The organism is Corallococcus sp. RDP092CA (genome assembly GCF_041903675.1).
Classification (GTDB): domain Bacteria; phylum Myxococcota; class Myxococcia; order Myxococcales; family Myxococcaceae; genus Corallococcus.
This window is the reverse complement of sequence record NZ_JAYESI010000030.1, coordinates 1-56,936: the sequence shown is the minus strand read 5'-3', so window position 1 is coordinate 56,936 and position 56,936 is coordinate 1. Positions and strand designations below refer to the sequence as shown.

The following is a 56,936-nucleotide window of genomic DNA, read 5'->3' as shown; positions in this document are numbered from 1 at the left end:
CGGGCGGCGGCTTCGCCCCTCCTCGCTGCCCGGACGGGCCGCCCTCCCACGTGGGGCGGGGTGGCAGGGCGCCTGACGGGCCCGCGGTCGGGCGTCGTGGAACGCGACTCCTCCAGCGGCTTCGAGCAGGATGGAGCCATCCCGAGGAACGAAGGCCCCGAAGGAGGACGGCGGATGAGCGACACGGAGCGGTCCCCCGCGGGGCAGGAGGAGGCTCGGTACCGGGCGCTCCAGGCGGTGGATCCGCGCGCGCCCGGAGCCCTGGAGACCTTCACCATCGGCCTGCATGACGAGAGCTGGCGCGTGCGTCACGCGGCGGCGGAGGGCCTGCGCCGCGTGCCGGACGCGCAGGGCGTCACCGCGAGGCTCATCTCCGTCCTGGGGGAGCGCGGCGAGGCGGGCGCGCGCAACGCGGCGGCGGAGGCGCTGGCCGGGATGGGGCCGGTGGCCGTCCCACCGCTGGTGCGGCTGCTGGAGCACGAGGACCCGGATCAGCGCAAGCTGGCGGCGGACATCCTGGGGCAGCTGGGCCAGCCGCAGGTGGAGGACGTGCTCCTGCGCGCGCTCTCCGACGAAGACCTCAACGTGCGCGTGGCGGCCGCGGAGGCGCTGGGCCGGGTGGGCGGGGACGCCGCGGCGCGGGCGCTGGAGGACCTGCTGGACGCGTCCACGCCGCTGCTGCGGCTGGCGGCGCTGGAGGGCCTGGCGTCGCTGAAGCGCGCGCCCCCGCTGGAGCGCGTGATGGCGTTGGTCGAGGACCCGGGGGTGCAGCGCAGCGCCCTGCGGCTCCTGGGCCTGTACCCGCCCGGCGTGGCCACGGAGCGCATCTGCCGGGCCCTGGCCTCGTCGGTGCGCTCGGTGCGCGAGGCGGCGCTCGTCGCGCTGGGGACGCAGGCCGCGGGGCTGGAGCCCTATGAGCGCGGCGAGCTGGACGCGGTGGCGCGCTCGGTGCTGGGCGGCATCGCGGGCGTGACGAAGCACGTGGCGCAGGCGCTGGACGGCGAGGATGTCCAGGTGCGGGCCGGCGCGCTGGTGGCCGCCGGGGCCCTGGGGGAGGCGTCGCTCGCGGTGGCGGTGGCGGAGGTGGCTCGCGAGGACCGGCTCTTGCGCGAGGTGCTCTTCACGCTGGGGCAGCTGGGGGCGGAGGGCCGGCGCCTGCTGCTCGGGAGCATGGGCACGCTGTCGCTGCCCGCGCGCACCGTGGCGGCGGAGGCGCTGGTGCTCCTGGTGGACTCGACGTCGGTGCAGGAGCTGTGCGCGCTCCTGGAGTGGGCGGAGGACGACCTGCGCGCGGTGGTGGTGCGGGCGTTGGGGCGCACGCAGTCGCCGGAGGCCGTGGCGCCGCTGGTGGAGCTGCTCGCGGATCCCGCCTTGTCGAGCATGGCGGCGCGAGCGCTGGAGCAGCTGTCCGTGGCCCATCCGCTGGCGGCGCTGACCGCGCTGGAGGCGGCGGTGGAGCAGCGCTCGACGCCCGCGGCGGTGGCGGTGCTGGGCCGGCTGGGCGGCGCGCCGGTGCTGCCCGCGCTGCGGAGGCTTGCCCGCGACGAGGACGCGTCCTGGCGCGCGGCGGCGGTGGAGGCCGCGGGCCGGGCGGACGGCGAGGCGGGCCTGGAGCTGGCGCGCGGCGCGCTGGCGGATGAGTCCCCGAAGGTGCGCATCGCCGCGGTGCGCTCCCTGGGGCAGCGGGGCGGCAAGGAGGCCGCGGCGTTCCTGGGGCTCGCGCTGAAGGACGAGGACCGCGGCGTGCGCGTGGCCGCCGTGGAGGCGGTGGGCGCGGCGGGCGCGAAGGAGCGCTCGCCGGACCTGGAGGCACTGGTGCGCCACGGGGACGGCGCGCTCGCGATGCTGGCGGTGCGGGCCCTCACGAAGCTGGGGACGGTGGGCGCGGGGGTCCTGTGGGACGCGCTCAGCCACCCGGACGCGGAGGTGGTGAAGGCGGCGCTGGCGGCGCTGACGTCGGCGGAGGCCTCGGCGGATGGGGCGGCGCTGGCGGTGTCGCTGCTGGGCCATCCCCGCTGGGACGTGCGGGCGGCGGCGGCGCGCGTGCTGGGGGGCCTGGGGCGGCCGGAGTGCCTGCCCGCGCTCGAGCACGCGCTGGCGGTGGAGCAGGACGCGCTGGCCCGGGTGGCGCTGTCGGACGCGGTGGACCAGCTGTCGGGGCGGTGAGGGGAGGACTCGCATGCCACGCTTCGACGAGGGCCGCCCGGAGATGACGCTGGAGGAGTTCCGGCTGCTGCGCGACCACGTCTACGCGCACTGCGGAATCCTCATCCACGAGAACATGAAGTTCGTGATGGAGCGCCGGCTGTGGCCCCGGCTGGAGGCGCTGGGGCTCCAGGACTTCGGCGCCTACCACCGCTACCTGCGCTACGACGCCCAGCGCAGCGCGGAGCTGGAGGCGGCGGTGGAGTCGCTCACCACGCACGAGACGTACTTCTTCCGCGAGCCCGCGCAGCTCAAGGCCTTCCGCGAGGAGCTGCTCCCCATCCTGGAGAGGCGCAACGCGCACACGCGGCGCTTGCGGCTGTGGTCCGCGGGGTGCTCCTCCGGCGAGGAGGCGTACACGCTGGCCATGCTCCTGAAGGAGAGCGGCCGCTTCGACGCCTGGGACGTGGAGGTGCTGGGCACGGACCTGTCGCGCCGCGTGCTGGCCGTGGCCCGCCGCGCCGAGTACGGCCCCAGCGCCCTGCGCGCGACGCCTCCGGACCTGCTGGAGCGCTACTTCGTGCCCGCGGGGGTGAGCCGCTTCCGCGTGCGCGATGACGTGCGGGCGTGGGTGAGCTTCGGCCACCACAACCTGTCCGACGTGGCGGGCAGCCAGCTGGTGCCGCGCTCGGACGTCGTCTTCTGCCGCAACGTGATGATCTACTTCGACCTGGCCGCGCGCCGCCGCGTGCTGGGCATCATCCGCGACCGGCTCTGCCCCGGGGGCTACCTGCTCCTGGGCCACGCGGAGAACCTGCTCAGCCTGGGCGCGGACTTCGAGCTGGTGCACCTGAAGGGCGACCTCGTCTACCGCCGGCCCGAGCTCCCGGGCGGGGAGGGGCGCTGATGGGACGCCCGCTCACGGTGCTCGTCATCGACGACTCGGCCGCCAACCGCCGCACGCTCACCCTGCTGCTGGAGTCCTCCGCGGAGGTGCGGGTGCTGGACTGGGCCCAGGACGGCGAGGAGGGCCTCAAGAAGGTCCTGGACCTGAAGCCCGACGTGGTGACGCTGGACCTGGAGATGCCCCGGCTGGGCGGCCACACCTTCCTGCGGCTGCTCATGCGCGCGGCGCCCACGCCCGTCATCGTCATCTCCAGCTACGCGCACCGGTCGGACGTGTTCAAGGCGCTGGAGCTGGGCGCGTTCGACTTCATCGCCAAGCCGCCCCAGGTCACGCCGGCGGCGCTGGAGCAGCTGCGGCGAGAGCTGCTCGACAAGGTGCTCGCGGCGCGCCACGTGAAGCCCGGAGGCCATCACGGGGCCGCGGCGCGCGGCGCCGTGCTACCGGAGGCGCTGCCGCAGATCATCGCCGTGGGCGCGTCCACGGGCGGGCCTCCCGCGGTGCAGCGGCTCCTGGAGGGGCTGGGCTCCGAGCCGGGCGTCAGCGTGCTGGTGGGCCAGCACATGCCCTCGCAGTTCACCCGGGCCTTCGCGGAGCGGTTGGACCGCATCGGCCCCTTCACGGTGACGGAGGCGTGCGAGGGCGACGTGGTGGAGCCTGGCCACGTCTACATCGCGCCGGGCGGCCGGCACCTGGTGCTGTCGGACCGCACCGGGCGCCTGGAGCTGCGCACGCCGTCGCCGGTGCCCGCGGACAAGTACGCGCCGTCGGTGGACCGGCTCTTCGAGAGCGTGGCGGAGGTGCTGGGCCCGCGCGCGGTGGCGGTGGTGCTGACGGGGATGGGCGCGGACGGGGCGCAGGGCGTGCGCGCGGTCCGGCGCGAGGGCGGCGAGACGTGGGCCGAGTCCGAGGACTCGGCGGTGGTGTACGGCATGCCCAAGGAGGCCATCGCCACCGGGGCGGTGTCCCGGGTGCTCCCCCTGGACGACATCGGCTCGGAGCTGGCCGCGCTGGTGCGCCGTCGCCGGCAGCCCGCAGGGCCATGAATCGCTGGATGCCTGACAGCCGCCGCACATTCCGGGGCTGGACGGCGCGCCGATGCTAGGCTGAGGGGCATGTCGCAGCAGCCGATCCGCGCGCTGGTGGTGGATGACTCGCAGGCCATGCGCCGCAGCATCATGTACGCGCTCCAGCGCCTGACGGACGTGGTCTGCATCGAGGCGCAGGACGGCGTGGAGGGGCTGAAGAAGCTCACCACACAGGGGCGCTTCGACCTGGTGATGACGGACATCAACATGCCGCTGATGGACGGGCTGAAGCTCATCCACCACATCCGCCAGACGGAGGACCACCGGGCGGTGCCCATCGTCGTCGTGACGACGGAGGGCGCGGCCGCGGACCGGGAGCGGGCCATGGCGCTGGGGGCCACGGCCTACCTGGTGAAGCCCGTGCAGGCCCGCGTGGTGCTGGACACGGTGAAGGAGCTGTTGAAGCTCGGCTGAGCTTCGACAGACCACCCAAGGGCACGCATGGAACCGGCGCTGGACGTCGAGGGGCTGGAGAAGACGTACGGCGCGGTGCGGGCGGTGCGCGGGCTGTCCTTCCAGGTGGCGCCGGGCGAGGTGCTGGGCCTCGTGGGGCCCAACGGCGCGGGCAAGACGTCCACGCTGCGGTGCCTGGCCGGCATCCTCCCGCCGTCCGCGGGGCGCGTGCGCGTGGCGGGCGTCGATGTGGCGGAGGGGCCGGTGGAGGCGAAGCGGCAGCTGGCGTTCCTCCCGGACGAGCCGCGCTTCTTCGAGTACCTCACCGTCTGGGAGCACCTGAACTTCACCGCGCGCCTCTACGGCGTGGAGGACTGGGAGGAGCGGGGCCGCGCGCTGCTGGAGGAGATGGAGCTCACGGGCCGGGAGCGGTCGCTGCCGGGCGAGCTGTCGCGGGGCATGAAGCAGAAGCTGTCCATCGCCTGCGGCTTCCTGCACCAGCCCCGGCTCATCCTCCTGGATGAGCCGCTGACGGGGTTGGATCCGCTGGGCATCCGCCGCATGAAGGCCTCGCTGCGCCGCCGCGCGGAGGAGGGCACGGCCCTGGTGCTGTCGTCGCACCTGCTGCCGCTGGTGGAGGAGCTGTGCCACCGGCTGCTCGTCATCGCCGGAGGGCGCGCGGTGGCGCTGGGCTCCCTGTCGGAGATCCGCGAGCAGATGGCGGGCGGGGTCGGGGACGGCGCGTCGCTGGAGGAGCTGTTCGTGCGCATCACCAGCGCGGCGTCGGAGGCGGCGGGGGCGCGGGGGAACGAACCGGCGTGAGCTTCCCGAGCGCGGTGGCGTTCCTCTGGGTGAGGACGTGGCGCAACCGGGCGGTGCGCCAGGTGCAGCGGCTGAAGCGCCCGCGCTACCTGCTGGGCGCGCTGGTGGGGCTCGCGTACCTGTACTCGCTGGTGGGGCGCAGCGTGTTCGTCCAGGGCACGGGCCGCGCGGTGTCCCCCAACGCGCGGCTGTTCGCGGAGCTCTCGCTGGAGATGTCCGTGCTGGGCACGCTGGTGACGGCGTGGGTGCTGGGCGCGGACCGGCCCGCGCTGACCTTCACGCAGACGGAGGTGCAGACCTTCTTCTCCGCGCCCGTCAAGCGCGCGGCGCTCCTGCACTACAAGCTGCTGCGCGGCCTCCTGAGCGCGACGCTCGCGGCGCTGGCGGCGACGTTCTTCGTGGGGCGCTTCACCAGTCCCCGGCCGGGGCTCTTCTTCCTGGGCGCGGCGCTGGCCATGGGGACGCTCTACCTGCACGGCACGGCGGCGTCCTTCGTGCGCGCGTGGCTCGTGTCGCGGGGGCGCTGGGGCAGCGGGGTGCGGTGGACGGTGGTCGCGGGCGTGCTGGTGGCGGCGGTGAGCACGCTGCTGTCCACGCTGCGCGAGCACCCGCTGCCGGAGAACCTCGCCGCGCCCTTCGCCGTGCGCGAGTGGCTGCGCGACGTCATCAACGCCCCCGGCCCCCGCGCGGTGCTGTGGCCGGGCCGGGCGCTGGTGGCCCCGTCGATGGCGCGAAGCTGGCCGGACTTCCTTCGCTACCTGCCCGCGTCGCTGGCGCTGCTGGTGGCGCACTACGCCTGGGTGATGGCGGTGGAGGTGCCCTTCGAGGACGCGGCGGTGGCCGGGGCGGAGGAGCGGACGCGGCGGCGGGCACAGCGGGCCGCGCGCACGGCCTCGCTGCGCGTGGGCCGGGTGCCCTTCGAGCTGACCGCCCGGGGGCGGCCGGAGGTGGCCATCCTGTGGAAGAACCTCATCGCGCGCCGGCGCATGGGCAGCGGGCTGGTGATGCTGCTGGCCTTCGGGGTGCTGGGCGCCGTGTTCGCCCTGGTGATGGGGGACACCCGGCTGTTCTCCAACAGCCGTGAGTTCCTGGGCCCCCTGGCCCTGATGGTCGCGGTGGCCATGGCCGTGATTGGCCCCAGCGCGTTCCGCACCGACCTGCGCATGGACCTGCCGAAGCTGGAGCTCCTGCGCGCGCTGCCCCTGACCGGGCGGCAGGTGGTGGGCGCGGAGCTGGCGGCGTCCGCGCTGGTGCTGGGGGTGGCGCAGGGGGTGATGCTGCTCGTGGCGCTGGTGCTCGGCGTGGGCCGGGAGGACGCGACGCTCGCGCCGTGGTCCACGCCGGTGGTGCTGGGGCTCATGGCCGTGTTGCCGGCGCTGGGCCTGGCGGGGCTCTTGGTGCAGAACGCGGCGGTGGTGCTGCTGCCCGCGTGGATCCCCGCGGACGCCGAGCGGGCGCGCGGCGTGGAGGCCCTGGGGCAGCGGCTGCTCACGCTGGTGGGCACGCTGGTGGTGACGCTCCTGGGACTGTTGCCGGCCGCCGTGGTGGCCCTCCTCGTGGGCTATCCGCTGTTCACTGTCCTGGGCCGCTGGGCGGTTCCGCTCGCGGGGCTGGCGGCGGCGGGGGCACTCTTCGCGGAGGTGGCGCTGGGCGTCGCCGTCCTGGGCCGCGCCTTCGAGCGGCTGGACGTGTCGGAAGAACAGTCGAACGAAGCGTGAACGCGCGCGGGAAGGGAGCCTCTCCATGAAGGTCGGTTTCATCGGGTTGGGGAACATGGGCACGCCGATGGCGAAGCACCTCGCCGACGCGGGCCACGAGCTCGTCGTCTGGAATCGCACCGCCTCCAAGGCGGAGCCGCTGAAGCAGCACGGCGCGCGCGTGGCGAAGACGCCCGCCGAGGCCGCCCGCGACGCGGAGGTCGTCGTGTCCATGCTCGCGGACGACCACGCCGCGGAGGCCGCCGTGCTGGGGAAGGACGGCGTCGTCAGCGCCCTGCCGAAGGACGCCATCCACGTCTCCTCCAGCACCATCTCCGTCGCGCTGTCGGAGCGCCTGACCCGGGCGCACGCGGACGCGCGGCAGGGCTACGTCGCCGCCCCCGTCTTCGGCCGGCCGGAGGCCGCCGCGGGCAGGCAGCTCTGGGTCGTCGCAGCGGGGCCGAAGGCGCAGGTGGAGCGGGTGCGTCCGGTGCTCACGGCCCTGGGGCGCGGCCTCACGGAGCTGGGGGAGCGGGCGTCCGCCGCGAACACGGTGAAGCTGTCCGGCAACTTCCTCATCGCGTCGATGATGGAGGCGCTGTCGGAGGCCTTCGCGCTCGCGGAGAAGTGCGGCGTGGAGCGCGCCGCGTTCCTGGACGTCTTCAAGTCCGTCTTCGCCCGCGCGCCCATCTTCGAGAACTACGCGGGCGCCATCGCGAAGGGGCAGTACACGCCCGCGGGCTTCGCGCTGCGCCTGGGCCTCAAGGACGTGACGCTGGCGCTCGAAGCGGGGCGCGCCGCCGAGGTGCCCCTCCCGCTGGCCAGCCTCCTGCGCGACCACTTCCTCACCGGCGTCGCCCAGGGGCGCGGCGATGAGGACTGGTCCGCGCTCGGCGCGCTCGCCCAGGAGCGCGCCGGCATCGCGAAGAAGGCCTGAAGGACGAAGGGCCTCCCGGGGACGTGCCATGGGCGGCCCTCGTTGCCTTCAAGCGCGGCGCGGCGCGGCCTAGAACGTGGCGGAGCCCGGGACGCGCGGGTAGGGGATGGCGTCGCGGATGTTCTGCAGGCCGCACATGTAGACGATGAGCCGCTCGAACCCCAGGCCGAAGCCCGCGTGCGGCACCGTGCCGTAGCGGCGCAGGTCGCGGTACCACTGGTAGTGAGCGGGATCGAGGCCGAACTTCTTCATGCGCGCGTCCAGCACGTCCAGGCGCTCCTCGCGCTGGCTGCCGCCGATGATCTCTCCGATGCCCGGGGCGAGCACGTCCATCGCGGCCACGGTCTTCCCGTCGTCGTTGATGCGCATGTAGAAGGCCTTGATGGCCTCCGGGTAGTTCATCACCACCACGGGCCGGCCCACGTGCTCCTCGGTGAGGTAGCGCTCGTGCTCCGTCTGGAGGTCCTTGCCCCACTCCGGCGTGTACTCGAACTTCTTCTTCGCCTTCTGGAGGATGGAGACGGCCTCCGTGTAGTCGATGCGCTCGAAGCTGGAGCCGATGAACTTCTCCATCCGCTCCGTCACGCCCTTCTGCTGGCGCTCCTCGAAGAACTTCATGTCCGGCGCGCACTCGTCCAGCACGGCCTTGAACACGTACTTGAGGAAGCGCTCCGCCAGCGCCGCGTCCTCGTTGAGGTCCGCGAAGGCGATCTCCGGCTCGATCATCCAGAACTCGGCCAGGTGCCGCGTGGTGTTGCTGTTCTCCGCGCGGAACGTGGGGCCGAACGTGTAGACCTTGGACATGGCCAGGCAGTACGCCTCCACGTTCAGCTGCCCGGACACGGTGAGGTAGGCCTCCTTGCCGAAGAAGTCCTTGCCCCAGTCGATCTTCCCGTCCGGACCGCGCGGCGGGTTGTTCGCGTCCAGCGTGGACACGCGGAACATCTGCCCCGCGCCCTCCGCGTCGCTCGCGGTGATGATGGGCGTGTTCACCCAGCAGAAGCCCTCGCGGTGGAAGAAGCGGTGCACCGCCTGCGCCGCCGCGTTGCGCACGCGGGTGATGGCCCCGAAGGTGTTGGTGCGCACGCGCAGGTGCGCCACCTCGCGCAGGAACTCCAGCGAGTGCTGCTTCGGCTGGATGGGGTAGGTGTCCGGGTCGTCCACCAGCCCCAGCACCTGCACCTCGTCCGCCTGCACCTCGAAGGCCTGCCCCTTGCCCTGGGACCGCACCAGCGTGCCCCGGCAGATGACGGAGGCGCCCGCGGTGAGGTGCAGCACCTCCTTCTCGTAGTTGGGCAGCGAATTGGGCGCGACGACCTGGATGGGGTCGAAGACCGACCCGTCGCTCACGTTGACGAAGCTGATGCCCGCCTTGGAGTCGCGGCGCGTCCGCACCCAGCCGCGCACCTCCACCTTCGAGCCCGCTTCGACGGCCCCCGACAGGGCCTGCTTCACACTCACGACCTGCATGGTGCTCTCCCTCTGCTCCAGACCGGGAAGGCGAGTTAGTCGCGCCCGGGCCCGAGGGCAAGCGCCGAGCGAGGCCCCACCCGGGCCCGGGCCCCCGCCCACCCGGCTTTCCCGGTCAGGGGCTCGGGGCCGCCGGCCGTCCAGGCCTTCGACGCGCCAAGACTAGTTGCCCGCGTGTCCTACCTCCCGCTAAGAGACCCAGAAGCCATGGCGATGAACGAGCGTTACGAGCCGCAGTCGATTGAAGGAAAGTGGCAGACCCGCTGGGAGCAGGAGGGCCTCTTCCGGGCAGGCAGGCGCCCGGATGCCCCGAAGAAGTACGTCCTGGAGATGCTGCCGTACCCCAGCGGCCAGATGCACATGGGGCACGTGCGCAACTACCTCATCGGGGACGTCTACGCGCGCTACTACCAGATGCGCGGCTTCGACGTGCTGCACCCCATGGGCTGGGACGCCTTCGGCCTGCCGGCGGAGAACGCGGCCATCAAGGACGGCGTCCACCCGGCCATCCGCACGCGCGAGAACATCGAGTCGTTCAAGGCGGAGATCAAGACGCTCGGCTACAGCTACGACTGGACGCGCGAGGTCAACACCAGCCAGCCGGAGTACTACCGCTGGAACCAGTGGTTCTTCCTCCAGATGCTCGAGCGCGGGCTCGTCTATCGCCGCTTCAGCAAGGTGAACTGGTGTACCGGCTGCCTCACCGTCATCGCCAACGAGCAGGTGAAGGACGGCCGCTGCGAGCGCTGCGACTCCGAGGTGCAGGACAAGGAGATGCCCGAGTGGGCGTTCCGCATCACGAAGTACTCGCAGGACCTGCTCGACGCGCTCGACACCCTCAAGGAGTGGCCGGACCGCATCACCTCGGCCCAGCGCAACTGGATTGGCCGCTCGGACGGCGCGGAGGTGGACTTCCGCGTGCAGGGGCATGACGCCGCCCTGCGCGTCTTCACCACCCGCGTGGACACGCTCTTCGGCTGCACCTACGTGGTGCTCGCGCCGGACCACAAGCTCGTGGCCCAGGTGACGACGGCGGACCGCCGCGCGGACGTGGCCGCGTTCGCGAAGAAGATGGCCGCGCAGAACAAGGCGGAGCGGCTGGGCGAGGACGCGGAGAAGGAGGGCGTCTTCACCGGTGGCCATGCGCTCAATCCGGTGACGGGTCAGCCGGTGCCCATCTGGATCGCCAACTTCGTGGTGAGCGACTACGGCACGGGCGCGGTGATGAGCGTGCCGGCGCACGACGCGCGCGACTTCGCCTTCGCGCGCAAGTACTCGCTGCCCGTGCGCGTGGTCATCCAGCCCGTGTCCGGCGACAAGCTGGGGGCGGGAGAGACGCTCGACGCGGCGTACACGGACGACGGCGTGCTCGTGGACTCCGGGGACTTCAGCGGGTTGTCGTCCGCCGAAGCGCGCGTGAAGCTCGCCGCGAAGCTGGAGGCGCAGGGGCAGGGCAAGGCCACGGTGACGTACCGCCAGAAGGACTGGGGCTTCAGCCGCCAGCGCTACTGGGGCACGCCCATCCCCATCGTCTACTGCGAGAAGTGCGACCCGGAGCGCAAGGGCACCCCCGTCCCGGTGGAGCAGCTCCCGGTGCGGCTGCCAGACATCGACACGCAGGCGGTGCTCACCGGCAAGGGGGAGCCGCCGCTCGCGAAGGTGCCGGAGTTCGTCAATGCGACCTGCCCGACGTGCGGTGGCCCCGCGCGCCGGGAGACGGAGACGATGGACACCTTCGTCGACTCCTGCTGGTACTTCGCGCGCTACCTGTCGCCAAGGTACGACGCGGCGCCCTTCGACCCGAAGGAGGGCAAGCGCTGGCTTCCGGTGGACATCTACGTGGGCGGCCCCGAGCACGGCGTGATGCACCTGCTCTACTTCCGCTTCTGGACCCGGGTGATGAAGCTCCTCGGCCTGTCGCCGGTGGATGAGCCCGTCACGCGGCTGATCACGCAGGGCATCGTCAACGGCGCGGACGGCCGGAAGATGGGCAAGCGCTACGGCAACGGCGTGGCGCCCAACACCATCGTGCAGAAGTACGGCGCGGACACCGCACGCACCTACGTGCTCTTCGCGGGCCCGCCGGAGCGCGACTTCGACTGGTCCCACGAGCAGGTGGAGGGCGTGTTCCGCTTCCTCAAGCGCGTGTGGACGCTGGCCGCCACGCACCACGCCTCCTCGGCGGAGGCCACGTACTCGGGCCCCTACGAGGGCAAGGCGCTGGAGACGCGCCGGGCGGCGCACAAGTGCGTCAAGCGCGTGACGGAGGCCATCGAGCGCCTGTCCTTCAACACCGCCGTCGCCGGCGTCATGGAGTGCGTGAACGCGCTCTACGCGGTGGGCACGCCGGAGACGCCCGCGGAGAAGGCGGCCATGGGCGAGGCGGTGCGCCTGCTCGCGCGCATCCTCACCCCCATCGCGCCGCACATCGCGGACGAGCTGGCGGAGGCCTACGGCGCGAAGGCGTCCACCGTCACGGACGCCTGGCCGGAGTTCGACCCGTCGCTCGTGGTGGACGACGTGATTCCGTACGCCGTGCAGGTGAACGGCAAGCTGCGCGCGGAGGTGCGCGTGGCGGCGGACGCGGACGAGGCGGCGGTGCGCGCGGCGGCGGAGGCGGACGACAAGGTGAAGGCCGCGCTCGAGGGCAAGACGCTGCGCAAGTTCGTCTTCGTGCCCAAGCGGCTGGTGAACTTCGTCGTCGGCTGACGGCCGGAGAGGGGAGGGGTGGTGCCCGCGGAAGTGCTCGTCATGTGCTCCGCCTGCGGGCGCCCCCAGTCGGCGGCCCGCCGCCGCTGTGCCTTCTGCAACGCGGTGCTGCCGGAGGCGCCCCTTCCGTCCCGGGCTCCGGAGTCGCCCGTGTCGTCACCGGGCGTCCCCCCGCTGTCGCTGGACCTGGGCAACCGGCGCGCCCTGGCGGTGAACGACGCGCAGCTGTCGTTCCAGGGGCGCCCGGGCGGGGGCCCGGCGCTCGACGTGCCGTGGACGAGGGTGCGGCGGCTGGAGTGGCGCACGCGGCTCTACTTTGAAGCGCTGGGGCTGCTCGCCTTCACCGCGCTGGGGCTCCTCTGGGCGCCGACGCAGGCGGTGCGGCTCATGGCCCTGGCGGCGGGCGTCATCGGCCTGGGGCTCGTGGCGCTCTACCGCCACCATGGCCTCACGGTGGAGCTGGAGGACGGCACACGGATGCAGTGGCCCCTGGGGATGGCGCTGAAGGGCTCCGCCCGAGAGGCAAGGCTCACCGCGGCCCGCGCCACGCTGGCGGACGCGGGACGCGTGCGCGGCGTGCCGCTGTCCGGCTCCGGCGCTTGACGGAGGATCGCGGCCGGGTAGGGTGCGCGCCCATGCGGCCCTCCAGGAGCGCGGTGCGGACAGGTGCGGTGAAGGCGTTCCGCCGGGGGGTGTGGGCAGCGGCGGTGCTGGGCGCCGGGTGCGGCTACCGCTTCACCCCGTGGGGCTCGGCGCTGCCGGAGGGGGCGGGCCAGGTGTGCGCGCCCATCTTCGCCAACGAGACGGCCGAGCCCGCGCTGGAGAACCTCTTCACCCGCTACCTGCGGCAGCAGCTCATCGAAGCGGGCCGGCTGGCCGACGCTCCGGGCTGCACGTCCACGATTGAGGGGGCGGTGCTCAACGTCTGGGCGTCCCCGACCATCATCGGCAACAACTACCGCGTCTCCACCACCGTGCGGCTGCGCCTCGTGAAGAACGGGCAGCTGCTCGGGGAGACGGTGGTTTCGGGGACCGAGGACTACCTCCAGGGGCGCGGCAACGTCCTGGAAGCCGAGGCCAACCGGCAGGCCGCGCTGGCGCGCCTTGCGGAGACGCTCATGCGCGACGGGTACGATCGATTGGCCAGCACCTGGTGAGGACCGGAGCATCCGGTCCTCGCTCATGGTGGTGCAGCGGGACGACTAGGCCTTCTTCGCGGCGGCCTTGGCCAGCCGGGAGATGCGGCGCGCGGCGGTGCGCTTGTGCAGGACGCCCTTGCTGGCCGCCTTGTTGAGGGTCTTGGAAGCCGCCTTCAGCGCGTCTGTCATCTTCGCACCGTCCTTGGAGGCAATGGCCTCGCGGGCGGACTTGACGGCGTCCTTCACGGTGGTCCGGACGTTCACGTTCCGGGCGCGGCGCTTCTGGGACTGACGGTAACGCTTCTCTGCGGACTTGGTGTTCGCCAAGGCAATGCTCCAGCGGAAGGCAAGGCAAGGAAAAAGAGGGGCCGTCCTTACTGCGGACCCCCGGTGGCGTCAAGGCACGCGTGCGATCGCGATCAGGATTTCCTGCTCCGGAACTCCCGGGAGGCCTCCGGAATGCCTCCCGGGGCCCCTCTGATGCCGCGTGCGGGAAGAATCAAGCCGGCGGGGCGGCGTATTCCCACCGCAGCCCGGCCGGATCCACGAACTGGAAGCCCGCCCCGGCGGTGGCGCACGGCACCAGGCGCCCCGGGTGGTGGGCCCGGAACAGCTCCAGGAGCCGGGCGACGGCCGCGGGGGAGGGGGCCTCCAGGGTGAGGGTCAGCGCCGGGGCCGCCGGGGCCGGGGTGCCCGGCGTGAAGACGAGCCCCAGGCCCGCGCCCGTGTATGCCGCCGTGCCTTCCGGCGACTGGGTGGGGGTCCAGCCCAGCCAGGAGGCCACGCCGTCCCAGAAGGCCCGCTGGGCCGTCACGTCCGGCACGGCCAGGCGCAGGGTGGCCATGGACGCGCGCGGCGGGTGGCTGGGCGGCGGCAGCGCCTTCTCCACCGCCTTCGCGGCCTGCCAGTGGCGCTCCATGTGCTCCAGGGTGGCGCCACCGAAGGGGACCTGCTCCTCGTTCAGCTTCGTCTCGATGTACTGGAAGCGCGTGATGAAGCGGCGCGTGGCCATGCGCAGCGCGTCCTCTGCGGGCGTCTTCACGAAGCGCGCGAGGTTCGCGAGCGAGAACAGGACGTCCCCCAGCTCGTGCTCGATGGCGTCCCGGCCGCCGGAGGCGATGGCCTCGTCCAGCTCGCGCAGCTCCTCGTCCAGCTTGCCGCGCACCCCGGCCAGGTCCGGCCAGTCGAAGCCGATGCGGCTGGCCTTCTCCGTGAGGCGCTCGGCGCGCAGCAGGGACGGGGCCGCGGTGGGCACTCCGTCCAGCACGGAGCCCGCGCGGCCCGTCTTCTTCTTGCGCTCCTCCGCCTTCAGCTGCGCCCAGTTCGCCAGCACCTGCTCGGCGCCCTTCACCTGCTGATCCCCGAACACGTGCGGGTGCCGGCTGGTGATCTTGTCGCTGATCGCCGCGCACACGTCCGCCATCGTGAACTCGCCCAGCTCCGCGGCCAGCTGCGCGTGGAAGACAATCTGGAAGAGCAGATCCCCCAGTTCTTCACACAGCGGGCGCCACGGGCCGCCGTCGGCCACGCGGTCCATCTCGTCCAGGACCTCGAACGCCTCCTCGGTCAGGTAGGGGCGCAGCGAGCGCAGGTCCTGCTCGCGGTCCCACGGGCAGCCGCCCTCGGCCCGAAGGCGCCGCATGATCTCCACCAGTCGTTCCAGCTCTGTTCCAGGCGCCGACATTCATTCACTCCCGAGCAAATCCCCCGCCGCGCGCTCCTGTAGCACGGGCGCCGGGCACCACATGATTTCGGATCGCCGGGCCTGTCGCCTATCATCGGACGCCCGGATGCTCCGCTCGATCCTCGGCCTGTGTTGCAGCCTCGTGCTGCTTGTCCCCGCGCGCGCCCCTGCGTTGATGCAGGAGCCGCTCCTGCGCATCGAGGAGAAGGTCATCGAGCCGGAGCCAGACCCCAGCACCTTCCAGGCCACGGAGGATGATCCGGAGACGGACACCGCCGGTGACGCCGAGGACGCCGACGAACCGGAGCCCGAGCCCCGCCCCGACACCCGGCGCCGCGTCATCGCCCCGCCGCCCGTCCGGCCCGCCACCCCCGTCGAACCCGAAGCGCCGCCCGTCGTCGTCCCGCCCCGTCCCGCCGTCACCCCGGTGGTGGTGCCGAAGGTGACGGACGCGGAGCTGCTGGGCGTCTGGGAGAGGTGGAGGGCGGCCCGCTCCCGCAATGACCGCGCCGCGGCGGAGGCCGCCCAGAAGGAGCTGCTCACGCTGCGCGCGGAGGTGCTCGCCTCCGACCTGGAGCCCCTGAGCATGGGCTTCGTGCGCGAGGCCGCGGTCCGCCGCCGCGCCGGGGACCTGACGGGCGCGCTCGCGCTCCTGGATGTGGCCGTGGCCCTGTCGCCAGGGCTGCCCGCGGCGCGCTTCGCCCGGGCGGAGACCTACGTGGTGGAGGATCCGCTGAACGTCCCGCGCGCGCTCGGCGAGTGGAAGAACGCGCTCGCGACGCTGGCCGGGGACGCGCGCTACCGCAGGCCCGCGCTCACGGACCTGGGCGCGCTGGCGCTCGCGGCGTGGGCGGCCACGGCGGTGGCGGTGGTCGCGGTGCTCTTCCTGCGGCGGATCCGCTACGCGCTGCATGACTTTCACCACTTCTTCCCGCGGTCGGTGCGGCGCTGGCAGTCGGCGCTGCTGGGCCTCGTGCTCCTCGCGCTGCCCGCGGTGCTGGGCGCGGGCCTGGTGCCGGTGCTGCTCGTGCTCTTCGCCTCGGTCGCGCTGTACGTGGGCCGCGCCGAGCGCTGGGTGGCCGCGGTGCTCCTCATGGGCCTGGGCGTGATGCCGCTCGCCGCGGGGACGCTGGCGCGCTTCACCGTCTTCGCCGGCACGCCCGCGGAGGACGTCTACCTCCTGGAGCGCGGCGGCCTGTCCGCGGAGGGCGCGGCGGCCCGCGTGCGCGCCCGGGCGGCGGCACGCACCGCCCGGTTCCAGGAGCTGGGGGCGCTCGCCTACTACGAAGCGCGCCGGGGCCTCCTGGAGGAGGCGCGGGCGGACTTCAAGGCCGCCTCCGCCCTGAAGGAGGGCGACGCGCGGATGCTCACGCGCTTCGGCAACGCGCTCCTCGGCCTGGGGGATGAGGACGGCGCGGTGCTCCTCTACACGCAGGCGTCCAGGGCGGATCCGTCCATGGCGGCGCCGCACTACAACCTGGGGCAGGTGTACCGGCGCCGGGCGCGGCTCCTGCCGGATGAGCAGGTGGGCAAGGAGCTGGACCGCTCGACCTCCGCCATCGCCCAGGCGCAGGCCCTGGACAAGGAGCTCCTCCGCCGGGAGCCGCCGCCGGAGGACCGCCCCCTGCTCAACCTCCTGCTGCTCTCCCCGACGGTGCCGGAGCGCGACTGGATGGACCTGGCGGACGGCACCCAGGAGGGCGCTCGCGTGGAGGCCCAGGTCGGCCGGTGGCTGTCGCCCGCCCTGCCGGCGGGCCCGGTGGGCTGGGGGCTGACCGCCGCGCTCGCGGCCCTCGCCGCCGTCTTCGGCGAGGCGTCCTGGCGCTTGAAGGCGTCGCGCGGCTGCGAGCGGTGCGGCCAGGCGGTCTGCCACCGCTGCGACAAGGACCTGTCCGTGGGCAGCGCGATGTGCGGCCAGTGCGTCCACGTCTTCGCGCGCAAGAGCCAGGTGCCCAAGGAGTTCCGCTCGCGCAAGCAGGACGAGGTGGACCGCCACCAGGCGTGGACGAAGCGGGTGACCTACGCGCTGGGCGGCCTGGTGTCCGGCGCGGGGCACGTGGGCGCGGGTCTGCCGGTGCGGGGCGCCCTCTACGCCTTCCTGTTCAGCTTCGCCGTGGCCGCGCTGGTGCTCCACCGGGGCCTCGTCCGCACCCCGTACGGGGACGCGCCGCTGTACCTCAAGCTCGTGCCCGCGGGCACGGTCCTCTTCTTCGTCTACCTGCTGACCCTGCGCGGCCTGCGCCGCCACCAGCGGGGGGAGGTCTGAGCCATGTCCCTCCAGGGAACCCTCAAGGACTTCGGCATCGGCGACATCCTGCAGCTCATCGGGCAGCAGCAGAAGACGGGCACGCTCCACCTGCGCGACAAGGACCAGGAGGTGCGCGTCGGCTTCCAGGACGGCCACATCATCAAGGCCGAGAGCCTCACCCGGAAGCGCAAGGAGCTCATCGGCGCCATGCTGGTGCGCGCCGAGATCATCACGGAGACGCAGCTGGAGGCGGCGCTGGAGGTCCAGAAGCGCACCCTCAAGCGGCTGGGCGACGTGCTGGTGCAGAGCCACGCCCTCACCGCGGAGCGCTTCCAGCACATGGCCCAGCTCCAGGTGACGGAGACGCTCTACCGCCTCTTCACCTGGAAGGCGGGCACCTACGAATTCATCCAGGAGCCCGTGGAGCCCGGCCCCGACGCCATCGCCCCGCTGCGCGCGGAGACGGTGCTGATGGAGGGCTTCCGGATGGTGGACGAGTGGCCCGTCATCCGGAAGCGCATCCACCGCGACGACATGACCTTCGAGCGCGTCAAGGCGCTCCCGCCGCCCCGCGGCCCCGACGACGAGGGCGCGGGCCTGGGCGCCATCGGTCCGACGGAGCGCCACGTCTACGAGGAGATCGCCGTGGGGCGCGACCTGCGCCGCCTGGTGGACCTCTGCTGCCTGGGCGAGTTCGAGACCTGCAAGGCGCTCTACAACCTGGTCCAGGGCGACTACGTGCGCGCCATCGACCCGGAGGGCCGCGCGCCCGTGCCGGAGGACACCCGCCTCGTCGCCCGGGCGGCGGGCCTCGTGGGCCGCGTCGCCGTGACCATGGCGGTCCTCGCGGGGCTGGCCTTGATCGCGTCCCGCTGGGTCGGGAGGCAGGAGACAGGCGCCTCCCGGCTGGGGGATCCCGCCGCCCAGCGTCAGATTGCCCACGCGCAGCGCGTCCGCATCGCGGCCGCGCTGGAGGTGTTCCAGCTGGAGAAGGGGACCCTCCCGGAGCGGCTGGATGCCCTGGTGGACGCCGGATTGTTGAGTCCTGAAGAGCTGCGCTACCCGTGGCGGGAGGAGTACTATTACCGCCGCACGGACGCCCGGCAGTTCATCCTCCTACCACCCGTGCGCTAGCCGGCGGGCACGCCCTGCCCGAAGGGATGGCGGGCGTGGGGGGAGGGGCGGCGTTAATTTGAGGGCGAGCGACCACTGAACGAGGAACGACGCGCATTGCGAAACCCCGCCACGCTGGAAGTGCCCGCAGCCCGCGCTGAATCCACCCCCACCTCCGCCAAGGTGGACGTCCGTGACAACGAGACGACCCAGGCCCTGTGCGGAAACCAGAACGAAAACCTCAAGCTGATGGAGCGGCGCCTGGGGGTCCGGGTGGGGCAGCGCGGTACGGAGCTGCTCCTGTCGGGCCCGGCGGACGCCGTCGCCTTCGCCGTGCGCCTCGTGGAGAACCTGGAGGGGATGATCCGCGCCGGACGCCCCGTCTACCGCGAGGACGTGGAGCAGGCCATCAAGGTCCTGGGCCGAGGCACGGAGTCCCTGCAGGAGGTCATGCTCGGCACCGTCCTCAAGAGCTCCGGCAACCGGCAGATCGCCCCCAAGAGCATCGCGCAGAAGCGCTACGTGGACGCCATCCGCTCCCACGACATCGTCTTCGGCGTGGGCCCCGCCGGCACCGGCAAGACGTACCTCGCCATGGCCATGGCGGTCGCCTTCCTCCAGGAGCGCAAGGTCAAGCGCATCATCCTCGCGCGCCCCGCCGTGGAGGCCGGTGAGAAGCTCGGCTTCCTGCCCGGCGACCTCGCGGAGAAGGTGAACCCGTACCTGCGCCCGCTCTACGACGCGCTGCACGACATGATGGCCGTGGAGCGCGCCCAGCACCTGGTGGAGCAGGGCGTGGTGGAGGTGGCGCCGCTCGCGTTCATGCGCGGCCGCACCCTCAACGACGCCTTCGTCATCCTCGACGAGGCGCAGAACACCACCGTGGAGCAGATGAAGATGTTCCTCACCCGCCTGGGCTACAACAGCAAGGCGGTCATCACGGGCGACGTCACCCAGGTGGACCTGCCCACGGGCAAGCTGTCCGGCCTGAACCACGCGCGCTCCGTCCTGCGGAACATCGACGGCATCCACTTCTCGGAGTTCTCCGACGTGGACGTCGTGCGCCACCCGCTGGTGCAGGAGGTCATCCGCGCCTACGAGCGCTCCGAGGTCGCCCAGAAGGAGGCCCAGGCCGCCCGTGAGGCCGCCGCGGCCCCCGAAGGCGCGGCCTCCCCCGCGGCCGGCGCCACCGAGTCCTGAGGCCCTGACGCTGCCCGCCCACCCCCGCTCCCAGCCTCGCGCAGGGACGGGGGGGGGCGTCGCCGAGGGGCTTACATCGCTGCCTGTTGGCTTACCCGCATTTTTCGCAGAGCGAACTGGCGTCCGGGCGGCGGCTGTCCCACCCTCACGAATTTTCCCCGTCGCTGCTTCCTTGTAGGGAGCCTGACGTCTTCGCAGGGTGAGGAGTTCCCCCATGGCCGATCCTGAATCACCAACCCCCGGGCCCAGTCCGCTGGACGCGCTCGCGGTCCGCCTGGGGCTCGGGCGGCGTGGGGAGTGGGGCCGGCGCGTCGTGCAGGCCCTGCTGCTGCTCGTCGTCTCGGTGGGCGCGGGCTTCGTCATCTCGCCGGGCCTCTACAGCCAGCAGATCCCGGCGCTCACCGCGGAAAACCTGGGCAAGCCCTTCCGGGCCAACTCGCCGGCCGGCTTCAAGGCCGCGCGCGACTACGACATCGTCCACCAGGCGATGACGGAGCAGCGCCGCCGCGAGGCCCGGAGCGCCGTGCGCCCGGTGTACGACCTCAACCCGGCCGTGGTGGGCAACCTGCGCGCGTCCGTGCGCGCCGCCTTCGCCAGCGCGCGCGAGCACCTGGATGAGGACAAGGAGGCCCGCGCCGAGGAGGCCCCGCCCGAGGAGGCCCAGGCCCGGCGCCGCCGCCCGGCGCCGCTCACGCCGGAGGCCCTGGAGCGCCAGCGCCGCGACCGCGAGGAGATGCAGGCCCACTTCCAGGAGCAGCTCTTCGGCCAGCGCGACGCGGGGCTGGAGACCGAGGACTTCCAGGCGCTCGCGACCAACGGCTTCTCCGACGACGCGGAGGCCGCCACGCTGGTGCTGCTCGACCGCGCCTACCGCGCGGACGGCGGCCCGGTGTACGTGGCCGGCTCGCGCGAGGAGCTGGTGCGGGAGGCCCCCCAGGGCCTCACCGTGCGCGACGTCCAGCACAAGAACGAAGAGACGCTGCCCGCGGGCGCCGCCCAGGTGGTGGACCTGCGGGAGGCGCACCAGGAGATGGACCGCTTCGCCTCCGTGCCCGGCAACGTGCTGCCGGATGCCCCCGCGGCGCAGCGCCGCGCGGTGCTGCGCATCGCCAAGCGGCTGGTGCGCCCCAGCCTGACCATCAACATCGCGGAGACGGACCTGCGCCGCCGGCTCGCGGCCGACGCGGTGAAGGACGCCGTCATCGCCATCAAGAAGGGCCAGCGCGTCATCGGCGACGGCGAGCTCGTCAACGAAACGCACCTCGTCATGCTGCGCGGGATGCGCGCGCAGACGGACCGCCTGGACCTGCTCCAGCTCCAGGTGGGCGGCACGGGCCTGGTGGCCCTGCTGGTGGTGGCCTTCTACGGCTTCTGCCACGCCGCCTTCCGCCGCTTCCGCCCCACGCGCAAGGACGGCGTGCTCCTGGGCCTCTTGCTCGTGGGCCTGCTGGGCCTGCTCCAGGTCTGGGTGTCCATCGCGGACGCGGTGCAGGACCGCTACACGGCGCTGCCGATCGAGGCGTTCTACTACGCCTTCCCGGTGGCGGCGGGCGCCATGCTGGTGCGCTTCATCCTGGCGCAGGAGCTGGCGCTGTTCTTCGCCATGGTGTTCGCGTGCCTGGCGGGCGTGATGCTGGGCAACTCGCTGGCGTTCGGCGTCTACACGCTGCTGGGCTCGCTGGTGGCGGCGGACCGCATCGTCAAGGCGAAGGACCGCGTGGGCATCTTCCGCGCGGGCCTCGTCACCGGCGTCGCCAACCTCATCGCGGTGCTGTTCCTGTTCCTCGTGGAGGGCAAGGGCCTGTCCTCGGACACGATCATCACCGCGGTGTGCGCGTTCTTCGGCACCGCGCTGGCCGTCCCGGTGATGGTGATGGCGCTCACGCCGCTCATCGAGGCCACGTTCGGCTACGCGTCGGACATCAAGCTGCTGGAGCTGGCGAACCTGAACCACCCGGCGCTCAAGGAGCTCATCGTCCAGGCGCCCGGCACGTACCACCACTCCATCATCATCGGCACGCTGGTGGAGAACGCGGCGGAGACGATTGGCGCCAACCCGCTGCTCGCGCGCTCGTGCGCGTACTACCACGACATCGGGAAGGGCCGGAACCCGCTCTACTTCGGGGAGAACCAGAAGGGGGAGAACCGGCATGACGGCCTCGCGCCCGCGATGAGCGCGGTCATCATCAAGCGCCACGTGACGGAAGGGCTGGAGATGGCCCGCCAGTACCGCCTGCCCAAGCTGGTGGCGGACGCCATCCCGCAGCACCACGGCACGCGCACGGTGGGCTTCTTCTTCCACAAGGCCCTGAAGGAGCAGGAGGGCAAGGAAGGCGCGCCCCCCATCGACGAGAGCATCTACCGCTACCCGGGCCCCAAGCCGCAGTTCCGCGAGGCGGCGCTGGTGATGATCGCCGACGCGGTGGAGGCCTCCACGCGCTCCATGCCGGACCCCACCAGCGCGAAGCTCCAGGCGCAGGTGCAGAAGATCATCAACATCATCTTCTCCGAGGGCCAGCTCGACGAGTGCGACCTGACGCTCAAGGACCTGAACCTCATCGCCCAGTCCTTCCTGCACACGCTGGAGGGCATCTATCACACGCGTCCCGTCTACCCGGCGGGCGCGATGGGCGGGGGCAAGGCCGGGGGCGCGCCGCTGATGATGGCGCCCGCGCCCGCCAAGGCTGACGCGAAGGACTCGAAGGCGCGAACGGCGGGCATGTCATGAGCCGCAAGGTGGAGGGCGTGAAGCTGCGCAAGGGCAAGGTGATTCCGCGCGACGACGGCAAGCGCATCGAGGAGTTCGTCGGCGTGGCCAGCACGCAGACGGAGTCCGCGTCCGTGGCGCGCATGCGGGCCCCCCCGGGCTGGAGCGAGCCCGCGCAGACGCCGGAGTTCGACGAGGTGGTGCTCGTGCTCACGGGCGAGCTCACCCTCGTGGTGGACGGCAAGCGCGAGCGGATTTGCGCGGGCGAGGTGGGCCTGGTGCCGCGCGGCAGGCGCGTGGTGTACCGCAACGACTCGCAGGGCGCGTGTGACTACTGGTCCATCTGCGCGCCGGCCTTCCGCGTGGAGCGGGCCCACATCGAGAAGCCGGAGCCCAACCCGAGGGCCGCGGACAACCACGTGACCGTGCAGGTGTCGCACGGGCTGGGGGAGGACTACGGGCGCCTGCTCTCCTCCTGGGGCCGGGACTACCTCAAGCGCCTGGGCCTCACCGGCTGCGAGCTGTCCCTGTCGCTCGTGGGGGACCGGGCCATCCGCCGGCTCAACCGCACCTGGCGCCAGAAGGACAAGGCCACCGACGTGCTGTCCTTCCCCGCGGGGGACCTGCCCAGGGGCACCCCGGGCCCCCGCCCGCTGGGCGACGTGGTCATCTCCCTGGACACGGCGAAGCGGCAGGCGAAGGAGTACGGCCGCACCCTGGAGTCGGAGATGGGCCGCTACCTCGCGCACGGCCTGCTGCACCTGTTGGGGCACGACCATGAGAGGCCTCGCGACGCGAAGCGCATGGCCGCCCTGGAGGAGCAGCTGCTGGGCGAGCGGGGCATGGTGGCGGACTCGCTGACCATCGACTCGCGCGCCCGCCGCGCGAAGCTCATCTGAACCATTGCCGGGGGGCTTGCGGCCTCCCGTGCCTCGTGTTGGATGGAACGATGCCCCGCCTGTCGTCTCTCATCGTCGCAAGCCTGCTAGGTCTCCTGCTGACCGCGTCCTCCGCGCGCGCCGCGCCCGTGCCGCCGTGGGGCACGGGCGAGAGCCGGGGCGAGGACCTGTCCATCTGGCTGGTGACCTTCAGCCCGGGCGACGACGTCTTCTCCTGGTGGGGCCACGGCTCGCTGGTGGTGGAGGACCGCGCCCGGAACCTCCAGCGGCTCTACAACTACGGGATGTACTCGTTCGACGACCAGACGGTGATCCACTTCGCCAAGGGGCGCCTGGAGTTCTGGGTCGGCGAGTCGAGCGTCAGCGGCACCTTCCGCCTCTACAAGTCGCTGGACCGCGACGTGCGCGTCCAGGAGCTCAACCTCACGCCCGAGCAGCGCGTGGTGGTGGCGAAGAAGCTGGCGGACAACGTGCTGCCGGAGAACCGCGACTACCTCTACGAGCACTACAGCGACAACTGCGTCACCCGGCTGCGCGACATGATCGACGTGGCCGTGGACGGCCGGCTGGCGGAGGCGGAGAGGGCCCCGGCCCGCATGACGCTGCGCGAGCACACGCGGCGCTACACCGCCGTGAGCCCGCCCATGAGCTTCCTGCTCGACTTCATGATGAATGACTCCATCGACAAGCCCATCACCCGCAGGGAGGAGGCCTTCCTCCCGGACGAGCTGGAGCAGCAGGTGGCGGAGCTGAAGGTGCCGGGGCCGGACGGGCAGCCGGTGTCGCTGGTGGAGAAGCAGTGGGACTACTACGCGTCGCCCACGCGCCCGCGGCCTCCCGCGCGGCCCCCGAACTTCGGTCCGGCCATCCTCGCGCTGGGCGTGCTCCTGGGCGGCGCCGCGCTGGGCCTGGCCGCGTGGGAGCGCAAGGGCAGCCGCGCGGCGCGCATCCTCCTGGGGCTGGAGAACATGGTGCTGGGCCTGGTGCTGGGCATCCCGGGGCTCGCGCTCGTGGTGATGTGGGCGGGCACCAACCACGTCGTCACGCACCACAACGAGAACCTCTTCCTCGCCAACCCGCTGACGCTGCTGGCCGTGCCGTATGGCCTGCGCCTCACCTGGAACAGCGCGAAGGCGCGGGCGCGGCTCAAGTGGGTGTGGGGGCTGCTGGCGGCCACCGGCGCGCTGGGGCTCCTGCTGAAGGCGCTGCCCTGGTTCGACCAGGACAACTGGCGCGCCATCGCGCTCATCCTGCCCATCTCCCTGGGCATGGCCGGCGCCTTCTGGCTGGACCGGCTCCGGGCGCTCGTGCCAGGAACGGCGCGCACGCCGCCGCGTCAGGATGCGCCGGCGGCCTCGCTCAAGGCCTCCTGAAACACCCTGACGTTCCCACCTGTTTTGAAACGAAGGAGACGACGAACACCATGGCCAACGATTCGATGGAGAAGATCCAGGCCCTGAAGGAGCGCCTCAACGCGCTCCGGGGGCATCTTTGACCTCGACCGCAAGCGGTCCCGCATCGCGCTGATCGAGCGCGACTCCACGCAGCCCGACTTCTGGAACGACAACACCAAGGCCCAGGGCCTCCTGAGGGAGAAGTCCACGCTGGAGGCCAGCGTGGGCGCCTTCGACAAGACGCTGCGCGGGCTGGATGACGCGCAGACGCTGCTGGAGCTGGCGGCGGAGATGAACGACCCGGCGAGCGCCCAGGAGGCGGAGGGCTCGCTCGCGTCGCTGGAGGCGGAGGTCGCGAAGCTGGAGCTGGCGCGGATGCTCTCCGGGCCGCAGGACCGCAGCAACTGCTTCATGGACATCAACGCGGGCGCGGGCGGCACGGACTCCATGGACTGGGCCGCCATGCTGCTGCGCATGTACACGCGCTACGGCGAGACGAAGGGCTGGAAGGTCGAGCTCAGCGACGAGGTGCCGGGCGAGGAGGCGGGCTTCAAGAACGTCTCCCTGCGCATCGAGGGGGAGAACGCCTACGGCTACCTCAAGGCGGAGGTGGGGGTGCACCGGCTGGTGCGCATCAGCCCCTTCGACGCCAACGCGCGCCGGCAGACGGCCTTCGCCTCCGTGGACGTGTACCCGGAGGTCGACGACAGCATCCAGATCGACCTGCCGGAGAAGGACATCGAGCTGAAGTTCATCCGCGGCGGCGGCGCGGGCGGACAGAAGGTCAACAAGACGTCGTCCACGGCGCAGCTGCGCCACCTGCCCACGGGCATCATCATCACCTGCCAGACGGAGCGCTCGCAGTCGGCCAACAAGGACATGGCCTTCAAGATCCTGCGCGGCCGCCTCTACGAGCTGGAGATGAAGAAGCGCGAGGCCGAGCGCGACGCGGCGGAGGCGGCGAAGAAGGACATCTCCTTCGGCTCGCAGATCCGCAGCTACGTGCTGGCGCCGTACCGCATGGTCAAGGACCTGCGCACCGGCGTGGAGACGGGCAACGTGGACAAGGTGCTGGACGGCGACCTGGACGAGTTCGTCACCGCGCAGCTGCTGGGCGTGAAGAACCCCAACCGCAACGCCTCCATGGACTGACGCCTTGGTCCCTGCCGGACGCCTCCCAACCCTCCCGGGCCGTCGAGGACCGGGAGGGTTCTTCATGTCCGGGAACCTTTTCCCGGGGCCGGTGTCAGGGGGCGGGGCAGGGTGGTGCGGTAGGATGGGGTGGGCCTGAGACGGGAGGCACGGGTGTCACCGGGCGGAGTGCTCGACGTCGGACAGCGGACACTGGCCACCGGGGCCAGTCCCGACGCGCGCCCTGAAGACCCGCGCCGCGAGGAGCAGGCGCTGCTCGTCCGGCTGCGTCGCGGGGAGCCGGAGGCCTTCGAGGCCCTGGTCCACCAGCACCAGGACCGGCTCTACGACTTCTGCTTCCGCATGCTGGGCGACCGCGAGGAGGCCCACGACCTGGTGCAGGAGGTCTTCGTCAGCGTGCACCAGCACGTCCGCCGCTTCCGCGAGGACTCGCGCCTGTCCACGTGGCTGTTCCGCATCTCCAAGAACCACTGCCTCAACCGGCTGAAGTACCTCCAGCGCCGGGGGCGGGGCCGCTCGGACGTCTTCGACGAGGTGAGCGCCGCCGCCATCGCGGAGGGCGGCGGCGCGCCGCCCCAGCCGGACGCCGCCCTGGACGCGGCGCGTGAGCGGGCCCGGGTGCAGCGGGCCATTTCCCAACTGGACCCCGATGCGCGCATGCTGGTGGCGCTGCGAGACATCGAGGGCCTGAGCTACGACGAGATCGTCGACATCACCGAGCTGCCCGAGGGGACCGTGAAGAGCCGGCTCCACCGGGCACGCGAGAAGCTGGCGGACCTGCTGGGGCGCTTCGAACCATGAGCGGCGGCGGGTGGAGGTCAACGGACGTGCAACCGCGATTGGATCACCGAGAGGCGAAGGCGCTGTTCCTGGCGCTCGCCGACCAGGAGCTGCCGCCCCCCCAGGAGCAGGCGGTGCGCAGCCACCTGGACGGCTGCGAGGAGTGCCGGCAGGGGTGGGACCGGTATGCGCGCGGGGTGGAGCGCGTGCGCGCGGTGGAGCGGGAGCGGGCCCCGCCCGCGCTCGCATCGCTCGTGGCCGCCCGCGTCCGCCGCCAGCGCCGCTTCGGCCTGCGCGGCCTGCACCTGGCGCATGCCCAGCACCGCTTCCCCGTGGAGATCCTCATCCCGCTGCTCCTGGCCGCGGCGGTGGGGGCATTTCTTTTGATGTCTTCCTGATGCCCCCTCCCTGATGCGTTGCGTACCGGGGGCCGCTTGGCTAGCGTGCCGCGCCTTTCACAAGAGCGCGTCATGGCCGACAGCGATAACAAGACCCCCCCAGGTGAGAAGAGCGGTGAAGCGGCGGATCTCGGCTCCAAGGAGCAGGAGATCTACCAGCAGCGGTTGGACAAGGCCGAGAAGTGGCGGGCGGCCGGCTTCAACCCCTACGGCAACGGCTACACCCCCAGGCACCGGGCCGCGGACATCCTGGCGACGCACGCGAACCACTCCATGGAGGACCTGGAGAAGGACGCCCCCGTCTACGACGTCGCCGGCCGCATCGTGGCCATGCGCTCGTTTGGCAAGGCCGCCTTCATCAAGCTGCGCGACCGCACCGGGGAAATCCAGGCGCACGTGAAGAAGGACGCGCTCGGGGACCTCTATGAGGTCTTCAAGCAGGTGGACCTGGGCGACTTCGTCGCGGTGGAGGGCCCCGTCTTCCGCAGCAAGACGGGCGAGCTGTCCCTGTCCGCCACGAAGTTCGTGCCCCTCACCAAGTCCCTGCGCCCCATGCCGGAGAAGTGGCACGGCCTCACGGACGTGGAGATCCGCTACCGCCAGCGCTACCTGGACCTCGTCTCCAACCCGGACGTGAAGCAGGTCTTCCTGAAGCGCAGCAAGCTGGTGAGCTTCATCCGGAGCTTCCTCGACGGCCGCGACTTCGTCGAGGTGGAGACCCCGATGATGCACCCGCTGGTGTCGGGCGCGGCGGCGCGGCCCTTCATCACGCACCACAACACGTACGACGTCGACCTCTACATGCGCATCGCGCCCGAGCTCTACCTGAAGCGGCTCGTGGTGGGCGGCATGGAGCGCGTCTACGAGATCAACCGCAACTTCCGCAACGAGGGCGTGAGCACCCGGCACAACCCGGAATTCACGATGCTGGAGTTCTATCAGGCGTACGCCACGTACGAGGACCTGATGAACCTCACCGAGGAGATGCTCTCCGAGGCCGCCCGCCACGTCACCGGCGACTCCAAGGTGAAGTACGGCGAGCACGTCATCGACTTCGGCAAGGGCTGGAAGCGCATCCCCATGACCGAGGCCATCCGCGAGGCCGTCCCCGGCCTGTCCGACAAGGACATGGTGGACGTGGACCGCCTGCGGCAGGAGCTGCTCAAGACGGTCCACTCGGAGGTGGAGCGCCGCGCCGTGGACGCCATGAACCACGGCGAGCTGGTGGGCGCCCTCTTCGAGGCCCACGTCGAGCACACGCTCATCCATCCCACCTTCATCACCCAGTATCCCACCGCCGTCTCCCCGCTCGCCCGCCGCAATGACCAGAACCCGGAAATCACGGATCGGTTCGAGCTCTTCGTCGCGGGCCGGGAGATCGCCAACGCCTTCTCCGAGCTGAACGACCCCCTGGACCAGAAGGGCCGCTTCCAGGCCCAGCTGGACGCGAAGCAGCGGGGCCAGCAGGAGACCATGGACTACGACGAGGACTACATCCGCGCCCTGGAACACGGCATGCCGCCCACGGCCGGTGAGGGCATCGGGATTGATCGCGTCGCCATGTTGTTCACGGACGCCGCCAGCATCCGTGACGTGATTCTCTTCCCCCTTCTCAAGCCGCTGGCGAAGTAGCCACGAGGCCTCGTGCACCCCGCCGAACGGCAGACCGACTATCGCTGGCCCCTCCTGTGGGCCGGTGCCCTCGTGGCCCTCGTGGGAGCCATCCTCCTGGGGGTGGCCATCTCCGAGTCCGAGGCGTGGGCCGAGGTGGCCGGCGCCCTGGGCCTCTCCTTCGTGGGGTGGGGCGGGCTCGTCCAGTCCTTCGATGCCGGGGCGCTCGCCCTGGGCGCCCAGAAGGCGGTGGCCGTGGCCGGCCCCAAGGCGCTGGTCGCCGGGACGCTCGTCTGGCTGGCCGGCTGGGGGCTCATCGCCGCCGGCATCCGCCGCGCGCCGGCCTCCGCGGAGGGGCCCAGCCCGGCCGCGGGCGCCCCCCTGTACCCGCGCCTGGCGCGCTACCGGGACTTCTACTGGAGCACCCTGGGCGCCTACGGCGGCGGCATCCTCCTGGCGGAGCTGGTGCTGCTGCTGCTCCAGACCGTCCTCTCCAGCGGCGTGCCGTCGGACCTGGGCGGCGCGGCGCGCGAGGCGAGCGGGGGGCTGACGCTGCCGCCCACCATCGCCTTCGCCATCGCGTTCATCGTGAGCATGGGCGTGGCGTTCGTGTCCGGCTTCGTGGGCGCGTCCCGGGCGCAGCGGCTGTCCTTCCCGGAGGCCACCATCGGCGTGTTCTACCTGGGCCTGCCGGTGCCCATCCTCCTGTCGCTGATGGAGCGCGTGCCGTCCCTGCAACTGGCGCTGGGCTACCGGCTGCGCGAGGTGACGTACGTCGCGGGGCTCATCGGCCGGCCGGAGCTGGCGTACTGGCTCGTCTTCGCCGCGCTGGTGCTGGCGCTCGTCCTGGGCATCAACACGGGGTTCATCGCGGCGGGCAGCGGCCGGGTGGACCTGCGCCTGGGCTTCGAGCTGTTCGTCGCGCGCCGGCACGTGGCGGTGTTCCGCCCGTCGCTGCTGTTGGGCGCGCTCGCGGTGCTGATGTTCGGCATCATCCCGCCGCTCATCGTCTACTTCATCATCCGCGGGGCGGAGGCCGCCGTGGAGCGCACGCGCGTCAGGGCCCTGGGGCTGGCGGATCCGCTCGCCGCCGCGTCCGCGCAGCACCGGATGAAGCTGCATGAGCAGTCGCCCACCATGATGATGACCGCGCTGTCGGTGGGCGGCGTGGGCGTGGGCGTGATGGCGCTCATCATCGTGCTCAGCGTGATGAGCGGCTTCGAGGCCGACCTCCAGCAGAAGATCCTGGGCACCAACGCGCACGCGGTGGTGTCGCGCTACGCGGGCGACCTGCCGGACTACGACAAGGTGATGCAGCAGGTGAAGCGCGTGCCCGGCGTGGTGGGCCAGACGCCCTTCATCATCAACCAGGTGATGATCGCCTCCGAGGGCAACGTCGACGGCGTCATCATCAAGGGCATCGACCCGAAGTCGGTCGGCACGGTGACGGACCTGCCGCAGAACATCCTGCCCGGCGGCGACCTGGAGCACCTGGAGCACCCTGACAGGATCCTCCCCAGCAGCGCGGTGGAGGACGCGGAGGAGCGGAAGGGCGCGGAGGAGGAGGACCCCATCATCGGCAAGCCCTCCAAGCCCGCGAAGCCCACGGTGCTGCCGGGCATCATCATCGGCCGGGAGCTGGCGGCGTCGCTGCGCGTGGTGGTGGGGGACCGGGTGAACGTCGTCTCGCCCCTGGGGACGGAGCTGGGGCCGTCCGGGCCCATCCCCAAGAGCCGCGCGTTCCGGGTGGCGGGCGTCTTCTACTCGGGGATGTACGAGTACGACTCCAAGTTCGTCTACATCCTGCTCAAGGAGGCGCAGGACTTCTTCGCGGTGAAGGGCGCCACCGGCATCGAGCTGAAGGTGGCGGACATCGACGACGCGCGCCGCATCGCCAACCAGGTGGTGCGCGTGCTGGGCGGCTACCCCTACCGCGCGCGCGACTGGGGGGAGATGAACAAGAACCTCTTCTCCGCGCTGCGCCTGGAGAAGCTGGTGATGGGCATCATCCTGTCCATCATCATCATCGTCGCCGCGGGCCTCATCGTCGCCACGGTCATCATGCTGGTGCTGGAGAAGCGCAAGGAGATCTCCGTCCTCAAGGCGCTGGGCGTCCCGGACGGCGGCATCGTGAAGATCTTCCTCGCGGAGGGACTCCAGATTGGCGTGGCCGGCGGCTTCCTGGGCCTGTTCTCCGGCCTGGCGTGGTGCCTCTTCATCGAGAAGGTCGGCATCAAGCTGGACCCGGAGGTCTATTACATCCCCGCGCTGCCGGTGCGCATCGAACCGGTGCAGACGGCGCTGGCGGTGGTCATCGCGGTGCTCGTCACCTACCTGGCGTCCATCTACCCGGCCCTCAAGGCGAGCAGCGTGGAGCCGGTGGAAGGTCTGAAGGCGGAGTAGCCATGGCGCTGTTGTCCATCCGCAACGTCTTCAAGAGCTACTTCCTGCACGGCAAGCGCATTGACGTGCTGCGCGGCGTGTCCCTGGACATCAACGCCGGCGAGCTCGTCTCCATGATTGGCGCGTCCGGCGCGGGCAAGAGCACCTTCCTGCACGTGCTGGGCACGCTGGACGCCCCCGCCGCCGGTGAAGTCCTCTTCGACGGCAGGTCCGTCTTCTCCATGAACGACGCGGAGATCGCCGAGTTCCGCAACCGCACCATCGGGTTCGTCTTCCAGAGCCACTACCTCCTGCCGGAGTTCACCGCGCTGGAGAACGTGGCCATGCCCGCGCTCATCCAGCGCAGGGACCGCGGCCCCGCCTACGCCTACGCCCGTGAGCTCTTGGAGCGCGTGGGCCTGGGCAGCCGCGTGGACCACCGCCCGGGAGAGCTGTCCGGCGGGGAGGCCCAGCGCGTGGCCCTGGCGCGCGCGCTGGTGCTCAAGCCCGCGGTGCTGCTCGCGGACGAACCCACGGGCAACCTGGATCCCACGACAGGCGAGGGCATCCACCAACTGCTCCGGGACGTCAACCGGGACCTGGGCATCACCGCCGTCGTCGTCACGCACAACGAGACGCTTGCTCGCTCCATGCCCCGCCGTCTGAGACTCGCCGGCGGGCAGGTGTCGGAGGCCTGATGGCCACTCGCTTTTGGATTGAGGGGCCCTCCCCCCATCCCGTACATTGCCCCGCCTTTTCCTGGCCGGACTGCACTTGAGGCTCACCGTTCTGCGCAAGTCATTGCTCCCGCTGCTGGCGGTCGCCCTGTGGGCGCTCGGGCCGGTTCCTGCCTACGCCCAGGTGGACGTGGACGCGGGCTCGCCCGCCGTCGTCCCCCCGTCCACCCCCGCCGCCACGCCCGTGTCGCCTCCGGACGCGGGCACCTCCGCCGGCGCGGACGTGCCGCTGGCCGAAGCTCCGGAGGAGGGGGGGGACGTCTCTGCCTCGGACCGCGTGGTGGAGATCCGCATCGAGGGCAACCGCCGGGTGGAGTCGGAGGCCATCCGCCGCGTCCTGCGCACGCAGGTCGGTGACCCGCTCACGCGCTCCGCGGAGGACCTCCGCGCCATCTGGGCCCTGGGCTACTTCTCGGACGTGCAGCTGCTCGCGCAGCACCTGGCCAACGGCATCGCCTACGTGGTGCGCGTGGCGGAGCGCCCCACCATCCGCGCCGTGCAGCTTCAGGGCAACGAGGAGCTCAGCGCGGACGACCTGAAGGAGCAGCTGGACCTCAAGGCCGGCACCATCCTCGACATCGAGGCCGTGCGCGCCACGCAGAAGAAGATCCAGGAGAAGTACGTCGAGAAGGGCTACTTCCTGGCGGAGGTGACGTACCGGCTGGAGCCGGTGGAGAACGGCGCCGCGGTCAACGTCGTCTACGTCATCAACGAGCACTCGAAGGTGATGGTGCGGCAGATCACCCTCCAGGGCGCGGAGCAGGTGTCTGCGGACGAGCTCAAGGCGGTGATGATCACCAAGGAGGGCGGCTTCCTGTCCTTCTTCACCGGCGAGGGCACCTACCGCGAGGAGGCCTTCCAGCGCGACCTCGCCGTCATCCAGATCGCCTACTACGACCGCGGCTTCATCAACGTGCGCGTGGACAAGCCCACCGTGCAGCTGTCCGCGGACAAGCGCGACATCTACATCACCCTGCACATCACCGAGGGTGAGCCGTACGACATCGGGAAGATCGACTTCGCGGGGGACCTGGAGCGCCCGCCGGAAGCGCTGCTGAAGCTGATGAAGTCGCGCCCCAAGGAGCGCTTCAACCGCGGCCAGCTCTCCACGGACATCTCCAACATCTCCGACGTGTACTTCGACAAGGGGTACGCCTACGCCAACATCAACCCCGTGACTTCCGTGAACGCGGAAGACCGGACGGTGGACCTCACCTTCGACATCCAGAAGGGTCCGCTCGTCAACATCGAGCGCATCGACGTCGTCGGCAACACGAAGACGCGCGACAAGGTCATCCGCCGCGAGCTGCGCGTCTACGAAGGCGAGCTCTACAACGGCACCGGAGTGAAGCGCAGCCGCGAGCGCGTCACCGCGCTGGGCTTCTTCGAGACCGTCGAAATCACCCAGCACCCGGGCAGCTCGGACAACGCCATCGTGCTGCAGGTGGAGGTGAAGGAGAAGGCCACCGGTACGTTCCAGGTGGGCCTCGGCTTCTCCAACGTGGAGAACTTCATCTTCACGGCCCAGGTGTCGCAGAACAACTTCCTCGGCTGGGGCCAGAGCGTGTCCGCGTCCGCCCAGATCTCGGGCCTGCGCTCCCTGGTGCAGCTGTCGTTCTACGACCCGTACTTCCTGGACACGAACTACCTGCTGTCCGCGGAGTTCTTCCGCGTGCAGGCGGACTACGAGGGCTTCATCCGCAACTCCACGGGCGGCACCGTCTCCCTGGGCCGCCAGCTGGTGGACGACGTGCTCGCCACCGTCGGCTACTCGCGCGAGTACGTGGACGTGCAGGCGGGGCAGGGCATCGGCGCGGTGCTGCTCGCCAACCAGTTCCAGTCCGGCGTCACCAGCGCGCTGCGCCTGTCCGTGTCCTGGGACCGGCGCGACAACCGCCTCTTCCCGTCGCGCGGCTTCATCCACTACGGCTCGGTGGAGACGGCGCCCTCGTTCCTGGGCGGCACGTTCCTCTTCAACCGCTACACCGCGTACTCGCGCCTGTACTTCCCCCTGCCGCTGGGCTTCGTCTTCAAGACGAACGCCACGCTGGGCTACGTGCAGCAGCTGGACTCCAGCAAGCCGCTGCCCATCAGCGAGCTCTACTACGTGGGCGGCATCAACACGATCCGCGGCTACTACCTGCGCAGCATCAGCCCCACGCTGCTCGTGCCGCGCGCGGACAACCCGGACGCCAACGTCACCGAGTTCCGGGTGGGCGGCAACAAGCAGCTCATCTTCAACTTCGAGCTGGAGTTCCCCATCTTCGAGAAGGCCGGCCTGCGCGGCGTGCTCTTCTACGACGCCGGCAATGCCTTCGGCTCCAACGAGAAGTTCTTCGAGGACCGCCAGGACAAGCTGCCCCTGGGGCTCTTCCACTCCGCGGGCTTCGGCTTCCGCTGGTTCTCGCCCATCGGGCCCCTGCGCTTCGAGTGGGGCATCCCGCTGACCAAGCGGCCGTCGGACGACCCCATCCTGTTCGAGTTCACCATCGGTAACTTCTTCTGATAGGCATCGACCCCAGCCGCCTTCCCGGCCGGCCTCCCTCCACCCCCCGGGGTGGAAGTGAACAGGCCGGGAGGGTGGACGTCGGAGCCTGCAGCACCCTTTCCGAGGAGCCGTAACCCATGTCGCTTCGAAGCACCCTGGCGGCCACCGCCGCTGTCCTGTCGCTCGCCCTCCCGGTGGCCGCTTCCGCCGCCGAGCTCAAGGTGGCCTACGTCGACCTGCAGCGCGTGCTGCTGGAGGTGGACGATGGCAAGGCCGCGAAGGCCCGTCTCCAGAAGTGGCTGGAGGACCGCCAGAAGGAGATCGACAAGGAGCAGGAGACGCTCCGCAAGGAGAAGGAGACCCTGGACAAGCAGGCCAGCGCCATGAGCGAGGCCACGCGCACCCAGAAGGCCACCGAGCTCCAGAAGAAGGTGATGGAGCTGGCGCAGAAGTACGAGCGCAGCCGCGCCGAGGCCGCCAACAAGGAGCGGCAGGAGATGGAGCCCATCGTCAACCGCATCGACCAGGTCATCGCGTCCATCGCGGAGCGGGACGGGCTGGGCATCGTGCTGGACAAGCGGGACTCGGGCATCGTCTTCGCGCTGTCCCAGTACGACATCTCCAACGAGGTCGTCCGCAACTACAACAGCACCAAGAAGCCCGCGGCGCCGACGGCCAAGGACGCCCCGGTCAAGAAGTAGGCGCCGGACACCCCCGTGCCTTCCGCACCCAACGCGCACCGGCTGGGGGACATCGCCGCCCACGTCCGGGGTGAGCTCTTCGGCGACCCCGGACTGCTCGTCCATGGCCTGAACGGCCTGGAGGAGGCCCTGGCCGGGGAGGTGTCGTTCTACGGCAATCCCCGCTACCGCCGGCAGTTCGAGGCCACCCGCGCCTCGGCGGTGCTGGTGGGGCGGGAGGTCCCCGCTCGCGACGGGGTGGCCCTGGTGCGGGTGGCGAACCCGCACCTGGCCTACGCGAAGCTCCTCGCCCTGTTCCATCCGGCCACGCGGCCCCCCGCGGGCATCCACCCGGCCGCCCACGTGCACCCGGAGGCCACGGTGCACCCGGAGGCCACGGTGAAGGCCGGGGCCGTGGTGGAGAGGGGCGCCCACGTCGGCGCCCGCACCGTGCTGCACCCCGGCGCCTACGTGGGCGAGGACGCGCGCGTCGGCGACGACTGCGTGCTCTACCCGCACGCCACGGTGCGCGAGCGGTGCGTGGTGGGCTCGCGCGTCATCCTCCACGCCTCGGCGGTGGTGGGCGCGGACGGCTTCGGCTTCGCCTTCGACGCGGAGGGCGAGGCCGGCCCCCGCCACTTCAAGATTCCCCAGGTGGGCATCGTCCGCATCGAGGACGACGTGGAGGTGGGCGCCTGCACCTGCATCGACCGCGCGACGGTGGGTGAGACGGTGGTGGGCCAGGGGACGAAGCTCGACAACCTGGTGCAGATCGCCCACAACGTGCGCGTGGGGCCGCTGTCGCTCATCTGCGCGCAGGCGGGCGTTTCGGGTTCGGCGGAGGTGGGCACCGGCGTGGTGCTGGCGGGGCAGGTGGGCGTGGTGGGGCACATCCGCGTGGGAGACCTGGCCAAGGTGGGCGCGCAGTCCGGCGTCGCCCATGACGTACCGGACGGCCAGGTGGTCAGCGGCAGCCCCGCCATCCCCCACAAGGACTGGCTGCGCGCCAGCGCCGCGTCGGGACAGCTGGCGGACCTGCTCAAGGAAGTGCGCGCCCTTCGCAAGAGGGTGGAGCTGTTGGAGAAGGAGAAGGGCGGATGATGGACATTGGCGAGATCCAGGCGCTGCTGCCGCACCGCTACCCGTTCCTCCTGGTGGACCGGGTGGTGGAAATCGTGCCGGGCCAGAAGCTCACGGCGTACAAGAACGTCACCATCAACGAGCCCTTCTTCAACGGCCACTTCCCGGGGCACCCGGTGATGCCGGGCGTGCTCATCCTGGAGGCGCTCGCCCAGGCGACGGCCATCCTTGCGTATAAGACGGAAGCCATGGACCCGACGCGGCTCGTCACGTACTTGATGGGCGTGGACAACGCGCGCTTCCGCAAGCCGGTGGTGCCCGGGGACCGGCTCCAGCTGGACATCGAAGTCATCCGCCACAAGGGCGCCATCTGGAAGACGAAGGGCGTGGCGTCGGTGGATGGCGCCAGGGTGGCGGAAGGGGAGTTCCTCGCCACCGTGGTGGACAAGAACAAGGCCGCCAAGGGCGACGAGGGCGCGGCGCCGTAAGGCGTGTCACGCGCGCTGCTGAGGAGAGAAGGACATGGCGCAGGTTCATCCCACCGCGGTCGTCCATCCGGGAGCCCGGCTCCACGACACCGTGGAGGTGGGGCCGTTCTCGGTCATCGGACCCCAGGTCGTCATCGGCGCGGGCACCCGCATCGGGCCGCACGTCGTCGTCGAGGGCCGCACCACGCTGGGCGAGCGCAACCACCTCTTCCAGTTCTGTTCCGTGGGCGCGGCGCCCCAGGACCTGAAGTACGCGGGCGAGGACACGGAGCTCGTCATCGGTGACGAGAACCAGATCCGCGAGTTCGTCACGGTGAACCTGGGCACGGTGTCCGGCGGCGGCGCCACGCGGCTCGGCCACCGCAACCTGCTGCTCGCCAACAGCCACGTCGCGCACGACTGCGTCGTGGGCAACGAGGTCCTCCTCGCCAACGGGGCCGCGCTCGCGGGCCACGTGGTGGTGGAGGACGCGGTGAAGATCTCGGGCCTCGTCGCGGTGCACCAGTTCACCCGGCTGGGGCGCTACGCGTTCATCTCCGGCGGCTCCATGGTCACGATGGACGTGCCCCCGTACTGCACCGTGCAGGGGGACCGGGCCACGCTGGTGGGCCTCAACACCGTGGGCCTGGAGCGCGGCGGCTTCACCGAGGAGCAGATCGGCCGCGTGAAGGAGGCCTACCGCATCCTCTTCCGCTCCAAGCTGGGCCTGCAGGAGGCGCTCGCGCAGCTGCGCGCGGAGCTGGCCGGCCACCCGGAGGTGGAGCACCTGGTGCGGTTCGTGGAGACGAGCAAGCGCGGCGTCACGCGCTAGGCCCTTTCGCGCGGGATTGGAGTGGAGCGGGTGGAGCGCATCGGGCTCATCGCGGGCAACGGCCAGCTTCCCTTCCTCTTCGCCCGGGCCGCCCGTGCGCGCGGCCTGGAGGTCGTGGTGGCGGCGCACCGGGGAGAGACGGACCCGGCGCTGGAGCGCGAGGTCGCCCACTTCGCCTGGGTGCGCGTGGGGCAGGTGGGCCGCATCCAGAAGGTGTTCCGCCAGGCGGGCGTCACCCGGGCGGCCATGGCGGGCGGCATCGGCCGCGTGCGCGCCTTCACGGAGGCCCGGCCGGACCTGGGCGCGGTGCGCATCATCTCCCGCCTGCGCAGCTTCCGGGACGACGCGCTGTTGCGCGCGGTGGCCGCGGACTTCGAGGCGCAGGGCATCACCATCATCGCGCCCACGGACTTCCTGGGAGAGGTGCTCTGCCCCGAAGGGCACTTGGCCGGCCCCGCGCTGAAGCCCTCGCAGGAGAAGGACGTGGCCCTGGGCCGCGAGGTGGCGGTGCTCCTGGGGCAGGCGGACGTGGGCCAGACGGTGGTGGTGCGCGACGGCCACGTGCTGGCGCTGGAGGCCGTCGAGGGCACCGACGAGACCATCCGCCGGGGCGCGAAGCTGGGCGGCCCGGGCGCGGTGGTGGTGAAGCGCTGCAAGCCGGGGCAGGACCTGCGCTTTGACTTGCCCGCCGCGGGCCCGCGCACGCTGGAGGTCATGGCGGAGGTGGGCGCCCGGGTGCTGGCGCTGGAGGTAGGGCGCACGGTGCTGTTGGACGCACCCGCCCTCTTCGCGGGGGCCACCGCGCGAGGCATCACCCTGGTGGGCGTGCGGTAGGCTTCCTCGGGAATCCACTCTCCCGGGCTGGAGTTGCCTCACCACCTCCCCCGCGACGCCGAGGTTGACGCCGCATGTCCGTTCGACTCCTACCTCTCGTGGCCCTGCTGGGCCTGCCGCTCCCTGCCTCCGCGGAGGCCATCCGGGTGTCGCTGGAGGGCAAGGCGGCGCTGGGCGAGGGCGTGCCCACGCTGGTCATCCACATCGACGAGCCCATCGACGGCTTCGAGGTGAAGCTCAAGCGCGGCGACGGCAAGGCGGTGGAGCTCAAGGGAGGCGGCAAGCCAGGCGTCACCCGCCGCATCGCCCTGGAGCAGCCGGAGGGGAAGTTCCACTACGAGGGCGAGCTCACCGTGCGGTTCCCGGGCGGGGCGGAGCCGGGGAGCATGCCGCTCGCCTTCGACACGGAGCTGTACGGCCCGCTGAAGCTGGAGGTGCGCCCGGAGGACGTGGACGTGCCCGGGCGCAAGCTGCGCTTCACGCTGTCCCGCCCGGCCGCGAAGACGGAGGTCACGGTGATGATGGACACCGGCAAGACGGCCTTCGCGGGCGACGTGGACTTCAAGGGCGCGCCCGCGGGCACGCCCCTGGAGGTGAAGTGGCTGCCGGCGGAGGGCAAGGTGATGCGCATCCGCCTCCGCGCCTACGACACGTCCGACTTCTACACCGGCGTGGACCTCTACCCGTGGCAGGTGGACATCCCGCACGAGGAGGTGGGCTTCGCGTCTGGCCGCTCGGACGTCCCCCCGTCGGAGAAGGGCAAGCTGGACGCCAGCTACAAGAGCATCACGGACGCGCTGAATAAATACGGGCGCTGGGCGTCGCTGCGCCTGTACGTGCTCGGGCACACCGACACGGTGGGCAGCGCGGACGACAACCGCGAGCTGTCACTCAAGCGGGCGAAGAGCATCGCGTCCTACTTCCGCCAACGCGGCCTGAAGGTACCAGTGTTCTACGAGGGCTTTGGTGAGCAGTCTCCGGCGGTGCCCACGCCGGATGAGACGGCGGAGGCGGCCAACCGCCGCGCCGAATACATCATCGCGGTGGAGGACCCGTCCCTGACGAACGCGCCCTTCGCCCCTCGCTGGCGCAAGCCATGAGGTGTCACATGGTGGAACTTCGTCACATTTGTCGGGCGCTCGCCGTGGCGGGCCTGGGCCTGCTGGGGACGGTGGGCTGCGCGCACTCGGTCCCCCTCGCGCAGCGCGTGGAGGCCGAGGACGAGAAGTGCACGCTCCTCCAGGCGCTGATGCGGCAGCCCGCGCCCTCGCGGGCCATCCAGCAGTTCGTCGCCGAGGGCAAGGAGGAGAGGGCTCCCGTGGTCGTCTACGTGCGCCACCCGGAGGAGGACTCCCTGGAGCGCTTCTTCACCGGCGAGCCCCAGTGCGCGAACGACTCGTTCAAGGTCGTGCAGGAGAACGTGGTGGACGCGGTGGTGGTGTACCTGCAGGAGGTCCAGGGCGGCTACGCGTACGACGCGCAGCGCTCCAGCCCGGAGCACCTCACCATGGAGGGCCGCCCGCAGGGCACCGTGCGCAAGGACGGCGCCGTCTGGGTGGCGGGCGCGGACGTTATTTGAGCAGGTCCTTCGCCCCGTCCGCGATGAACTGCACCGCGATGGCGGCCAGGATGAGGCCGGACACGCGCTCCAGGATGGCGACGCCGGACTGACGCAGCACCCGCTGCACCAGGCTGGAGGCGTTGAGGATGAAGTAGGTGGAGGTGAAGGTCAGCACCACCGCCGCGACCACCGGCAGCGCGGACGCGAGCGACGTCCCGGAGCGCGCCATCAGCACCATGGCGGTGGCGATGGCGCCCGGCCCCGCGAGCAGCGGGATGGCCAGCGGGACGATGGCCACGTCCTCCTTCACCACGCCCTCTTCCTCCTCCGTCGGGCTGGTGCGCGTGGAGGACGGGCGGGCGCGCAGCATGTCCAGGGACGTGATCAAGAGCAGGATGCCGCCCGCCACGCGGAAGGCGCCCAGCGACACCGCGAAGACGTGGAAGATGACGCGGCCGAAGACGGCGAAGAACAGCATCAGCCCGCACGCCACCAGGCAGGCGCGCAGGGCGGTGCTCCGTATCTGCTGCTTGGAGTCTCCCGCCGTCATCGCCAGGAACAGCGGCACGACGCCAATGGGGTCCACCACGAAGAAGATGGCGGACAGCGACACGAGGAAGGTGGACACCACTCCGGACATCGACATGGCACTCAGACCGTGAAGCGCAGCTTCCAGACCATGCCCAGCGCCTCGACGAAGATCTTCTTGTTCATCTTCGAGTGCCCCACGCGCCGGTCCTCGAACACGATGGGGACCTCGCGCACGGTGAAGCCGTTGCGCAGGGTGCGGTAGGTCAACTCAATCTGGAACGCGTACCCGGTGCTGCGCACCGCGTCCAGGTCGATGCGCTCCAGCACCCGGCGGTTGAAGCACTTGAAGCCGCCGGTGAGGTCGCGCACGTCCACGCCCAGGATGCTGCGCGCGTACAGCGAGCCGCCGCGGCTGATGAGCTTCCGGCCCACGCCCCAGTTCACCGTGCCGCCGCCGTCCACGTAGCGCGAGCCCAGCACCAGGTCCGCGCCGCCCTCCGCGGCGTCCAGGAAGGTGGGCAGGTAGCGCGGGTCGTGGCTGAAGTCCGCGTCCATCTCCAGGATGTACGTGTAGCCCTCGGCCAGGGCCCACCGGAAGGCGGCCAGGTACGCGCGGCCCAGGCCTTCCTTCTTCTCGCGGTGGAGCACGCGCACGCGCGGCTCCTTCGCGGCCAGCTCGTCCGCCAGCTGCCCCGTCCCGTCGGGCGAGTTGTCGTCGACGACGAGGATGTCCACACGGGGATCCGCCGCCAGCACCGCCTGGGTGATGGGGCCGATGTTGTCCCGCTCGTTGTAGGTGGGGATGCAGACCAGCGCACGGTTCATGACCCGGCGGACATATCCCAATCCCGGCGCTGGAACAGCAGAACCGGCGCCAACCCGGTCGGTTCTCCCGCTCAGGCGACAACGCGAGGGGGCAGCAGCTCCAGCACCGTCTGGGCCGCACGGTGGGCCGCCCCCACCTCGCCCAGCCGCCCGCGCACCTCCGCCAGGCCCTGGACCATGGCGTCGCGGGGCTCGCCCGGCAGCCACACGCGCCGCACCTCGGAGGCGATGTTCTCCGGGGTCATGTCCCCCTGGAGCAGCTCCGGCACCACGCGCCGGCCCGCCAGCAGGTTGATGAGCGACACGAAGGCCACCTTCAACATCAGCCGGCCCACCCAGTACGTCACCCTCGACACGCGGTACACCACGACGAGCGGCCGCTCCATGAGCCCCGCCTCCAGCACCGCCGTGCCGGAGGCCACCACCGCGGCGTCGCTCGCGCCCACCACCTCTGGCGCGCGCCCGTCCACCAGCACCGGCGTCACGCCGCTGCCCTCGAAGCGGGAGGTGATCTCCTCCTTCGCGATGGTGGGCGCCACCGGCACCACCACCTGGAGCCCCGGCCGCTCGGCGGCCAGCTGCTTCGCGGCCCCCACCAGGGTGGGCAGGATGCGGCGGATCTCGCTCATCCGGCTGCCGGGCAGCAGCGCGAGCGTGGGCGCGTCCTCCGCCAGACCCAGGCGCCGCCGGAACTCGCGGGCGCTGGCGGCCTTGGGCATCTGCTCCAGCACGGGGCTGCCCACGTAGCGTGCGGGCACCCCGGCCTCCCGGTAGAAGTCCTCCTCGAAGGGCAGGATGCAGAGCATCCGGTCCACCAATCGCTGGATGGTGCGCACGCGACCCCGGCGCCAGGCCCAGATCATGGGGGACACGTAGTAGGCCACCGGGATGCCCAGGGCCTTGAGCTTCTTGGCCAGCCGCAGGTTGAAGTCCGGGATGTCCACGAGGATGGCGCAGGCCGGGCGGCGCTCCTCCGCGGCCCGGGCCAGGTCCTTCATGATCCGCAGGATGCGGGGGATGCGGGGGAGCACCTCGGTGATGCCCATGACGGAGACCTCCCGGGCATCGTGGATGAGCTCCACCCCTCGAGCGGCCAGCCGGGCGCCTCCCATGCCGAAGAAGGTGAGGTCGGGGCGCAGGGCCTGGAGGGCGGCGACGAGCTCCGAGGCGTGGGTGTCGCCGGAGGCCTCGCCGGCCACGACGAGGATGCGGGGGGCGGATGGCTGCGTCATGGGAGGCAAGACCCTCATCGTAGCTGATGCGCGGAGGGAGGGAGGTTGTAGACTGCGGCCCCCTTGAAGACGCTTCTGCTCGCCGAGAGCCACCCCCCGACCCTGGAGCACCTGACGGGCCTGCTCTCGCAGGCCGGGTACACCGTTCGGGCGGTGAACGACGCCGTGCGGGTGTTGGAGCACTTCTCGGCGGACAACCCGGACGTGGTGGTGCTGGGCGTGGACCTGCCGCGCGTGGAGGGGCAGCACGTCGTGCACCTCATCCGAGGGCACAGCCAGGGCGGGCGGGTGCCCATCGTGGCCATCGACAAGGGGCACCTGGGCCGGGCCAGGGGCGTGGCGTCGGTGCTGGACCTGAAGGTCAACGCGTACATCCCGGATCCGCTCAAGCCCGGCGAGCTGGTGCCCCGCCTGGAGGCGCTGGTGAAGGCCGCGCAGGCCATCCCGCTCACGGGGCTGGCCGCCACCCTGTCCCGGCCCACGGTGGCGGCGGGGGAGCTGAGGGCCTTCCCGCTCCCGGCGCTCCTGCACTCGCTGTATCGGCTGCGCCGCGACGGCGTGCTGGTGGTGGCCCACAGGGGCCTGTCGCGCCGGGTGTTCTTCCTGCGCGGCGGACCGGTGAACTTCGACTCCTCCGCGAAGGAGGACGCGCTGCCGCGCTACCTGTGCGAGCGAAAGGTCCTCCTGCCGGCGCAGGAGCAGCCGCTGGTGGAGGCGCTCGCCTCCGGGCTGCGCATCGGCGCGGCGCTGGCGGACGTGGGCGTGGAGGTGGTGGGCGAGGACCTGCTGGCGCTCCTGCGAGACTTCACGCGGGAACGGCTCGGGCGCGTGCTGGCCATGCGCGAGGGCCGTTACGCGTTCTACGCGGGCGACGAGTTCTCCTCCGAGGTGGCCGCCGTGGACCAGCCCGCGCTGGCGCCGCTGCTGGAGGCCGCGCGTCGCCGGATGCCGCTGCGGGTGGTGGCGGGCGCGCTCAAGGCGCACGTGAACGAGTACCCGGTGCGCTCGGCGGACTTCGGGCGCGACCTCCAGGCGATGGCGCTGGACACCGAGGACCTGAAGCTGGCGATGCAGGTGAATGGCCGCATCGTGCTGAAGGACCTGCTGGCGCACGGGCGCGCGGAGCTGCGGGCGGCGTACACGCTGCTGTGGTTCCTCAAGCTGACGGGCGGCGTGACGTTCTCCGCGACGCCGGTGGCGACGGGGTCGGACGTGCTGAGCGCGGCGGCGGTGCCGGACGTCATCGCGCCGCGCAAGCGCAAGAGCCTGCCTCCGGAGACGGCGGCGGCGCTGCGCGAGGGGGCGGTGCGCATCATCACGCGCAGCTACTTCGGCGGGCTGGGGTTGGACCTCGCGGCGGACAAGGAGGCGGTGGAGCGCGCGTACCACGAGACGGCGATGCGCTTTCACCCGGACACCTACGCGGAGTTCGACATCTCCGACCTGCGCGACCTGCTGGAGCAGGTGCAGGAGAAGCTGTCCGCCGCGTACCGCGTGCTGAGCGTGGACGAGAAGCGCCGCGCCTACCTCCAGTACTTCTTCAGCCGCCAGGAGGTGGTGGGCCGGGCGACCGCCATCAACGTGGACGCGGAGCTGGCGCTGCGCCGGGGCGAGTCCGCGATGAAGCGGGGCGACTACAAGGCCGCCATCCAGGGCTTCGAGGAGGCGGTGGCGCTCAACGGCGGCGAGCCCGAGTACTACTCGTACCTCGCCTGGGCGAAGTACCGGGGCTCGCCGGGGTCGCTGATGCAGCGGGCGCTCGCGGCGCGCAAGGTGCTCAAGCAGGCGCTGACGTTGGATCCGTACCTGGAGCGGGCGCAGATCATCGCGGCCATCATCGAGATCGACCTGGACGACGTGCCCCTCGCGCGAAAGAAGCTGATGAAGGTGCTGGAGCTGAACCCCTATTCGGTGCTCGCGAGGGCGGCGTTGCAGAAGGTGGTGAAGTAGTCATGCATCGCGCGCTCTGGCGGCTGCTGCGCTACGCGAAGCCGCACGCGGGCATCCTCGTCCTGGCCTTCGTGTGCATGGCGGTGTTGGGGCTCGCCACGGGCGCGTACGCGTACCTGCTGGGCCCGGCGCTGCGCTTCCTGTTGTCGGGAGGTGAAGAGGGCTTCGCGAGCGCGCACCGGGTGCCGTGGCTGGCGGACCTGCCGCGCGAGGCGGCGCTCTGGGGCTTTCCGGTGGTGGTGCTGGCGGTGGGCGCGGTGAAGGGCGTGGGCTACCTGGGCCAGTTCTACTTCATGGGCCTGTTCGCGCAGCGCGTGGTGAAGGACCTGCGGCGCGACCTGTTCCTGCGGCTCACGGCGCTGTCGCCGTCGCAGCTGTCGAAGGAGCGGACGGGGGACCTGCTCAGCCGGTTCTCCTCGGACGTGATGGCGGTGGAGCTGGCCGCCATGTACACGGTGGGCTCGTACCTGCGCGACTCCATCCAGGTGCTCATCCTCGCGGGCGTGGCGCTGGCGATGAGCCCGATGCTCGGAGGGCTGATGCTGGCGGTGATCCCGCTGGCGGCGCTGCCCGCGTCGAAGCTCACGCGCAAGGTGCTGAAGGGGACGCGCGAGGGGCAGGCCCACCTGGGGCAGCTCGCGGGTCAGCTGCACGAAGGGTTGGGGGGGCTGCGCACCATCCAGGCCTTCAACGGCCAGCAGGCGGAGCTGGCGCGCTTCGAGTCCTACGCGAAGGCCCACGAGGAGGCGGTGGTGGGCGCGGCCTGGGCGCGCGGAGGTGTGCCGGGGCTGATGGAGGTGCTCGCGGCGGCGGCGCTCGCGGGAGCGCTGGGCTACGCGGCGGCGACGCGGGCGATGGAGCCGGAGGCGCTCCTGTCGCTGCTCACGGCGGTCATCCTCGTGTACCAGCCGGTGAAGGACCTGGGGCGGGTGACGCAGTTCGCGGTGCAGGCGGGAGCGGCGGGGGAGCGCCTCTTCGCGCTGCTCGACCTGAAGCACCCCGTGGAGGACGCCGCCAGCGCGGTGCCCGCGCCAGCGCTGCGCGAGTCGCTGCGGCTGGAGGACGTGCGCTTCTTCTACGGCGAGCGTCGCGCGCTCGACGGGCTGACGCTGGACCTGGAGGTGGGGCAGGTGGCGGCGCTGGTGGGAGGCAGCGGCGGGGGCAAGAGCACGGTGACGTCGATGCTGCTGCGCTTCGAGCGACCCCAGCAGGGCCGCATCCTCCTCGACGGAGTGGACGCGGACACCTACACGGCCGCGAGCGTCCGGAGTCAGTTCGCGCTGGTGACGCAGGAGCCGCTGCTCTTCCACGGCACGGTGCTGGAGAACCTGAGGCACGCGAGGCCCGAAGCGACGCGCGAGGAGGTGGAGGCCGCGGCGAGGGTGGCGAACGCGGATGGCTTCATCCAGGCGCTGCCCCAGGGCTACGACACGCGCATCGGCGAGCGAGGCGTCATCCTGAGCGGAGGCCAGCGCCAGCGCCTGTGCATCGCGAGGGCGGTGCTGTCGAAGGCGCCAGTGCTGGTGCTGGACGAGGCGACGAGCAGCCTGGATCCGGAGAACGAGCGGGAGGTGCAGGCCGCGCTGGCGAAGGTGCTCCCGGGCCGGACGGCGCTGGTCATCGCGCACCGGCTGTCGACGGTGACGAGCGCGGACGTCATCCACGTGGTGGAGGCGGGCCGCATCGTGGAGAGCGGGAGCCACGATGCGCTGCTCCAGAAGGAAGGGCGCTACGCCGCCATGTGGCGCCTTCAGACGTCGGGCCCCATCGAGCGGGGAGCCGCGTGAGCGAAGCCTGCGCGACGAGGCGGTCTCTCTTCCGGGAGAGAGGAAGGCCGCTGCGCCGCGGAGGGGGGGCTGCGGACATCGGGCGTCCTCACGTGATGAGGGGAGTGCGCGGAGGCAGCGCAGCGGATCAACCTCTCGCCCTGGCGATAGGCATGCCGCCACGGCTCCATGTGGCGTCTGAGGGCGCCGGGTCCATCAAGCGGTGCGTGGCATGAGCAGGGACGGTCCTTCCAGGCGGCCCCTCTCCCTGGCGGTGCGCGCCGTGTTCGGCGTGCTGCTCCTGCTCCTCGGCGTCGCCGGCTTCTTCGCCTTCGCGGCGGCCTTCGCGGACTACCCCGTGGTCGCGCCCGCGCAGGACGCGAAGCCATGGCTCCGAGGCGCGTACCACGTACACACCACGCGCTCGGATGGGAACGGGACGCCCGGGAAGGTCGCCCAGGCGGCGAAGGCGGCGGGCCTGGACTTCGTGGTGCTCACCGACCACAACGACGTGAAGCCGCCCGCCGCGACCTGGGTGGACGGCGTGCTGCTCATCCCCGGCGTGGAGCTCTCCACGAGCGCGGGCCATCTGGCCGCGTTCGGCATGCAGCGGCCCATCGAAGGCGTGAAGCCCTGGGGGCCGCCGGAGCAAGCGGTGGCGGCGGTCGAAGCCGCCGGAGGTACGGCGGTGCTCGCGCACCCGGTCCAGACGAAGAACCCGTGGAGGGACGAAGCGACGGCGCACCAGGTCCCAGGCTTCGAGCTGTACTCTGCGGACACCTTCTTCCGGCAGGCGCTGCGAAGCCCGCTGAGCCGGCTGCTGCCCGCGCTCGGTGCCTCGATGGTGAACCCGGTGCACGGCGTGATGCTGCTCGCGGTTCCGGAGCCGCGCCCGGCGGAGCGCTTCCTGGAGCTGGCGCGGGAGCGCAGGCGCATCGCCCTCTGTGGGAGTGACGCGCACGGCGTGCCTGCATACGAGGACATCTTCAGCGCGCTCGACATGGAGCTTCCGCCGGACGTCCTGACAGGCCCGCTGTCCAGGGACGCACGCGAAGCCGCGGCCCAGGTCACGCAGGCCCTCGCGAGCGGCCGTGCCCTCTGCGTCTTCCGAGCCCTCGGAGCCCCTGACGGCTTCGCCCTGGAGGGCTACGACGTGAACACGCGGGAGGCCCCCGTGGGCGCGGTGTTGACGGTCCGCCTCCCGGAACACACCCCGGGGAGCGTCGAGGTCCGGGTGTGGGGTGACGGGCGCCTGCAACCCGACGGGCAGCACGTCGAGCTGACGGGCCCCGGCGTGGTCCAGGTGGAGGTCTGGGCCCACGCACCGGGGCGCTTCTTCGGCCACGAGTGGCGGCCCTGGCTGGTGCCCAGCCCGGTGCGAGTGGTGCCGCGACCGCCGGGCATTTGATAGAGCGCGGGACGCCGCCCATGCGCCTGCTCTACGTCGTCGCCACCTACGTCCTCTTCGCGCTGCTGTTCCCGGTGCTCTGCGTGCACCGGAAGACGCGTCATGGGCTGAAGCAGCGGCTGGGCTTCTATGGGCCGGGAGACCTCCCGAAGGGAGACGGTCCGCTGCTCTGGTTGCACGGCGCCAGCGCTGGGGACCTGCTGGCCCTCGCGCCCATGTTCGGCCCCCTGCGCGAGCGCTTTCCCGGCTGCCGCATCGTGCTCTCGACGATGACGGACAGCGGCCACGCGATGGCGAGGGACCGCCTGGCGAAGCAGATCGACGGAGTCGTGTACGCGCCCTATGACCTCTGGGGTGCGACGCGAAGGGCGGTGCGGGCCCTGAGACCAGACCTCCTGATCCTCGAGTACACGGAGGTCTGGCCCAACCTCATCCGAGCCGCGAAGCAGTCCGGGGCCAGCGTGGTGATGACCAACGGGCGCTTCTCGCCCGCGAACGTGGGGAAGTACCGGACGCTCTTCGGCCTCATCGAGAATCCGCTGAAGGACATGGACCTGCTGCTGATGCGGCAGGACGAGGAGTCCGAGAGGGCAAGGGCCCTGGGAGCACCGGCCGACCGCGTCCTCACCACTGGGAACACCAAGTTCGACGCCCTCGCGGCCGGCCCTGCTCCGGAGGACGAAGCCCTGCGGACAGCGCTCGGCCTGCCGCCCGAGGAGCCGGTCTGGCTCGCGGGAAGCACGCACGAGGGCGAGGAGGAAATCCTGTTGCAGGTGTATCAGCGTCTCAGGACGCGTTGGCCCGCGCTGAGCCTCGTCATCGCGCCGCGCTACCTGGACCGGACTGAACGGATAAGGACTCTCGCGAAGGAGCGGAACCTGACCGTGGGGCTGCGCTCGCAGGGCAATCCGGAGCGAGCGCCAGTGGTGGTGATGGACTCGATGGGCGAGCTGTCGCGGGCCTACCGTCTGGCGACGGTGGTGTTCGTGGGAGGCTCGTTCACGAAGCGAGGCGGTCAGAACATCCTGGAGCCGGCGGGGCAGGGCAGGCCGGTGTTGTTCGGTCCGCACATGGACAACTTCCGGGACAGCGTCGCGGTGCTGCAAGGCAACGGAGGCATCCAGGTGGCGGACGCAGAGGCCCTGTACGCCGCGTTGGAGGACCTCCTCGCGAATCCCGAGCACCGGCAGCGCCTGGGCGCCCAGGCCGAAGCCACGGTGCGCCGCATCTCCGGAGCCAGTGAGCGCAACGCGGAGGCCATGGCCGCCCTGCCGCGCCAGCAGGCAAGGACCGCGTCCCGATGACCCTCATCGTCCATCCGCACTTCCACAAGCGCTACACGGGGGTGACCCGGCACGTGGAGTCCGTGGTGCCGGCGCTGGCCACGGCTGACGAGACGCGGGTCATCGGCTCCGGCCTGACGGAGTCCCTGCCGCGCATCACCTGGGGAGAGCTGCTCCGCCGCTCGCACCGGGAGCCCATCGTCTGGCACGCGCACCGGAACAACGAACTGCTGGCGGGGTTCCTCCTGAAGGCGTTGGGCGGCCAGGTCCGGCTCGTCTTCACGAGGCACACCTCGGTGGCGCCCACGGGCTTCACCCGCTGGATCGCCAGGGGCGCGGACGCGCTGGTGTCGCTCACGAAGCAGATCGCCGAAGTCATCGCGCTCCCCTCCACGGTGATCTCACACGGCATCGATCTCTCTCGCTTCCAACCACCGGAGGACCGCGACGCGGCCTGGGCGCGGCTCCAGCAGGGAGGCCGCTACGGCATCGGCGTCATCGGACGCATCCGCAGGGAGAAGGGGCAGGGTGACTTCATCGAAGCGATGAGGCCCCTGTTGCCGCGGCGGCCGGACTGGCAGGCGGTGCTGGTGGGGCTCGCGAAGGGGCCGGACCTGACGTGGGTGAACGGGCTGCGCCAGGGCATCGAGGACCGGGTGCTGCTCGCGGGGGAGCAGTCCCCCATCGAGCCCTGGTACCAGGGCCTGAGCATCCTGGTGCATCCCTCCTACGCGGAGGGCTACTCGCTGGTGCACGTGGAGGCGATGGCGTCGGGGTGCTGCGTGGTGGCCTCGAAGCTGCCGTACCTGGACACCCTCATCGAGCACGGCCGCACGGGCTTCTTCTTCGAGCCTGGAGACGTGAAGGGCCTGCGCGGGGTCTTGGACGAGCTGACCCGGGACCCGGAGCGGGCCCGTCAGGTCGGCCGCAACGCCGCGGAGGAAGCGCGCCGCCGCTGCGGCGTCGAGCACGAAGCCCGAGCGCTGCGCGACCTCTACCATTCGCTGGTGAAGCGCTGATGCGCATCCTGCACCTGCTCGCGAGCCCTTTCTGGAGCGGCCCGGCGGAGAACGTCGCGCTGCTCGCGCAGGCCCAGCGGGCGCTGGGACACGAGGTGACGGTGGCGGTGGACCGCAAGCGTCGGGACATCGCCGCCGAGGAGCCCGCAGTCCCCCGCTTCCAGCAACTGGGCCTCCTGGATGAGGGAGGCCTGACGTTGTCCGTGAAGTCCCCGCCGTGGGAGCTCTGGAGCGACCTGCGCGCCCTCCGCCGCAGGTCGGTGGACGTGGTGCACGCCCACTTCACCCATGATCATCTCGTGGCCCGCTGGGGCACGCCGAAGGGAGCGGTGCGGATCCGCTCCGTCCACGCGCCGCGCTCACTGCGCTCCTCCCTGCCCGAAGCCGCCGCCTACACGGTGCCCGCGGGTCATCTGGTGGAGACGCTCCGTGGCCGCCACCGCCCCGTCCAGGTCCTGCCCGCGCTGGTGGATCCGATGTTCGTTCCTCCCGAGGACCGCAAGGCCCTCCGCCGGGCCCTGGGCATCGAGGACACGCACCTGGTGGGGATGATCTCCACGTTCCAGCCGAGCCGCAGGCACGCGCTGGGAGTCGAAGCCTTCGCGGCGCTCCGCCAGCGCCGCCCCGAAGCCCGCCTCGTGCTGGTGGGCGATGGCGCCCTGCTCGAAGCGACCCGGACGCGGGTCTCCGCGCGCGGCCTCACCGAGCACGTGACGTTCGCGGGCTACCAGCAGGGACCAGACTTCGCGAAGTGGCTGCGGGCCCTGGACGAGGTCTGGATCCTCGGACTGGGAAACGACTGGAGCGCGAGGGCGGCGGCCCAGGCCCGGGCCTGCGACGTCCGAGTGGTCGCGGTGAACGAAGGAGCGCTCCCGGACCTGGCGGATGCGAAGGTGGAGTCACCTACGGTGGACGCCGTTGTCACCGCCGCGATGTCCGGAGCCAGGGCTGCGACCCGGCACCCGACGAACGAGCTCATCGCGAGGGACATCCTGTCGCTCTACCAGAAGGCCGCGGAGCCAAGGCGATGACCGGCTCCCCCACGGCCCTGGAACGGATCTTCTATCCGCCGGTCCCGGAGCCCTGGACGCGTCGTGCCCTCCTGTCGCCGCTCACCCTGCTGTCCTGGACCTACAGCGGGGCAGTCCGCCTCCGAGGCGCCCTCTATGATTCGGGCTTGAAGCGGGCCGAACGCGTCGAAGGTCTGCGGATCATCTCCGTCGGCAACCTCAACGTCGGGGGCACGGGCAAGACGCCCGCGGTCCTCCACCTCGCGGAGCTCCTGATCCGCGAAGGGCGCAAGGTCGGCATCCTCACGAGAGGCTACGGACGCGAATCCCAGCACCCGCTCACCTTCACGGGCGCGGAGCCCCTGCCCGCGGTAACGGAAGCCGGTGATGAACCCCTGCTGTTGGCGCGCAGGTGCCCGGGAGCCCGACTCTTCGTGGGCGCGGACCGGGTCGCGGCGGCCTTCCGGGCCCGGGACGACTTCAGCCTGGACACGGTCCTGCTGGACGACGGCTTCCAGCACCGCCGCCTGCACCGTGACGAAGACCTGGTGGTCGTGGACGAAGCCGTGGGCCTGGGCAATGGCCACCTGCTCCCAAGAGGCCCGCTGCGGGAGCCCCCCTCGTCCCTGCGCCGGGCCACGCTCCTCTGGATGAGAGCCGCCAGCGGGGGGGCCGCCCCCAATCCATGGCTCGAAGCCGTGGCCGCCCCCAGGGTGCGCACGCGCTATGGGCCCACGGGCTGGTGGGACCCCTCGGGCACCGAGCATTCGACGAGGGCACTCGAAGGCAGGCCGGTCCTCGCGCTGGCGGGGCTGGCCAGGCCCGGAGGCTTCCTGAAGACCCTCACAGCGCTCGGCGTGGAGGTCCTGGACGCGGCGCTCTTCGCGGATCACCATCGCTTCACGGGAGAGGAGCTCCGCCAGGTCGAAGTCCGGGCCCGTCAGCAAGGAGCGCTCGTGGTGACGACGGAGAAGGACGCGGTGCGGCTGCCCGCCGGCTTCGAGGCCTGGGTGGTGCGCCTGGGAGTGGAGGTCCTGGAGGGCGAACCGCATCTGAGGCGGGCGCTCGGGCTGTCGGGAGAGACGCGCGACTTGTGAGGGCTGGACCGCTGTGGGACAACGCGCGCCCATGCCCGTGGCTTCGTCTTCACGTCCGGCAGCATCGTCCTCGCGCCTGCCACTCGCCTTCGCGCGCCGTCGGGTGCTGTTGGTGGGAGACCTGGTCGCCGACCATTACCTCTACGGCCAGACGGATCGCGTGAGCCGCGAGGCCCCGGTGCTCATCGTCCGGTACGAGTCCTCGGAGGTGAAGCTCGGTGGCGGGGCCAACGTGGCGGCCAACATCCGCGCGCTGTCGGGACAGGTGACGGCGGTGGGAGCCCTGGGCGTGGACCCGATGGGCACTGAGCTGCGCAAGCTCTTCCAGGCCGCGGACGTCCAACTGCACGCGGTCAGCAGCCGGAGCATCCAGACGGAGACGAAGACGCGCATCCTCGCTGGAGGCATCAGCACCACGAGGCAGCAGATGCTTCGGGTCGACCGGGGCCAGCGAGGCCCCCTCCCGCCCCGGATGCGCAAGGCCATCGCCAGGCAGGTGGAGACCGCGGCGAAGGACGCGGACGCGGTGGTGGTCTCGGACTACGGTGCGGGCGTCGTCAGCGACGAGGTCCGCGCGGTGTTGCGAAAGCTCGCCGCGGACGGTCTCCCGGTCTGCGTGGACAGCCGCTACGCGCTCACGGCCTTCGCGGGCCTCACGGTGTGCAAGCCCAACGAGCCGGAGCTGGAGGCCCTCACGGGCCAGCCGGTGCGCACGAAGGAGGACCTCCTGGAGGCCGGTCGCGAAGCGGTCCGCAAGCTGGGCTGTCAGGCGCTGCTGGTGACGCGAGGCCGACACGGCATGGCCCTCTTCGACGCGAAGGGCGGAGTGGACCTCATCCCCGTGCACGGAGCGAAGGCGGCCGTGGACGTGACAGGAGCCGGTGACACGGTCATCGCGAGCTTCGCGTTGTCGCTAGCGGCCGGAGCATCCTTCGGTGAAGCCGCGAGGCTGGCGAACGTCGCGGGCGCGCTCGTGGTGCAGAAGCCAGGCACGGCGACGGTCTCGCGCGAAGAACTCCTCGAAGCGCTGCGGAGCCCACGATGAACACCCTGGACAAGCTGCGTCCCGTCGCCGCCATCGCGGAGGAACGGGAACGCTGGCGCGAGCAGGGCCGCACGGTGGCCCTGGCCAACGGCGTCTTCGACCTGCTGCACGTCGGGCACGTCCGCTACCTGGAAGGGGCGAAGGCCCTGGCGGACGTGCTCGTGGTGGCGGTGAACTCGGACGCCTCCACGAGGGCCTACAAGGGCCCGGGTCGTCCTCACATCCCGGAGGCGGAGCGCGCGGAGCTGGTCGCGGCGCTGGCCTGCACGGACCGCGTCATCGTCTTCGACGAACCGGACGTGCGGAGCATCATCCGAGCCCTCAAGCCCGACGTGCACGTGAAGGGGACGGACTACACGCCAGCGTCCATCCCAGAAGGCGACGAGGTCCGCGCCTACGGAGGCAGGACCGCGGTGGCGGGAGATCCAAAGGACCACAGCACCACGGAGCTGGCGCGCAGGCTCGGTCGCGAAGGCGCGAAGTAGCCATGCCCCTGGACCCGGTGCTGCGGTCCATCCTGGGCTGCCCCCACTGCAAGGGCCCGCTCGACGAGCACGAAGGCCCCCCGCCTGAAGTGCGCTGTCCCCACTGTCATCGAGCCTGGCCCGTGGTGGACGGCGTCCCGCGAATGGTGCCCGAAGAGGAACGGCCGCTCACCCCGTGAGCGCTGCCCGCTCCGAGACGAACGACCGGACCTCCGCGGCCACGCGCTGCTCCAACCCCGCGCCGGAAGCGCCATCCACGACGGGCGTCAGGTCCACCATCCGGTGGGGAGCCACCGCATGGCCCCAGCGCTCCATGTCGATGCGCAGGAAGAACGCCAGCGTGGGCGCACCCACGGCGACCGACAGGTGCATGGGCCCGGTGTTGTTGCAGATGGTGAGGCCCGCGGTCCGCATGAGCGCACCCAACTCGTCGATGCTCGTCGGCGGAGCCAGCTCCGCCCCTGGAGCGCCAGAAAGCACGGTCCGAGCCAGGGTCTCCTCTCCCGGCCCCCAGGTCACCACCGGCGAATAGCCGAGCGAGATCAGCTCCCGAGCAGCCGCCGCGAAGGCCTCCGCGGGGATGCGGCGCTCACCCAGTCGTCCCCCCGGGTTGATGACCGCGCGCCGTGAACCCGCCCCGGCGAACGTCGCCAGATAGCCACGGAACGACACGCCGAGCACTGGCTCGCGGAAGGAGAGCCCCTCTGCGACCGCCCCCTTCGTCAGGGGCGTCAAGAGGTGCGTCCGCTGCACGGCCTCGCGCCGCGTATCGGTGCGGGCCGGGACCGACACCGACTGCAGCAGGGACACCGGCCAGATGCCGGGCCCGATGACGACCGCCCTGGGGCCCACCAGCCGGGAGACGAGCGCGCTCGTCACCGAAGGCGCGCTCCAGTTGGCGCAATCGACCACGGTGTCATAGCCCTCGCGGCGGAGTGCGCGGACGCCGGGCGCCAGGGGGCCCAGCCACAGCAAGCGCCGGTCGAACGCCAGGACCGCATCCGCGTCAGGGTGCCCCTGGAGGACGCGAGCCACCTTGGCGTGCACCAGCACATGCACCTCCGGAGGCGGATGGAGGTGCACCTTGAGGGTCCGCATCAGGGGCGTGGTGAGAAGGGCCTCGCCCACGCGGTTGTCGGGCCGGACGAGCAGGACCTTGCGCGGGTGCGGGAGGGGCGCTCCGGGAGAGCGCCGGCGTCCGGGGCGCCAGAACAGGAGGGAAGCCAGGAGCGCCAGTGCCAGCTTCGCCCACGTTTCAAGCCGCTTGTGCCACGCCATCGGCGGCGGACCCTACCAGAATTGAAACGGACACAAGACGCTGGCTTGACCTTGGGACGGAAAGCCCCTAGCACCCGGCCCGATGCTCAAGAGCATGACCGGATTTGGTTCGGGCCGCGCCCGCGTGGGGGACGAAGAGGTCTCCGTGGAAGCTCGCTCGCTCAACCACAAGTTCTGTGAAGTGAAGGTCCGGCTTCCGCGCGAGCTGTCGGCGCTCGAGCCGGCGCTCGTGAAGCAGGTGAAGGACCGCCTCGCGCGAGGCTCGGTGGAGATCCTGGTGCGCCGGCAGGCCGCCACCGTCTCGGGCAACGTCCCCACCGTGGATGTCGGCCTGGCCCGCGAATACGCGCGCGCCTTCCGCGAGGTCGCCGAGGCCCTGGGCCAGCCGGCGGAGATCGCCTGGTCCCAGGTCTCCAACCAGCCGGGCGTCATCCGTCTGGAGGAGAAGGGCGTGGACGTGGAGTCCGCCACCCAGGCCACGCAGACCGCGCTCCAGCAGGCGCTCGCCGCCCTGGAGACGATGCGCAACACCGAGGGTGAGTCCATCCACGCCGACCTGGACGCCCGGATGAAGCTCATCGAGGGCTGGAGCCAGGAGGTCGCCCGGCTCGCGCCACGCGCGGTGAGCGACTACCAGCAGCGCCTCACCGACCGTGTCGCGGAGCTCGCGCGCGGCGTCGCCGTGGATCCGCAGCGCCTGGCGCAGGAAGTGGCCCTGTTCGCCGAGCGCACGGACATCGCGGAAGAGGTGACCCGGCTCGCGACCCACCTCGAGCAGTTCCGGCTGCTGATGGCGAGCCCCGAGCCGGTGGGCCGGCGCATGGATTTCCTCGTGCAGGAGATGCACCGCGAGGTGAACACGACCGGCTCCAAGAGCCAGCACGCGGAGATCTCCGCGCGCGTGGTCTCGATGAAGGCCGAGGTCGAGCGCATCCGCGAACAGGTGCAGAACGTCGAATGAACGAACCCTCTGGACTCCAGCCTGGCCTGCTCCTCGTCCTCTCCGCTCCATCCGGAGCAGGGAAGACGACCCTCGCGCACCGTCTGCTGAAGGAGATGCCGGACGGCATCTTCTCCACCAGCGTCACCACCCGGCGTCCCCGGGGCAGGGAGCAGGAGGGCGTGGACTACCACTTCGTGGGAGTCGCCGCCTTCCAGGAGAAGATCGAGCGGGGCGAGTTCGTGGAGTGGGCGGAGGTCCACGGCAACTTCTATGGCAGCCCCCAGTCCGTGGTGGATGAAGCCCGCCAGCGCCGCGGCACGGCGGTCTTCGACATCGACGTCCAGGGCGGGCAGGCCATCAAGCGCAAGCACCCTGATACGGTGCTCGTCTTCGTGCTGCCGCCGTCCATGGAGGAACTGGAGCGCCGCCTCCGCGAGCGCCAGACGGACTCGGATGAGGCCATCCGAGGCCGCATGCTGGCCGCCCGCTCGGAGATGGAGCGGGGGATCGCGTCCTACGACTACATCATCGTGAACGACGACTTCGAGCGCGCCTACCAGGACCTGCGCTCGGTGGTGGTCGCGGAGAAGTGCCGGCGGGGGAGGGTGGACCTCTCGAAGCTCAGGTTCGGGAGTTGAGGTCGGCGGGGAATGGGTGGAACCGCCTCATGAGTTCCCCCTACACCACGTCGCACCGCGCCGGCGCCCTGCATCAAATTTCTTGCGCCGCCCGATCGCTTGATGGATAAGCCGCCGACCTCGCGGCGACACGCAGGCGCCACCCCGGTGGCACCTGCAGGGCGCGGTGATGTGGAGAGGCGAAGCCGGCCTCCTCGGTGAAGGGAAGTTGACATTCTCCTAACCGATTCTTAGATGGTTGCCGCATCAGGACAGGCGAACTGCGGGCGTTGAAGGTGCTGGAGTGGGTTGCCGCCTCACGGGAGGCGGAGCGGGTCGGGAATCAGCAGTGACCGTAGGGTGGTTGACACAAGACGCGGCGGTGGTAGAAGCCACGCCCCTCGCTTCGAAGCCCGCGCACTGGCGCGGAAGGCACTTCGGGGAGAGCGCAGCACCGACAAGGAAATAGGGCAGTCAACGAGCGGGTTGACAGCGAACGCGGCGAAGGGATAGAAGCCGCGCCCCCCACCGAGAAGCTGGCGTCCGGCAGGCAGCAAACGGACGCAAGGCGGTGAGGAAAGCTGACAACGAGCGGTTGACAGGGAAGACGGCGCCGAAGTAGAAGCCGCTCCCCTTTGAAACGAAGCGGCGGAAGTCACTGGACGGCGCCGATGAGCTTCGAAGCAGCCCGCAGGACGTAAAAGCGAAGTTGACGCTGACTGCGAACTGAAATAGAAGCTGCAACCCCGCCGGTTGAAATCGAATCGGTGACGAAGCAGACGGTAGCAAAAGTCGCGAAGCAAGACAAGCGGCTCGGTCTTTGAAAACCAAATAGCAAGCCCAAGAAGTAATGGATTGCGGAAACCGCAGTCAATTTTTTGAGGGTGCTTCACCTT

Annotated in this window: 49 protein-coding genes; 42 read left to right on the top strand and 7 right to left on the bottom strand. The window is 71.2% G+C overall.

Features of this window, described 5'->3' with window-relative positions; genetic code table 11:
- The first annotated feature begins 174 nt into the window (after positions 1–174).
- The 7 genes from U8525_RS26815 to U8525_RS26785 all read left to right on the top strand — a co-directional run bounded on the left by U8525_RS26815 (position 175) and on the right by U8525_RS26785 (position 7,986).
- Positions 175–2,166: a HEAT repeat domain-containing protein gene (locus tag U8525_RS26815; RefSeq protein ID WP_374269369.1), complete on the top strand. Its 1,992-nt coding sequence runs from the start codon at positions 175–177 to the stop codon at positions 2,164–2,166.
- A 13-nt stretch (positions 2,167–2,179) separates the two neighbouring features.
- On the top strand, positions 2,180–3,052 hold the full coding sequence (locus tag U8525_RS26810; RefSeq protein ID WP_374269367.1) for a protein-glutamate O-methyltransferase CheR: 873 nt from the start codon (positions 2,180–2,182) through the stop codon (positions 3,050–3,052).
- Positions 3,052–4,095 (top strand): chemotaxis-specific protein-glutamate methyltransferase CheB, encoded by a 1,044-nt coding sequence (gene cheB, locus U8525_RS26805; protein ID WP_374269366.1) that lies wholly within the window; start codon positions 3,052–3,054, stop codon positions 4,093–4,095. The genes U8525_RS26810 and cheB overlap by 1 nt, the downstream gene beginning before the upstream one ends.
- A 69-nt stretch (positions 4,096–4,164) precedes the next feature.
- Positions 4,165–4,551, top strand: coding sequence for a response regulator (locus U8525_RS26800; RefSeq protein ID WP_374269364.1), 387 nt, complete (start codon positions 4,165–4,167; stop codon positions 4,549–4,551).
- Between the two features lie 27 nt (positions 4,552–4,578).
- Positions 4,579–5,352 (top strand): ABC transporter ATP-binding protein, encoded by a 774-nt coding sequence (locus U8525_RS26795; protein ID WP_374269362.1) that lies wholly within the window; start codon positions 4,579–4,581, stop codon positions 5,350–5,352.
- Positions 5,349–7,070, top strand: coding sequence for a putative ABC exporter domain-containing protein (locus tag U8525_RS26790; RefSeq protein WP_374269361.1), 1,722 nt, complete (start codon positions 5,349–5,351; stop codon positions 7,068–7,070). The genes U8525_RS26795 and U8525_RS26790 overlap by 4 nt, the downstream gene beginning before the upstream one ends.
- Positions 7,071–7,095: 25 nt before the next feature.
- Positions 7,096–7,986: an NAD(P)-dependent oxidoreductase gene (locus U8525_RS26785; RefSeq protein ID WP_374269359.1), complete on the top strand. Its 891-nt coding sequence runs from the start codon at positions 7,096–7,098 to the stop codon at positions 7,984–7,986.
- 69 nt (positions 7,987–8,055) lie between these two features.
- On the opposite strand, the gene asnS is transcribed toward U8525_RS26785, so the two are convergent.
- Positions 8,056–9,456: an asparagine--tRNA ligase gene (asnS, locus tag U8525_RS26780; RefSeq protein WP_374269357.1), complete on the bottom strand. Its 1,401-nt coding sequence runs from the start codon at positions 9,454–9,456 to the stop codon at positions 8,056–8,058.
- Between the two features lie 207 nt (positions 9,457–9,663).
- Between asnS and leuS the strand changes: the two genes are divergently transcribed.
- Genes leuS through lptE form a run of 3 tightly spaced genes read left to right on the top strand, consistent with a single transcriptional unit; the run spans position 9,664 to position 13,322 of the window.
- Positions 9,664–12,165: a leucine--tRNA ligase gene (gene leuS / locus U8525_RS26775; protein ID WP_374269356.1), complete on the top strand. Its 2,502-nt coding sequence runs from the start codon at positions 9,664–9,666 to the stop codon at positions 12,163–12,165.
- A gap of 18 nt (positions 12,166–12,183) precedes the next feature.
- Positions 12,184–12,768 (top strand): hypothetical protein, encoded by a 585-nt coding sequence (locus U8525_RS26770; RefSeq protein WP_374269355.1) that lies wholly within the window; start codon positions 12,184–12,186, stop codon positions 12,766–12,768.
- Between the two features lie 32 nt (positions 12,769–12,800).
- Positions 12,801–13,322, top strand: coding sequence for an LPS assembly lipoprotein LptE (gene lptE, locus U8525_RS26765; RefSeq protein ID WP_374269353.1), 522 nt, complete (start codon positions 12,801–12,803; stop codon positions 13,320–13,322).
- Between the two features lie 45 nt (positions 13,323–13,367).
- Here lptE and rpsT read toward each other — a convergent pair whose 3' ends face one another.
- The gene (gene rpsT / locus U8525_RS26760) at positions 13,368–13,631 is read right to left on the bottom strand and encodes a 30S ribosomal protein S20 (protein ID WP_374269351.1); all 264 of its coding nucleotides are present in this window, start codon (positions 13,629–13,631) and stop codon (positions 13,368–13,370) included.
- A 172-nt stretch (positions 13,632–13,803) separates the two neighbouring features.
- Positions 13,804–14,988 carry a nucleoside triphosphate pyrophosphohydrolase gene (gene mazG, locus U8525_RS26755; RefSeq protein WP_374269349.1) on the bottom strand — a complete coding sequence of 395 codons (1,185 nt, stop codon included), beginning with the start codon at positions 14,986–14,988 and terminating at the stop codon, positions 13,804–13,806.
- A 106-nt stretch (positions 14,989–15,094) separates the two neighbouring features.
- Between mazG and U8525_RS26750 the strand changes: the two genes are divergently transcribed.
- From U8525_RS26750 to U8525_RS26655, 20 genes are all read left to right on the top strand, one after another.
- A complete protein-coding gene (locus U8525_RS26750; RefSeq protein WP_374269347.1) occupies positions 15,095–17,254 on the top strand; it encodes a hypothetical protein in 2,160 nt (719 codons plus the stop codon).
- Positions 17,255–17,257: 3 nt separating this feature from the next.
- Complete coding sequence (locus U8525_RS26745) at positions 17,258–18,370, top strand: DUF4388 domain-containing protein (protein WP_374269345.1); 1,113 nt, start codon at positions 17,258–17,260, stop codon at positions 18,368–18,370.
- A 96-nt stretch (positions 18,371–18,466) separates the two neighbouring features.
- Positions 18,467–19,549: a PhoH family protein gene (locus U8525_RS26740; RefSeq protein ID WP_374269343.1), complete on the top strand. Its 1,083-nt coding sequence runs from the start codon at positions 18,467–18,469 to the stop codon at positions 19,547–19,549.
- Positions 19,550–19,763: 214 nt separating this feature from the next.
- Positions 19,764–22,277 (top strand): HD family phosphohydrolase, encoded by a 2,514-nt coding sequence (locus U8525_RS26735; RefSeq protein ID WP_374269341.1) that lies wholly within the window; start codon positions 19,764–19,766, stop codon positions 22,275–22,277.
- Positions 22,274–23,155 (top strand): rRNA maturation RNase YbeY, encoded by an 882-nt coding sequence (ybeY, locus tag U8525_RS26730; protein WP_374269340.1) that lies wholly within the window; start codon positions 22,274–22,276, stop codon positions 23,153–23,155. The genes U8525_RS26735 and ybeY overlap by 4 nt, the downstream gene beginning before the upstream one ends.
- A gap of 50 nt (positions 23,156–23,205) precedes the next feature.
- Entirely contained in the window at positions 23,206–24,528 is a 1,323-nt protein-coding gene (locus U8525_RS26725) for a DUF4105 domain-containing protein (protein WP_374269339.1), read from the top strand.
- A gap of 50 nt (positions 24,529–24,578) precedes the next feature.
- A protein-coding gene (prfB, locus tag U8525_RS26720; RefSeq protein ID WP_374269337.1) for a peptide chain release factor 2 occupies positions 24,579–25,701 on the top strand; the annotation gives its coding sequence in 2 pieces (ribosomal slippage) (positions 24,579–24,647 and positions 24,649–25,701; 1,122 coding nt in all).
- A 153-nt stretch (positions 25,702–25,854) separates the two neighbouring features.
- Complete coding sequence (locus U8525_RS26715) at positions 25,855–26,502, top strand: RNA polymerase sigma factor (RefSeq protein WP_374269336.1); 648 nt, start codon at positions 25,855–25,857, stop codon at positions 26,500–26,502.
- Positions 26,499–26,879 carry an anti-sigma factor gene (locus U8525_RS26710; RefSeq protein ID WP_374269334.1) on the top strand — a complete coding sequence of 127 codons (381 nt, stop codon included), beginning with the start codon at positions 26,499–26,501 and terminating at the stop codon, positions 26,877–26,879. Before U8525_RS26715 ends, U8525_RS26710 begins: the two co-directional genes overlap by 4 nt.
- A 72-nt stretch (positions 26,880–26,951) precedes the next feature.
- Positions 26,952–28,511: a lysine--tRNA ligase gene (gene lysS / locus U8525_RS26705; RefSeq protein ID WP_374269332.1), complete on the top strand. Its 1,560-nt coding sequence runs from the start codon at positions 26,952–26,954 to the stop codon at positions 28,509–28,511.
- A gap of 12 nt (positions 28,512–28,523) precedes the next feature.
- Positions 28,524–30,893, top strand: coding sequence for an FtsX-like permease family protein (locus U8525_RS26700; protein WP_374269330.1), 2,370 nt, complete (start codon positions 28,524–28,526; stop codon positions 30,891–30,893).
- A gap of 2 nt (positions 30,894–30,895) precedes the next feature.
- A complete protein-coding gene (locus U8525_RS26695; protein ID WP_374269328.1) occupies positions 30,896–31,570 on the top strand; it encodes an ABC transporter ATP-binding protein in 675 nt (224 codons plus the stop codon).
- A 76-nt stretch (positions 31,571–31,646) separates the two neighbouring features.
- Positions 31,647–34,115: an outer membrane protein assembly factor BamA gene (bamA, locus tag U8525_RS26690; RefSeq protein WP_374269326.1), complete on the top strand. Its 2,469-nt coding sequence runs from the start codon at positions 31,647–31,649 to the stop codon at positions 34,113–34,115.
- A 119-nt stretch (positions 34,116–34,234) separates the two neighbouring features.
- Positions 34,235–34,798, top strand: a complete 564-nt coding sequence (locus tag U8525_RS26685) for an OmpH family outer membrane protein (protein ID WP_374269324.1) — start codon at positions 34,235–34,237, stop codon at positions 34,796–34,798.
- 15 nt (positions 34,799–34,813) lie between these two features.
- Complete coding sequence (gene lpxD / locus U8525_RS26680; RefSeq protein ID WP_374269322.1) at positions 34,814–35,878, top strand: UDP-3-O-(3-hydroxymyristoyl)glucosamine N-acyltransferase; 1,065 nt, start codon at positions 34,814–34,816, stop codon at positions 35,876–35,878.
- Positions 35,875–36,345, top strand: a complete 471-nt coding sequence (gene fabZ, locus U8525_RS26675) for a 3-hydroxyacyl-ACP dehydratase FabZ (RefSeq protein WP_374269320.1) — start codon at positions 35,875–35,877, stop codon at positions 36,343–36,345. The genes lpxD and fabZ overlap by 4 nt, the downstream gene beginning before the upstream one ends.
- 34 nt (positions 36,346–36,379) lie before the next feature.
- Entirely contained in the window at positions 36,380–37,156 is a 777-nt protein-coding gene (lpxA, locus tag U8525_RS26670) for an acyl-ACP--UDP-N-acetylglucosamine O-acyltransferase (RefSeq protein ID WP_374269318.1), read from the top strand.
- A 30-nt stretch (positions 37,157–37,186) separates the two neighbouring features.
- On the top strand, positions 37,187–37,990 hold the full coding sequence (locus U8525_RS26665) for an LpxI family protein (RefSeq protein ID WP_374269316.1): 804 nt from the start codon (positions 37,187–37,189) through the stop codon (positions 37,988–37,990).
- A gap of 74 nt (positions 37,991–38,064) precedes the next feature.
- Positions 38,065–39,090 (top strand): OmpA family protein, encoded by a 1,026-nt coding sequence (locus tag U8525_RS26660; protein ID WP_374269315.1) that lies wholly within the window; start codon positions 38,065–38,067, stop codon positions 39,088–39,090.
- Between the two features lie 8 nt (positions 39,091–39,098).
- Positions 39,099–39,569 (top strand): hypothetical protein, encoded by a 471-nt coding sequence (locus U8525_RS26655; RefSeq protein WP_374269314.1) that lies wholly within the window; start codon positions 39,099–39,101, stop codon positions 39,567–39,569.
- Here the strand turns inward: U8525_RS26655 and U8525_RS26650 are convergent.
- The 3 genes from U8525_RS26650 to lpxB form a co-directional block, all read right to left on the bottom strand.
- Positions 39,562–40,197, bottom strand: coding sequence for a MarC family protein (locus U8525_RS26650; protein WP_374269312.1), 636 nt, complete (start codon positions 40,195–40,197; stop codon positions 39,562–39,564). The genes U8525_RS26655 and U8525_RS26650 overlap by 8 nt on opposite strands.
- Positions 40,198–40,202: 5 nt before the next feature.
- Positions 40,203–40,907, bottom strand: a complete 705-nt coding sequence (locus U8525_RS26645; protein ID WP_374269310.1) for a polyprenol monophosphomannose synthase — start codon at positions 40,905–40,907, stop codon at positions 40,203–40,205.
- 71 nt (positions 40,908–40,978) lie between these two features.
- A complete protein-coding gene (gene lpxB, locus U8525_RS26640; RefSeq protein WP_374269309.1) occupies positions 40,979–42,139 on the bottom strand; it encodes a lipid-A-disaccharide synthase in 1,161 nt (386 codons plus the stop codon).
- A gap of 63 nt (positions 42,140–42,202) precedes the next feature.
- On the opposite strand from lpxB, the gene U8525_RS26635 reads away from it, so the two are divergent.
- From U8525_RS26635 to U8525_RS26590, 10 genes are all read left to right on the top strand, one after another.
- Positions 42,203–44,089, top strand: coding sequence for a DUF4388 domain-containing protein (locus U8525_RS26635; RefSeq protein WP_374269308.1), 1,887 nt, complete (start codon positions 42,203–42,205; stop codon positions 44,087–44,089).
- Positions 44,090–44,091: 2 nt separating this feature from the next.
- Positions 44,092–45,876, top strand: coding sequence for an ABC transporter ATP-binding protein (locus U8525_RS26630; protein ID WP_374269307.1), 1,785 nt, complete (start codon positions 44,092–44,094; stop codon positions 45,874–45,876).
- A gap of 211 nt (positions 45,877–46,087) precedes the next feature.
- Positions 46,088–47,263 carry a PHP domain-containing protein gene (locus U8525_RS26625; RefSeq protein ID WP_374269306.1) on the top strand — a complete coding sequence of 392 codons (1,176 nt, stop codon included), beginning with the start codon at positions 46,088–46,090 and terminating at the stop codon, positions 47,261–47,263.
- Positions 47,264–47,283: 20 nt separating this feature from the next.
- Positions 47,284–48,567: a 3-deoxy-D-manno-octulosonic acid transferase gene (locus tag U8525_RS26620; RefSeq protein WP_374269305.1), complete on the top strand. Its 1,284-nt coding sequence runs from the start codon at positions 47,284–47,286 to the stop codon at positions 48,565–48,567.
- Positions 48,564–49,565, top strand: coding sequence for a glycosyltransferase family 4 protein (locus tag U8525_RS26615; RefSeq protein ID WP_374269303.1), 1,002 nt, complete (start codon positions 48,564–48,566; stop codon positions 49,563–49,565). The genes U8525_RS26620 and U8525_RS26615 overlap by 4 nt, the downstream gene beginning before the upstream one ends.
- Positions 49,565–50,596 (top strand): glycosyltransferase, encoded by a 1,032-nt coding sequence (locus U8525_RS26610; RefSeq protein WP_374269301.1) that lies wholly within the window; start codon positions 49,565–49,567, stop codon positions 50,594–50,596. Before U8525_RS26615 ends, U8525_RS26610 begins: the two co-directional genes overlap by 1 nt.
- Entirely contained in the window at positions 50,593–51,672 is a 1,080-nt protein-coding gene (gene lpxK / locus U8525_RS26605; protein ID WP_374269299.1) for a tetraacyldisaccharide 4'-kinase, read from the top strand. Before U8525_RS26610 ends, lpxK begins: the two co-directional genes overlap by 4 nt.
- A gap of 31 nt (positions 51,673–51,703) precedes the next feature.
- Positions 51,704–52,717: a bifunctional heptose 7-phosphate kinase/heptose 1-phosphate adenyltransferase gene (locus U8525_RS26600; RefSeq protein WP_374269297.1), complete on the top strand. Its 1,014-nt coding sequence runs from the start codon at positions 51,704–51,706 to the stop codon at positions 52,715–52,717.
- Complete coding sequence (locus U8525_RS26595; protein WP_374269295.1) at positions 52,714–53,202, top strand: adenylyltransferase/cytidyltransferase family protein; 489 nt, start codon at positions 52,714–52,716, stop codon at positions 53,200–53,202. The genes U8525_RS26600 and U8525_RS26595 overlap by 4 nt, the downstream gene beginning before the upstream one ends.
- A gap of 2 nt (positions 53,203–53,204) precedes the next feature.
- Positions 53,205–53,381 (top strand): Trm112 family protein, encoded by a 177-nt coding sequence (locus U8525_RS26590; protein ID WP_374269294.1) that lies wholly within the window; start codon positions 53,205–53,207, stop codon positions 53,379–53,381.
- Here U8525_RS26590 and U8525_RS26585 read toward each other — a convergent pair.
- Positions 53,371–54,480 (bottom strand): glycosyltransferase family 9 protein, encoded by a 1,110-nt coding sequence (locus tag U8525_RS26585; RefSeq protein ID WP_374269292.1) that lies wholly within the window; start codon positions 54,478–54,480, stop codon positions 53,371–53,373. The genes U8525_RS26590 and U8525_RS26585 overlap by 11 nt on opposite strands.
- Before the next feature lie 82 nt (positions 54,481–54,562).
- Here U8525_RS26585 and U8525_RS26580 point away from each other — a divergent pair, with 82 nt between their 5' ends.
- Entirely contained in the window at positions 54,563–55,441 is an 879-nt protein-coding gene (locus U8525_RS26580) for a YicC/YloC family endoribonuclease (protein ID WP_374269290.1), read from the top strand.
- Positions 55,438–56,061, top strand: a complete 624-nt coding sequence (gmk, locus tag U8525_RS26575; RefSeq protein ID WP_374269289.1) for a guanylate kinase — start codon at positions 55,438–55,440, stop codon at positions 56,059–56,061. The genes U8525_RS26580 and gmk overlap by 4 nt, the downstream gene beginning before the upstream one ends.
- Positions 56,062–56,936 lie beyond the last annotated feature (875 nt).

What these genes read in the sequence shown, in the direction of transcription:
- U8525_RS26725 (WP_374269339.1), top strand. Translation starts at nt 23,206, where the DNA reads ATGCCCCGCCTGTCGTCTCTCATCGTCGCAAGCCTGCTAGGTCTCCTG.
- U8525_RS26795 (WP_374269362.1), top strand. Translation starts at nt 4,579, where the DNA reads ATGGAACCGGCGCTGGACGTCGAGGGGCTGGAGAAGACGTACGGCGCG.
- U8525_RS26800 (WP_374269364.1), top strand. Translation starts at nt 4,165, where the DNA reads ATGTCGCAGCAGCCGATCCGCGCGCTGGTGGTGGATGACTCGCAGGCC.
- U8525_RS26620 (WP_374269305.1), top strand. Translation starts at nt 47,284, where the DNA reads ATGCGCCTGCTCTACGTCGTCGCCACCTACGTCCTCTTCGCGCTGCTG.
- ybeY (WP_374269340.1), top strand. Translation starts at nt 22,274, where the DNA reads ATGAGCCGCAAGGTGGAGGGCGTGAAGCTGCGCAAGGGCAAGGTGATT.
- U8525_RS26710 (WP_374269334.1), top strand. Translation starts at nt 26,499, where the DNA reads ATGAGCGGCGGCGGGTGGAGGTCAACGGACGTGCAACCGCGATTGGAT.
- U8525_RS26600 (WP_374269297.1), top strand. Translation starts at nt 51,704, where the DNA reads ATGCCCGTGGCTTCGTCTTCACGTCCGGCAGCATCGTCCTCGCGCCTG.
- U8525_RS26660 (WP_374269315.1), top strand. Translation starts at nt 38,065, where the DNA reads ATGTCCGTTCGACTCCTACCTCTCGTGGCCCTGCTGGGCCTGCCGCTC.
- lpxA (WP_374269318.1), top strand. Translation starts at nt 36,380, where the DNA reads ATGGCGCAGGTTCATCCCACCGCGGTCGTCCATCCGGGAGCCCGGCTC.
- U8525_RS26630 (WP_374269307.1), top strand. Translation starts at nt 44,092, where the DNA reads ATGCATCGCGCGCTCTGGCGGCTGCTGCGCTACGCGAAGCCGCACGCG.
- lpxK (WP_374269299.1), top strand. Translation starts at nt 50,593, where the DNA reads ATGACCGGCTCCCCCACGGCCCTGGAACGGATCTTCTATCCGCCGGTC.
- fabZ (WP_374269320.1), top strand. Translation starts at nt 35,875, where the DNA reads ATGATGGACATTGGCGAGATCCAGGCGCTGCTGCCGCACCGCTACCCG.
- leuS (WP_374269356.1), top strand. Translation starts at nt 9,664, where the DNA reads ATGGCGATGAACGAGCGTTACGAGCCGCAGTCGATTGAAGGAAAGTGG.
- U8525_RS26655 (WP_374269314.1), top strand. Translation starts at nt 39,099, where the DNA reads ATGGTGGAACTTCGTCACATTTGTCGGGCGCTCGCCGTGGCGGGCCTG.
- asnS (WP_374269357.1), bottom strand. Translation starts at nt 9,456, where the DNA reads ATGCAGGTCGTGAGTGTGAAGCAGGCCCTGTCGGGGGCCGTCGAAGCG.
- U8525_RS26685 (WP_374269324.1), top strand. Translation starts at nt 34,235, where the DNA reads ATGTCGCTTCGAAGCACCCTGGCGGCCACCGCCGCTGTCCTGTCGCTC.
- U8525_RS26745 (WP_374269345.1), top strand. Translation starts at nt 17,258, where the DNA reads ATGTCCCTCCAGGGAACCCTCAAGGACTTCGGCATCGGCGACATCCTG.
- U8525_RS26585 (WP_374269292.1), bottom strand. Translation starts at nt 54,480, where the DNA reads ATGGCGTGGCACAAGCGGCTTGAAACGTGGGCGAAGCTGGCACTGGCG.
- U8525_RS26590 (WP_374269294.1), top strand. Translation starts at nt 53,205, where the DNA reads ATGCCCCTGGACCCGGTGCTGCGGTCCATCCTGGGCTGCCCCCACTGC.
- U8525_RS26815 (WP_374269369.1), top strand. Translation starts at nt 175, where the DNA reads ATGAGCGACACGGAGCGGTCCCCCGCGGGGCAGGAGGAGGCTCGGTAC.
- gmk (WP_374269289.1), top strand. Translation starts at nt 55,438, where the DNA reads ATGAACGAACCCTCTGGACTCCAGCCTGGCCTGCTCCTCGTCCTCTCC.
- U8525_RS26695 (WP_374269328.1), top strand. Translation starts at nt 30,896, where the DNA reads ATGGCGCTGTTGTCCATCCGCAACGTCTTCAAGAGCTACTTCCTGCAC.
- lpxB (WP_374269309.1), bottom strand. Translation starts at nt 42,139, where the DNA reads ATGACGCAGCCATCCGCCCCCCGCATCCTCGTCGTGGCCGGCGAGGCC.
- U8525_RS26650 (WP_374269312.1), bottom strand. Translation starts at nt 40,197, where the DNA reads ATGTCGATGTCCGGAGTGGTGTCCACCTTCCTCGTGTCGCTGTCCGCC.
- U8525_RS26645 (WP_374269310.1), bottom strand. Translation starts at nt 40,907, where the DNA reads ATGAACCGTGCGCTGGTCTGCATCCCCACCTACAACGAGCGGGACAAC.
- U8525_RS26580 (WP_374269290.1), top strand. Translation starts at nt 54,563, where the DNA reads ATGCTCAAGAGCATGACCGGATTTGGTTCGGGCCGCGCCCGCGTGGGG.
- U8525_RS26615 (WP_374269303.1), top strand. Translation starts at nt 48,564, where the DNA reads ATGACCCTCATCGTCCATCCGCACTTCCACAAGCGCTACACGGGGGTG.
- U8525_RS26625 (WP_374269306.1), top strand. Translation starts at nt 46,088, where the DNA reads ATGAGCAGGGACGGTCCTTCCAGGCGGCCCCTCTCCCTGGCGGTGCGC.
- lptE (WP_374269353.1), top strand. Translation starts at nt 12,801, where the DNA reads ATGCGGCCCTCCAGGAGCGCGGTGCGGACAGGTGCGGTGAAGGCGTTC.
- U8525_RS26610 (WP_374269301.1), top strand. Translation starts at nt 49,565, where the DNA reads ATGCGCATCCTGCACCTGCTCGCGAGCCCTTTCTGGAGCGGCCCGGCG.
- U8525_RS26595 (WP_374269295.1), top strand. Translation starts at nt 52,714, where the DNA reads ATGAACACCCTGGACAAGCTGCGTCCCGTCGCCGCCATCGCGGAGGAA.
- U8525_RS26810 (WP_374269367.1), top strand. Translation starts at nt 2,180, where the DNA reads ATGCCACGCTTCGACGAGGGCCGCCCGGAGATGACGCTGGAGGAGTTC.
- U8525_RS26785 (WP_374269359.1), top strand. Translation starts at nt 7,096, where the DNA reads ATGAAGGTCGGTTTCATCGGGTTGGGGAACATGGGCACGCCGATGGCG.
- lysS (WP_374269332.1), top strand. Translation starts at nt 26,952, where the DNA reads ATGGCCGACAGCGATAACAAGACCCCCCCAGGTGAGAAGAGCGGTGAA.
- cheB (WP_374269366.1), top strand. Translation starts at nt 3,052, where the DNA reads ATGGGACGCCCGCTCACGGTGCTCGTCATCGACGACTCGGCCGCCAAC.
- mazG (WP_374269349.1), bottom strand. Translation starts at nt 14,988, where the DNA reads ATGTCGGCGCCTGGAACAGAGCTGGAACGACTGGTGGAGATCATGCGG.
- U8525_RS26750 (WP_374269347.1), top strand. Translation starts at nt 15,095, where the DNA reads ATGCTCCGCTCGATCCTCGGCCTGTGTTGCAGCCTCGTGCTGCTTGTC.
- U8525_RS26735 (WP_374269341.1), top strand. Translation starts at nt 19,764, where the DNA reads ATGGCCGATCCTGAATCACCAACCCCCGGGCCCAGTCCGCTGGACGCG.